This is a genomic window from Actinoplanes sp. NPDC048988 (genome assembly GCF_043197815.1).
Taxonomy (GTDB): domain Bacteria; phylum Actinomycetota; class Actinomycetes; order Mycobacteriales; family Micromonosporaceae; genus Actinoplanes.
Window position 1 is genome coordinate 111,756 of the sequence record NZ_JBICTW010000019.1, and the last position, 55,328, is coordinate 167,083.

At 70.0% G+C, this 55,328-nt stretch carries 56 protein-coding genes and 2 tRNA genes (1 of these 58 only partly in view); 36 read left to right on the forward strand and 22 right to left on the reverse strand.

Going from position 1 to position 55,328, the window contains the following annotated elements:
- The 4 genes in view from ACGFJ7_RS39460 to ACGFJ7_RS39475 are tightly spaced (at most 48 nt apart) and all read right to left on the reverse strand, a layout consistent with a single transcriptional unit that may run on beyond the window.
- On the reverse strand, positions 1-178 hold the beginning of the coding sequence (locus ACGFJ7_RS39460) for a metal ABC transporter permease (RefSeq protein ID WP_360251975.1). It extends 692 nt beyond the left edge of the window; the window shows 178 of its 870 coding nt (coding positions 1-178); the start codon lies at positions 176-178; the stop codon falls past the left edge of the window.
- Positions 178-960 carry a metal ABC transporter ATP-binding protein gene (locus ACGFJ7_RS39465; RefSeq protein ID WP_360251978.1) on the reverse strand — a complete coding sequence of 261 codons (783 nt, stop codon included), beginning with the start codon at positions 958-960 and terminating at the stop codon, positions 178-180. The genes ACGFJ7_RS39460 and ACGFJ7_RS39465 overlap by 1 nt, the downstream gene beginning before the upstream one ends.
- A complete protein-coding gene (locus ACGFJ7_RS39470; RefSeq protein WP_392647031.1) occupies positions 957-1,874 on the reverse strand; it encodes a metal ABC transporter substrate-binding protein in 918 nt (305 codons plus the stop codon). Before ACGFJ7_RS39470 ends, ACGFJ7_RS39465 begins: the two co-directional genes overlap by 4 nt.
- 48 nt (positions 1,875-1,922) lie before the next feature.
- Entirely contained in the window at positions 1,923-2,177 is a 255-nt protein-coding gene (locus ACGFJ7_RS39475; protein WP_360251984.1) for a DUF6703 family protein, read from the reverse strand.
- Between the two features lie 37 nt (positions 2,178-2,214).
- Between ACGFJ7_RS39475 and ACGFJ7_RS39480 the strand changes: the two genes are divergently transcribed.
- From ACGFJ7_RS39480 to ACGFJ7_RS39490, 3 genes are all read left to right on the forward strand, one after another.
- Positions 2,215-2,556 (forward strand): antibiotic biosynthesis monooxygenase family protein, encoded by a 342-nt coding sequence (locus tag ACGFJ7_RS39480; RefSeq protein WP_360251987.1) that lies wholly within the window; start codon positions 2,215-2,217, stop codon positions 2,554-2,556.
- A 17-nt stretch (positions 2,557-2,573) separates the two neighbouring features.
- Positions 2,574-3,074: a hypothetical protein gene (locus ACGFJ7_RS39485; protein WP_360251990.1), complete on the forward strand. Its 501-nt coding sequence runs from the start codon at positions 2,574-2,576 to the stop codon at positions 3,072-3,074.
- Between the two features lie 63 nt (positions 3,075-3,137).
- The gene (locus tag ACGFJ7_RS39490) at positions 3,138-4,517 is read left to right on the forward strand and encodes a glycine--tRNA ligase (RefSeq protein WP_360251993.1); all 1,380 of its coding nucleotides are present in this window, start codon (positions 3,138-3,140) and stop codon (positions 4,515-4,517) included.
- Here ACGFJ7_RS39490 and ACGFJ7_RS39495 read toward each other — a convergent pair.
- Positions 4,514-5,008 (reverse strand): XdhC family protein, encoded by a 495-nt coding sequence (locus tag ACGFJ7_RS39495; protein ID WP_360251996.1) that lies wholly within the window; start codon positions 5,006-5,008, stop codon positions 4,514-4,516. The genes ACGFJ7_RS39490 and ACGFJ7_RS39495 overlap by 4 nt on opposite strands.
- 124 nt (positions 5,009-5,132) lie before the next feature.
- Between ACGFJ7_RS39495 and ACGFJ7_RS39500 the strand changes: the two genes are divergently transcribed.
- The 3 genes from ACGFJ7_RS39500 to dusB all read left to right on the forward strand — a co-directional run bounded on the left by ACGFJ7_RS39500 (position 5,133) and on the right by dusB (position 8,206).
- The gene (locus ACGFJ7_RS39500) at positions 5,133-6,221 is read left to right on the forward strand and encodes a hypothetical protein (protein ID WP_392647034.1); all 1,089 of its coding nucleotides are present in this window, start codon (positions 5,133-5,135) and stop codon (positions 6,219-6,221) included.
- Positions 6,218-7,021 carry a hypothetical protein gene (locus ACGFJ7_RS39505; protein WP_392647036.1) on the forward strand — a complete coding sequence of 268 codons (804 nt, stop codon included), beginning with the start codon at positions 6,218-6,220 and terminating at the stop codon, positions 7,019-7,021. Before ACGFJ7_RS39500 ends, ACGFJ7_RS39505 begins: the two co-directional genes overlap by 4 nt.
- A gap of 66 nt (positions 7,022-7,087) precedes the next feature.
- Positions 7,088-8,206 carry a tRNA dihydrouridine synthase DusB gene (dusB, locus tag ACGFJ7_RS39510; RefSeq protein ID WP_360253133.1) on the forward strand — a complete coding sequence of 373 codons (1,119 nt, stop codon included), beginning with the start codon at positions 7,088-7,090 and terminating at the stop codon, positions 8,204-8,206.
- Here the strand turns inward: dusB and ACGFJ7_RS39515 are convergent.
- The 6 genes from ACGFJ7_RS39515 to ACGFJ7_RS39540 form a co-directional block, all read right to left on the reverse strand.
- Positions 8,195-9,265 carry an MFS transporter gene (locus ACGFJ7_RS39515; protein ID WP_392647038.1) on the reverse strand — a complete coding sequence of 357 codons (1,071 nt, stop codon included), beginning with the start codon at positions 9,263-9,265 and terminating at the stop codon, positions 8,195-8,197. The genes dusB and ACGFJ7_RS39515 overlap by 12 nt on opposite strands.
- 54 nt (positions 9,266-9,319) lie before the next feature.
- Positions 9,320-10,396 carry a DUF2786 domain-containing protein gene (locus ACGFJ7_RS39520; protein ID WP_360252008.1) on the reverse strand — a complete coding sequence of 359 codons (1,077 nt, stop codon included), beginning with the start codon at positions 10,394-10,396 and terminating at the stop codon, positions 9,320-9,322.
- Between the two features lie 80 nt (positions 10,397-10,476).
- Entirely contained in the window at positions 10,477-10,848 is a 372-nt protein-coding gene (locus ACGFJ7_RS39525; protein ID WP_360252011.1) for a hypothetical protein, read from the reverse strand.
- A gap of 77 nt (positions 10,849-10,925) precedes the next feature.
- The gene (locus ACGFJ7_RS39530) at positions 10,926-11,411 is read right to left on the reverse strand and encodes a roadblock/LC7 domain-containing protein (RefSeq protein WP_360252014.1); all 486 of its coding nucleotides are present in this window, start codon (positions 11,409-11,411) and stop codon (positions 10,926-10,928) included.
- A 36-nt stretch (positions 11,412-11,447) separates the two neighbouring features.
- Positions 11,448-12,533: a DUF4388 domain-containing protein gene (locus ACGFJ7_RS39535; protein WP_392647040.1), complete on the reverse strand. Its 1,086-nt coding sequence runs from the start codon at positions 12,531-12,533 to the stop codon at positions 11,448-11,450.
- Between the two features lie 19 nt (positions 12,534-12,552).
- A complete protein-coding gene (locus ACGFJ7_RS39540; protein ID WP_360252020.1) occupies positions 12,553-12,900 on the reverse strand; it encodes a hypothetical protein in 348 nt (115 codons plus the stop codon).
- A gap of 264 nt (positions 12,901-13,164) precedes the next feature.
- On the opposite strand from ACGFJ7_RS39540, the gene ACGFJ7_RS39545 reads away from it, so the two are divergent.
- The 17 genes from ACGFJ7_RS39545 to ACGFJ7_RS39625 all read left to right on the forward strand — a co-directional run bounded on the left by ACGFJ7_RS39545 (position 13,165) and on the right by ACGFJ7_RS39625 (position 33,080).
- Positions 13,165-13,524 (forward strand): VOC family protein, encoded by a 360-nt coding sequence (locus tag ACGFJ7_RS39545; protein WP_360252023.1) that lies wholly within the window; start codon positions 13,165-13,167, stop codon positions 13,522-13,524.
- A 10-nt stretch (positions 13,525-13,534) separates the two neighbouring features.
- Entirely contained in the window at positions 13,535-14,749 is a 1,215-nt protein-coding gene (locus ACGFJ7_RS39550) for a deoxyguanosinetriphosphate triphosphohydrolase (RefSeq protein WP_360252026.1), read from the forward strand.
- A gap of 11 nt (positions 14,750-14,760) precedes the next feature.
- Positions 14,761-16,623, forward strand: coding sequence for a DNA primase (dnaG, locus tag ACGFJ7_RS39555; RefSeq protein WP_360252029.1), 1,863 nt, complete (start codon positions 14,761-14,763; stop codon positions 16,621-16,623).
- On the forward strand, positions 16,620-17,174 hold the full coding sequence (locus ACGFJ7_RS39560) for a hypothetical protein (RefSeq protein WP_360252032.1): 555 nt from the start codon (positions 16,620-16,622) through the stop codon (positions 17,172-17,174). Before dnaG ends, ACGFJ7_RS39560 begins: the two co-directional genes overlap by 4 nt.
- Positions 17,175-17,210: 36 nt before the next feature.
- Entirely contained in the window at positions 17,211-18,134 is a 924-nt protein-coding gene (locus ACGFJ7_RS39565) for an ABC transporter ATP-binding protein (RefSeq protein WP_360252035.1), read from the forward strand.
- On the forward strand, positions 18,134-18,883 hold the full coding sequence (locus ACGFJ7_RS39570) for an ABC transporter permease (RefSeq protein WP_360252038.1): 750 nt from the start codon (positions 18,134-18,136) through the stop codon (positions 18,881-18,883). The genes ACGFJ7_RS39565 and ACGFJ7_RS39570 overlap by 1 nt, the downstream gene beginning before the upstream one ends.
- A 31-nt stretch (positions 18,884-18,914) precedes the next feature.
- Positions 18,915-19,682: an ABC transporter permease gene (locus ACGFJ7_RS39575; RefSeq protein WP_360253135.1), complete on the forward strand. Its 768-nt coding sequence runs from the start codon at positions 18,915-18,917 to the stop codon at positions 19,680-19,682.
- A gap of 154 nt (positions 19,683-19,836) precedes the next feature.
- Entirely contained in the window at positions 19,837-20,259 is a 423-nt protein-coding gene (locus ACGFJ7_RS39580) for a hypothetical protein (RefSeq protein WP_392647044.1), read from the forward strand.
- Positions 20,260-20,410: 151 nt separating this feature from the next.
- Positions 20,411-21,571, forward strand: a complete 1,161-nt coding sequence (locus ACGFJ7_RS39585) for a YihY/virulence factor BrkB family protein (protein ID WP_392647045.1) — start codon at positions 20,411-20,413, stop codon at positions 21,569-21,571.
- Positions 21,572-21,766: 195 nt separating this feature from the next.
- On the forward strand, positions 21,767-23,011 hold the full coding sequence (locus ACGFJ7_RS39590) for an ROK family protein (RefSeq protein WP_392647047.1): 1,245 nt from the start codon (positions 21,767-21,769) through the stop codon (positions 23,009-23,011).
- Positions 23,008-24,546, forward strand: coding sequence for a sugar ABC transporter ATP-binding protein (locus ACGFJ7_RS39595; protein WP_360252050.1), 1,539 nt, complete (start codon positions 23,008-23,010; stop codon positions 24,544-24,546). The genes ACGFJ7_RS39590 and ACGFJ7_RS39595 overlap by 4 nt, the downstream gene beginning before the upstream one ends.
- Positions 24,543-25,559, forward strand: coding sequence for an ABC transporter permease (locus ACGFJ7_RS39600; protein WP_360252053.1), 1,017 nt, complete (start codon positions 24,543-24,545; stop codon positions 25,557-25,559). Before ACGFJ7_RS39595 ends, ACGFJ7_RS39600 begins: the two co-directional genes overlap by 4 nt.
- A 43-nt stretch (positions 25,560-25,602) precedes the next feature.
- Positions 25,603-26,649, forward strand: a complete 1,047-nt coding sequence (locus ACGFJ7_RS39605) for a substrate-binding domain-containing protein (RefSeq protein ID WP_360252056.1) — start codon at positions 25,603-25,605, stop codon at positions 26,647-26,649.
- Between the two features lie 10 nt (positions 26,650-26,659).
- Entirely contained in the window at positions 26,660-27,835 is a 1,176-nt protein-coding gene (locus ACGFJ7_RS39610) for a Gfo/Idh/MocA family oxidoreductase (protein WP_360252059.1), read from the forward strand.
- A gap of 159 nt (positions 27,836-27,994) precedes the next feature.
- On the forward strand, positions 27,995-28,981 hold the full coding sequence (locus ACGFJ7_RS39615; protein ID WP_360252062.1) for a DUF559 domain-containing protein: 987 nt from the start codon (positions 27,995-27,997) through the stop codon (positions 28,979-28,981).
- 2 nt (positions 28,982-28,983) lie between these two features.
- A complete protein-coding gene (locus tag ACGFJ7_RS39620; RefSeq protein ID WP_360252065.1) occupies positions 28,984-29,619 on the forward strand; it encodes a hypothetical protein in 636 nt (211 codons plus the stop codon).
- Positions 29,619-33,080: a helicase HerA domain-containing protein gene (locus ACGFJ7_RS39625; protein ID WP_392647051.1), complete on the forward strand. Its 3,462-nt coding sequence runs from the start codon at positions 29,619-29,621 to the stop codon at positions 33,078-33,080. Before ACGFJ7_RS39620 ends, ACGFJ7_RS39625 begins: the two co-directional genes overlap by 1 nt.
- A gap of 169 nt (positions 33,081-33,249) precedes the next feature.
- On the opposite strand, the gene ACGFJ7_RS39630 is transcribed toward ACGFJ7_RS39625, so the two are convergent.
- The 7 genes from ACGFJ7_RS39630 to ACGFJ7_RS39660 all read right to left on the reverse strand — a co-directional run bounded on the left by ACGFJ7_RS39630 (position 33,250) and on the right by ACGFJ7_RS39660 (position 37,299).
- Complete coding sequence (locus ACGFJ7_RS39630; RefSeq protein WP_392647053.1) at positions 33,250-33,948, reverse strand: WXG100 family type VII secretion target; 699 nt, start codon at positions 33,946-33,948, stop codon at positions 33,250-33,252.
- On the reverse strand, positions 33,945-34,256 hold the full coding sequence (locus ACGFJ7_RS39635) for a type VII secretion target (protein ID WP_360252074.1): 312 nt from the start codon (positions 34,254-34,256) through the stop codon (positions 33,945-33,947). The genes ACGFJ7_RS39630 and ACGFJ7_RS39635 overlap by 4 nt, the downstream gene beginning before the upstream one ends.
- A complete protein-coding gene (locus ACGFJ7_RS39640; protein ID WP_360252077.1) occupies positions 34,249-34,614 on the reverse strand; it encodes a YbaB/EbfC family nucleoid-associated protein in 366 nt (121 codons plus the stop codon). Before ACGFJ7_RS39640 ends, ACGFJ7_RS39635 begins: the two co-directional genes overlap by 8 nt.
- Positions 34,615-34,632: 18 nt before the next feature.
- Positions 34,633-34,911 carry a hypothetical protein gene (locus tag ACGFJ7_RS39645; protein WP_392647055.1) on the reverse strand — a complete coding sequence of 93 codons (279 nt, stop codon included), beginning with the start codon at positions 34,909-34,911 and terminating at the stop codon, positions 34,633-34,635.
- Between the two features lie 82 nt (positions 34,912-34,993).
- On the reverse strand, positions 34,994-35,362 hold the full coding sequence (locus tag ACGFJ7_RS39650) for a hypothetical protein (RefSeq protein ID WP_392647057.1): 369 nt from the start codon (positions 35,360-35,362) through the stop codon (positions 34,994-34,996).
- Between the two features lie 4 nt (positions 35,363-35,366).
- The gene (locus ACGFJ7_RS39655; protein WP_392647059.1) at positions 35,367-36,074 is read right to left on the reverse strand and encodes a hypothetical protein; all 708 of its coding nucleotides are present in this window, start codon (positions 36,072-36,074) and stop codon (positions 35,367-35,369) included.
- A gap of 37 nt (positions 36,075-36,111) precedes the next feature.
- Complete coding sequence (locus tag ACGFJ7_RS39660) at positions 36,112-37,299, reverse strand: DUF2786 domain-containing protein (RefSeq protein ID WP_392647061.1); 1,188 nt, start codon at positions 37,297-37,299, stop codon at positions 36,112-36,114.
- Between the two features lie 137 nt (positions 37,300-37,436).
- Between ACGFJ7_RS39660 and ACGFJ7_RS39665 the strand changes: the two genes are divergently transcribed.
- The 4 genes from ACGFJ7_RS39665 to ACGFJ7_RS39680 all read left to right on the forward strand — a co-directional run bounded on the left by ACGFJ7_RS39665 (position 37,437) and on the right by ACGFJ7_RS39680 (position 39,507).
- On the forward strand, positions 37,437-38,174 hold the full coding sequence (locus tag ACGFJ7_RS39665; RefSeq protein ID WP_392647064.1) for a matrixin family metalloprotease: 738 nt from the start codon (positions 37,437-37,439) through the stop codon (positions 38,172-38,174).
- Positions 38,175-38,195: 21 nt separating this feature from the next.
- Entirely contained in the window at positions 38,196-39,086 is an 891-nt protein-coding gene (locus ACGFJ7_RS39670) for an NAD-dependent epimerase/dehydratase family protein (RefSeq protein ID WP_360252092.1), read from the forward strand.
- Complete coding sequence (locus ACGFJ7_RS39675) at positions 39,083-39,235, forward strand: aldo/keto reductase (RefSeq protein WP_392647068.1); 153 nt, start codon at positions 39,083-39,085, stop codon at positions 39,233-39,235. The genes ACGFJ7_RS39670 and ACGFJ7_RS39675 overlap by 4 nt, the downstream gene beginning before the upstream one ends.
- A 77-nt stretch (positions 39,236-39,312) precedes the next feature.
- Positions 39,313-39,507, forward strand: coding sequence for an aldo/keto reductase (locus ACGFJ7_RS39680; protein WP_392647071.1), 195 nt, complete (start codon positions 39,313-39,315; stop codon positions 39,505-39,507).
- Here ACGFJ7_RS39680 and fdhA read toward each other — a convergent pair.
- Positions 39,504-40,751: a formaldehyde dehydrogenase, glutathione-independent gene (gene fdhA, locus ACGFJ7_RS39685; RefSeq protein WP_392647073.1), complete on the reverse strand. Its 1,248-nt coding sequence runs from the start codon at positions 40,749-40,751 to the stop codon at positions 39,504-39,506. The two genes, ACGFJ7_RS39680 and fdhA, sit on opposite strands and share 4 nt — an antisense overlap.
- A 438-nt stretch (positions 40,752-41,189) precedes the next feature.
- Here fdhA and ACGFJ7_RS39690 point away from each other — a divergent pair, with 438 nt between their 5' ends.
- The 4 genes from ACGFJ7_RS39690 (at position 41,190) to ACGFJ7_RS39705 (ending at position 46,159) form a co-directional block, all read left to right on the forward strand.
- Complete coding sequence (locus ACGFJ7_RS39690; RefSeq protein WP_392647076.1) at positions 41,190-42,803, forward strand: glycosyltransferase family 2 protein; 1,614 nt, start codon at positions 41,190-41,192, stop codon at positions 42,801-42,803.
- Positions 42,804-42,832: 29 nt separating this feature from the next.
- Entirely contained in the window at positions 42,833-43,609 is a 777-nt protein-coding gene (locus ACGFJ7_RS39695) for an HlyD family efflux transporter periplasmic adaptor subunit (RefSeq protein ID WP_360252101.1), read from the forward strand.
- On the forward strand, positions 43,606-45,720 hold the full coding sequence (locus ACGFJ7_RS39700) for a glycosyl hydrolase (protein WP_392647079.1): 2,115 nt from the start codon (positions 43,606-43,608) through the stop codon (positions 45,718-45,720). Before ACGFJ7_RS39695 ends, ACGFJ7_RS39700 begins: the two co-directional genes overlap by 4 nt.
- 94 nt (positions 45,721-45,814) lie before the next feature.
- Positions 45,815-46,159, forward strand: a complete 345-nt coding sequence (locus tag ACGFJ7_RS39705; protein WP_392647082.1) for a hypothetical protein — start codon at positions 45,815-45,817, stop codon at positions 46,157-46,159.
- Positions 46,160-46,299: 140 nt separating this feature from the next.
- On the opposite strand, the gene ACGFJ7_RS39710 is transcribed toward ACGFJ7_RS39705, so the two are convergent.
- Positions 46,300-47,889, reverse strand: coding sequence for a restriction endonuclease (locus tag ACGFJ7_RS39710; protein WP_392647084.1), 1,590 nt, complete (start codon positions 47,887-47,889; stop codon positions 46,300-46,302).
- A gap of 778 nt (positions 47,890-48,667) precedes the next feature.
- Between ACGFJ7_RS39710 and ACGFJ7_RS39715 the strand changes: the two genes are divergently transcribed.
- Together ACGFJ7_RS39715 and ACGFJ7_RS39720 are read left to right on the forward strand one after the other, a co-directional pair.
- Positions 48,668-49,741, forward strand: coding sequence for a sugar phosphate isomerase/epimerase family protein (locus tag ACGFJ7_RS39715; protein WP_392647087.1), 1,074 nt, complete (start codon positions 48,668-48,670; stop codon positions 49,739-49,741).
- 143 nt (positions 49,742-49,884) lie between these two features.
- Positions 49,885-50,892 (forward strand): sugar phosphate isomerase/epimerase family protein, encoded by a 1,008-nt coding sequence (locus tag ACGFJ7_RS39720; RefSeq protein ID WP_360252116.1) that lies wholly within the window; start codon positions 49,885-49,887, stop codon positions 50,890-50,892.
- A 60-nt stretch (positions 50,893-50,952) separates the two neighbouring features.
- On the opposite strand, the gene ACGFJ7_RS39725 is transcribed toward ACGFJ7_RS39720, so the two are convergent.
- A complete protein-coding gene (locus ACGFJ7_RS39725; RefSeq protein ID WP_360252119.1) occupies positions 50,953-51,270 on the reverse strand; it encodes a hypothetical protein in 318 nt (105 codons plus the stop codon).
- A 189-nt stretch (positions 51,271-51,459) separates the two neighbouring features.
- Between ACGFJ7_RS39725 and ACGFJ7_RS39730 the strand changes: the two genes are divergently transcribed.
- Positions 51,460-51,532, forward strand: a tRNA-Asn gene (locus tag ACGFJ7_RS39730).
- Positions 51,533-52,150: 618 nt separating this feature from the next.
- Here ACGFJ7_RS39730 and ACGFJ7_RS39735 read toward each other — a convergent pair.
- A complete protein-coding gene (locus tag ACGFJ7_RS39735; protein WP_392647089.1) occupies positions 52,151-53,422 on the reverse strand; it encodes a threonine/serine exporter ThrE family protein in 1,272 nt (423 codons plus the stop codon).
- Positions 53,423-53,639: 217 nt separating this feature from the next.
- On the opposite strand from ACGFJ7_RS39735, the gene ACGFJ7_RS39740 reads away from it, so the two are divergent.
- On the forward strand, positions 53,640-54,911 hold the full coding sequence (locus ACGFJ7_RS39740; protein ID WP_360252125.1) for an NAD(P)/FAD-dependent oxidoreductase: 1,272 nt from the start codon (positions 53,640-53,642) through the stop codon (positions 54,909-54,911).
- 71 nt (positions 54,912-54,982) lie between these two features.
- Positions 54,983-55,056 (forward strand) — tRNA-Ile (locus ACGFJ7_RS39745).
- The last annotated feature ends 272 nt before the right edge of the window (positions 55,057-55,328 follow it).

Here is a 55,328-nt window from a genome sequence, read left to right on the forward strand (position 1 = left end):
GGGACTGGTTGAGCAGCAGGCCGACGCCGACGCCGGTCAGGGCGACGTGGCCGATGCCGTCGCCGATCAGCGACAGGCGCCGCTGCACCAGGTAGATGCCGAGCGACGGCGCGGCCAGGCCGATGATGAGCGCGCCGGCCAGGGCACGCATCATGAAGTCGTACTGGAAAAGATCCATCAGTTTGCTGCCATGCGGTCGGTGGGGGCCCACTCGCAGATGCCGGCGGTGGGCTGGACGGCGTGCGGATGCACGTGGTCGTGGTCGGGCTCGGCGTGGTGGCCGGCCGGCTCCGGCGGCGCGCCCTCGAAGGCGATGCGGCCCTCGTGCACCACCACGGCCCGGTCGATGAGCGGGCGCAGCGGGCCGAGCTCGTGCGCCACCAGCAGGATCGTGCCGCCGGTGTCGCCGAAGCGGCCCAGCGCGGCGGCGAACGCCTCCTGGCTGGCCGCGTCCACACCCGCGGTGGGCTCGTCCAGCACCAGCAGGTCCGGCTTTCCGGCCAGGGCCCGGGCGATCAACGTGCGCTGCTGCTGCCCACCCGAGAGGGTCGAGACCGGATCGTTGACGCGGTCCAGGAGGCCGACATCGGTCAGCGCGTCGCGCACGGCCGTCTTGTCGGCCGCGCCGGGCAGCCGGAAGATGCCGCGCCGGGCCAGGCGGCCGGAGGCGACGACCTCGCCGACGGTGGCCGGCACCCCGCTGCCGGCGCCGAGACGCTGCGGCACATATCCGACCCGGGCCCACTGCTTGAAGCGCCGCTGCGGCGTACCGAAGAGGTCGATCTCGCCGCGGCCGATCGGTACCAGCCCGAGGATCGTGCGGATCAGTGTGGATTTGCCGGAGCCGTTGGCGCCGAGGATGGCGACGACCTCTTTCTGGTCGACGGCCAGGGAGACGTCGTGCAGGATCTCCCGGCCCTCGTATCCGACGGCCAGATGGCGTACGTCGACGATGCTCATGCTGTGCACCCCAGGGCGGTGGTGATGGCGGTCAGGTTGGCGCGCATCACGGAGAAATAGTCGTGGGAGGAATCGGTCAGACCCTCGAGCGGATCGAGGACGGCGGTCTTGGCGCCGACCTCGCGGGCGATGGTCTCGGCCACGGCCGGGCTGACCAGCGTCTCGAAGAAGATCGTGGTGGTGCCGGTCGTCTTGGCGGTCTCGGCCACCTCGGCCAGGCGCTGCGGGGAGGGCTCGGCCTCGGGCGAGATGCCGGTGATGCCGACCTCGGTCAGGTCGTATCGGTCGGCCAGGTAGTGGAACGCCTCGTGGCTGGTGACCAGCTCGCGGCGCTCGCAGGTCTTGAGGCTGGTCGCGTACTCGGTGTTGAGTTTGTCGAGCTCGGCGTGCAGTGCGGCCGCGCGGGCCGTGAAGTCGGCCGCGTGCGCGGGGTCGGCCTGGCCGAGACGCTCGCCGAGCTTGTCGGCGATGGTGGCGAAGCGGACCGGGTCGAGCCAGACGTGCGGGTCCATGCCGCCCTCGGCCGTCTCGTGCTCGTGCTCCTCGCCCGCGTGGTCGTCGTCCTCGCTCGCCGGCAGCAGGGTCACCACCGAGGCGGCGTCGAACGCGTGGTCCTCGCCCTCCTGGGCGACGGCCTCGTCGACCGCCGGCTGGAAGCCCTTGAGGTAGACGACCAGGCCGGCCCCGGCCACGTCACCGACCTGGCGCGGGGTGAGCTCGATGTCGTGCGGCTCGGCGCCGGGCTTGGTCAGGTTGGAGACGCTCACCTGGTCGCCGCCGATGCGCTCGCTGAGGAACTGCAGCGGGTAGAACGCGGTGACCACGGCGAACTTGCCGTCCTCGGCGCCGGCGCCGCTGCCGCAGCCGGCCAGCATCGTCAGCGGGAGCAGAAGGGCGAACAGGCGGCGGCGCATAGCATCTACTGTCGCCGACAATGATAATGATTGTCAAAAGCGCATGGGTCACACTGCCTTGGCGACCACGGCCGCCAGCAGCAGAACGAGCATGATCAGCCGGATGGCGCGGGTCGGCGGCGACTGCACCGGCCAGGTCGTGAAGGTCAGCGTGGCCAGACCCAGCCACAGCAGGAACAACAGCGCCGCCCCGACGATCCCGGGCAGGAACAGGCCCGCCATCAGAACGGCCAGCGCCGCGATGAAGGCCGTGGTCGGGCTCACCCGGGCCAGCCGGCGCAGCACATTGTCGGACGGTGTCACCGCGTCACCCCTGTCTCGGCTCTCGTACCCTGTCGCCATGCTGGTGCTCAACCGCTTCGCCGTGCCGGCGGACACGCACGACGAGTTCGTCGCCCAGGCCCACGCCGCTCTCGCCGCCCTCGCCGAGCGGCCCGGATATCTCTCCGGGCGGCTCGCCCGCGCGCTCGAGGACCCCACCCACTGGACGCTGGTGACCGAGTGGGAGTCGGTCGGAGCTTACCGGCGCGCACTGGGCGCCTTCGATGTGAAGGTGCACGCCACCCCGCTGCTCGCCCGCTCGCTCGACGAGCCGTCCGCGTTCGAGACGCTGGCCTCGGCCGCGCCCGGCTCGCCGGTGGTCGAGGCGGAGAGCGACCGGGCCGCCGAGCCCTGGCGCTGACGACTACTGTTGCGCACATGACCACGGCGCCGCCCTTCGTACCGCCGCCCCCGCAGGGTCCCGGCGTGCAGCCGCCCTTCCCGGCGCCGCCGGTCGAGGGCAAGGGCCGGCGCATCGGCATGGGGCTCGGCATCGCCGGCGTGGTGCTGGTGCTGGTCTGCGGCGGCGGGGTCGCCGCGCTCATCGGCCTCGTCTCGGCCGGGTCGAGCGCGCTGCAGGAGCGGGCGCACACGGCGGTCGACGACTACCTGAGCGCGCTGAAGGCCGGTAACTACAAGGCGGCGTACGGCGACCTCTGCGAAAGCGCCCGGCGCCGCGAGTCCCAGGCCGATTTCCAGGCCCGCGTCTCGGCCGAGGAGCCGATCATCTCGTGGCGCCTCGGCAAGCTCGAGGCGACGTACAACCTCACCGTGCCCGTCGAGGCCACCTACGCCGGCGGTGACGTGGAGCAGCTGACCGCCGAGCTCGACCAGAACACGTCCACGGGCGAGTTCGAGGTGTGCGAGCTCGCGGAGTAAATTCTCTGTTCGTCCCGATCCATACCGATGTCCCCGCCGACACCCAGCCGGCGTAGGAGGAACATGCCCGCCGACCGTATCGATGCCGTCGTCAGCCTGGCCAAGCGCCGTGGCTTCGTCTTCCCCTCCAGCGAGATCTACGGAGGAACCCGCTCGGCCTGGGACTACGGTCCGCTGGGAGTGGAGCTGAAGGAGAACGTCCGCCGCCAGTGGTGGCGCACGATGGTCCAGCAGCGCGACGACATCGTCGGCCTCGACTCCGCCGTCATCCTCGCGCGCGACGTGTGGGCGGCCTCCGGCCACCTCGACGCGTTCGTCGACCCGCTGACCGAGTGCCAGTCCTGCCACAAGCGGTTCCGCGCCGACCACCTCGAGGAGGCGTGGGAGGCCAAGCACGGCTCGCCGCCCGCCTCGCTGCAGGAGCTGAACTGCCCGAACTGCGGCAACAAGGGCACCTTCACCGAGCCGAAGATGTTCAACGGCCTGATGAAGACCTACCTCGGCCCGACCGAGAGCGCCGAGGGCCTGCACTACCTGCGGCCCGAGACCGCGCAGGGCATCTTCGTCAACTACAACAACGTGGCCCAGGCCGCCCGCAAGAAGCCGCCGTTCGGCATCGCGCAGATCGGCAAGAGCTTCCGCAACGAGATCACGCCGGGCAACTTCATCTTCCGCACGCGCGAGTTCGAGCAGATGGAGATGGAGTTCTTCGTCGAGCCCGGCAGCGACGAGAAGTGGCACGACTACTGGCTTCAGGAGCGCTGGAACTGGTACCGCGACCTGGGCCTCTCGGAGAGCAATCTCCGCTTCTTCGAGCACCCGGCGGAGAAGCTGTCGCACTACTCGAAGCGCACCGTGGACATCGAATACCGGTTCCAGTTCGGTGGTACGGAGTTCGCCGAGCTCGAGGGCATCGCCAACCGCACCGACTTCGACCTGTCGACCCACTCGAAGCACTCCGGCGTCGACCTCTCCTACTTCGATCAGGAGAAGCAGGAGCGCTGGGTGCCGTACGTGATCGAGCCGGCGGCCGGCCTCACCCGCGCGGTGCTGGCCTTCCTGCTCGAGGCGTACGACGAGGACGAGGCCCCGAACACCAAGGGCGGCGTCGACAAGCGGACGGTCATGCGCTTCGACCCCCGCCTGGCCCCGATCAAGGTGGCGGTGCTGCCGCTCTCGCGCAACCCCGACCTGTCCCCGAAGGCCCGCGGCCTCGCCGCCGACCTGCGCAAGCGCTGGATCGTCGAGTTCGACGACTCGCAGGCGATCGGCCGTCGCTACCGCCGCCAGGACGAGATCGGCACCCCGTTCTGCGTCACCGTCGACTTCGACACCCTGACCGACGACGCGGTGACGGTGCGCGACCGTGACACCATGAAGCAGGAGCGGGTCGGCCTGGCCCAGATCGAGGACTACCTCCTCAAGCGCCTGCCGGGAGCCTAGAACTCGAACCCGCCCGGTCGGCCGTTCCGGTCCGCGATCAACCCGGCCAGGGTCGCCACAGCGATCTCAGCCGGCGTCCGCGACCCGATGTTCAGGCCGATCGGGCGGTGCACCCGCCCGATCTGATCCTCGCCGACCCCGAGGTCGCGCAGGGCCGCCACGTGCGGCCCCTCGACCTTGGGGTTCCCCACGATCCCGATCCATCGGGTCGCACGTTCCAGGGCGTCCTTCAGCACGCTCCCGATCTCATTCCGATGGTGGTCGCTCACCACCACGTCGGTGTGCTCATCCAGCCCCGCCGCGTCGAAATCGTGTACGAACGTGTCGCCGTGCGCCCGCGGCAGTCCTTGCAGCCGAGCCTCATCCGGCTCCACCAGCACCGTCTGAAAGCCCAGATCGGCACCGAGCCGCAGCATCGCCTCACCCACGGCCGACTGGAACACCACCACGAGCCGCCGCGGACTCGACGCCGTTTTCCCCTCATCGCTCACGCCGCCGACTCTGCCAGAGGTATCCGATCATTGCGCCGCATCGTCATCGATGCGAGATTGGCAAGGGTCCGTCCGGGTGATCGAGAGGCGACGCAGGGTGTCCTACGCCGTTCGTCTTCATGAGGTGCTGCGAACCTGGGCCGCCGGCCATGGCGTGCGGGCCGAGGTGGATGTGGCCGAACTGGCCGTTCGCGACTCGCAGATCGATCGCGCCGTGCACCTCTACGAGACGGCCGCCGACGAGCTCACCACCCTGATCGAGCTGGACACGGCGGCCCGCCTCGGCCACCGCCGGCCCGACATGACCACGGCCGACGAACTCGTCCTGGCCGCGCTGCGGATCCGGCGGCTCGTCGCCGGCATCGAGCCGTGGCGCGGCGGCAAGCCCCATCCGCGCGTGCGGCACCGGCTCCGGGCCGCCCTGCGGCGGCTCCAGACGGCGGCCGGGGCCATCGCGGCGGACGAGGCCGGCCTGCTGCTCGATCATCCGGCCGTGGCCGAGGCCTACCAGGCGCTGGACGAGGTCCTGCCCGGCATCGAGTGGCCGGTCCCGCCCACGGCCGGACCGCCGGTGCCGCCCACCCGCGACGCCGTCACCCTGGCCGACCAGTTCCTGTTGATCTTCCGCCCCGGCGACTACGCGTGCGCCGTACACCTGCGTCTCTTCCGTCCCGCCGGGCGCAAGCCGGTGGTGCTGATCGGTGAGCTCGCCGACTACCACGCGCCGGGCCTGCTCGAAGATCCCGGCGCCTATCTGGCCGAGCTGCGCGAGCGTGTGCCCCTGATCGCCGCCGAGTCACCGGAATGGGCGCACTACCTCCCGGCCGAGTACGCCGCCTACAGCGAGCGGCACGAGACGCGCCTCGACCTCGAGCGGGCGGCCGGCGACGCCGACTCGGTGCGACTGGTCTCGGCCGACCTCTCCCTGGCCGAGCTGTCACTGGAAGCCCTGGCGGAGATGGTGGGCGGCCCGGTCCGCCGCTGGCACGCCGCCGACTACAGCGCCGCCGTGCTGACCGGCCTGGGCGTGCGGACGGTGAACGCCCTGACCGGCACCTCCCGGGCGACGCATCCGGAGGCCGAGGCCAAGCTGCGGTGCCGCCGCCGGCGGTGCGGCTCGGGCTTCACCCATCCGGTGCGGACCCTGCCCAAGGCCCGGTGCCCCTACTGCGGTGGCGTGGACGCTCAAGTGACCGAGGTGAACGGGCTGTGACCGGAACGCCGGCCGACGTCGCGCGGTATTTCTACTGGTCCCAACGACGGATCGACCGCATCGCCGAGGACAACCGGATCACCGTCCAGCGAACCGGCTCGACCAAGATGAAGTCTCCGGCCGGGCCGTTCCTGCCCGGCGTGGAGGTCGACCGCCCGCGCCCGGCGATGAGCCGCCCGGAGATCGCGGACCGGATCGAACGGCACCTGGCCGGCGTCACGGTCCGTGATTTCGTCACGCCGCCGCCGGTGCGGTTCGCGGCCGGCCTGGGCACCCTGTCCTTCGCCGAGTTCGTGAACTTCGGCAAGCGGGAGAACATCGTCTCGATCTTCACGGACAGCACCGCGAGCGACGGCACCCACGTGGCGGTCGGCATGTTCGGCAGCAAGGACAACCTGGCCGACATCATCGCCGGGGCGCAGACCACCGACACGGGCTGGTCCTCGTCGGCGGCCAACCACATCTTCGGCTTCATCTCCTCGTTCGGTCGCACTGTGGCTTCCGGCAGCGACCGCGAGGAGATCGCGCGGGAGGCGATAAACCTGCTGACCCACCAGGGCGGCGGCATAGGTGAGGGGGAGAAGCGGGGCTTCACGTACGGGCACATCGGCGAGCACGGCGAGTGGCTGATGGAGGCCTACCTCGACGTGGAGATCGACTACCCGCCCTACGACCGGATCGTCGTCGGGGCGCCGCTCTGGGTGCGGACGGCCTCACCTCAGGCGCTCGTCCTGTATCAGGACGGGCCGCCGGAGCCCGCGCCGAGGAGGCGATCCTGGTGGCGGCGGAGACCCGGCTGAGCGGGCGGGATTTCGGGTGATTCCCGGGAGCATGGCATGCTCGAAGGCGTGACCATCGCACCTCTCATGCTCGGCGACCGCGCCGTCAATCCGCCCGTCGTGCTGGCGCCGATGGCGGGGATCACCAACGTGGCGTTCCGGCGGCTCTGCCGGGAGCAGGGCGGCGGGGTCTACGTCTGCGAGATGATCACGACACGGGCTCTGGTGGAGCGGATCCCCAAGACGCTCAAGATGGTCGCGTTCGCCGAGGACGAGGACTTCCGGAGCCTTCAGCTGTACGGGGTCGACCCCGACGTGACGGCCCGGGCCGTGCGGATGGTGGGCGAGGACGACCTGGCCGATCACGTCGACCTCAACTTCGGGTGCCCGGTGCCCAAGGTGACGCGGCGCGGCGGCGGGTCGGCTCTGCCGTGGCGGCGCAAGCTGTTCGGGCGGATCGTCAAGCAGGCCGTCGACGCGGCCGCCGAATACGGGATCCCGCTCACCATCAAGATGCGCAAGGGCATCGACGACGACCATTTGACGTACGTCGAGGCCGGGCTCATCGCGCAGGAAGCCGGCGTCGCCGCGGTGGCGCTGCACGCCCGTACGGCCGAGCAGAGGTATTCCGGAAACGCGGACTGGGACGCCATCGCGACGTTGAAACAGGCGCTCGACGTGCCCGTTCTCGGCAACGGGGACATCTGGGAGGGTTCCGACGCGCTGCGCATGGTCGAGCAGACCGGCGTCGACGGCGTCGTCGTCGGCCGGGGCTGTCTCGGGCGGCCGTGGCTGTTCGCCGATCTCGAGGCGGCCTTCACCCAGGGCCCCGACTACAAGCCGGTGCTGCCGGCCCTGGGCGAGGTCGCGAAGATCATGTCCCGGCACGCGGAACTGCTGGTCGACGCGCTCGAGGACGAGCGGCACGGGTGCGCGGACTTCCGCAAGCACATCGCCTGGTACCTGAAGGGCTTCCCGGTCGGCGGCGAACTGCGCCGATCCCTGTCGATGGTGTCGTCGCTGGCCGAGCTGGACGACCTGCTGGGCAAACTCGACCCGTCGGTGCCGTTCCCGGAGGAGGAGCTGGGCAAGCCGCGTGGCCGCGTCAACGCGCCGGGCAAGGTCTCCCTGCCCTACGGCTGGCTCGACAGCCGCGACGACGAGAGCGTGCCCGAGGGCGCCGAGATGGAGAACTCAGGCGGCTAACAGCGCCGTGATCAGCAGCGGAATCCCGGCCAGGGCGAAGAGCGCCGCGAGCGGCAGGTCGACGGCGAAGCCGAGATAGAGCACGACGGCGAAGACCTCACTGGCGAAGCCGGCGACGGACAGCACGGTGGTCCGGGCCGGCCCGGTGATCCGCTCCTGGAGCCGGGCCTCGGCGCGGATCATCGCGTACTGGAGCAGCCCGAAGGCGGCGGAAACGGCGATCATTCCCCCGAGGTACGGGGTGAGAGCGCCGGCCGCGAGCAGGGCCGCCGCCCCACCGAGCGCCCAGGAGAAGCCGCGCCCCCGGCCGGCGAGGGCGCTGGCCGCCGCCATGGCCAGTGCGGTCAGACCGAACAGCAGAGGTACGGCCGCCGTCGGCGCCCCCTTGTCCCGGGCGAGCAGCGGCAGGTATTCGTCGAGCGCGCTGAACCCGGGAACGAGCGCCGCCACCAGCACCGCCCGCGCGACCACCCGCGTCCCGGCGGCTTCCCGCACGCCGCTTCGCAGCGTGCGCCAGTACGACATCTCGGAAGTGTCCGAAGCGGCGGAGGGTTCTTCGGGAAGCCGAAGCGCCAGCAGGCCACCCAGAAGTTTGACGGCGACACTGACGCCGCCCACAAGGACGTAGCCGCCGAAATGCAGAGCCGGCGTGGCCAGAAGCGTTGCGGCCAGCATGGCCACGATCGACACCGTCTCGGCGCGGCCGATCAGCCGGGCGTAACGGTTCTCCTCCGGAACGGCGTCGTAGACCAGAGCCTCCAAGGCGCCCGAGCCCAGGGAGCCGCCCAAGCCCCACAGCACAAAGCCCAGCGCGAAGCCCGGGTAGGACGGCCACAGCAGCCAGGTGGCGTAGCCGGCCGCCGTCAGGGTCTCGCCGACGGCGTACAGCCTCTTGCGGGACCATGTGTCGGCCAGCGCGCCGGAGGGGATCTCGGCCGCGAAGGCGACCACCGACCAGATCACGAACAGCGAGGAGACCTGGGCCGTGGTGAGGCCGGCGTCCGCGAACAGCAGCGCGTACACCGGGTAGAGCGGCACGCCCTCGGAGAGGGCCCGCACCGCGAAGAAGGTTCAGCGTCAAGCCGGATGCATGACCTCAGTCTGCCCCACCCGTCAACGTAATTCGGCCTCGTCGGCGGCGGCGCGGCCGGACTCCCAGCCTTCGAGGCTGTCGATGCGGCTGCCGCGGGCCCGGACCGTACGCGGGAACGCCTTTCGCATCACCTCGCGAACCTGGATGTCCCGGTTGCGCAGCACCGGCAGCAGGTCGCTGTGCTGTTCGATCTCGTGCCGGGTGGCCTGCGAGAGGCGCTCGCCGATGCGGATCGCGTACGCCACCAGAAAGCTGCGGCGGAACGCCTTGATCCGGGCCTTGCCCTTGGCCGGCTCGTCGCGGGCCATCGCCCGGTTGGCCTGCACCAGCAGGGACGTGTAGAGCAGTTCGACGCCGTCGATGTCGGCGTCGTAGCCGAAGATCGTGGAGAAGCCGAGCTCGGGCGACCACACCGTGTGGCAGTGGTTGGCCCGCGCCACCGCGTCCAGCAGGGAGGCTTTTTCGCTTTCGTACGGATGGTCGACCCCGATGCGCCGCGCGAACGGCACCACTTCGGCGCGCCCGGCCGTGGTCAGCGCCTCCTCGATGCTGTGCCGGGCGATCAGCTCCTGCGCCTTGGCCGAGTACGCCTCCGCCTCGGCCGGGAAGTCCGTCGCCTCCGCCTTGGCCAGCAACGCCCGTACCCGATCAAGCATCCTGTTGTCTGATTTGTGCGACAGGTCGGCCACGGTGCCCGGCGGCGGGATCAGCACCTCGATCGACGGCAGTTGCCGCAGCGAGGTGAGCAGGCCGATCGACGCGTCCAGCAGGGTGATCCGATCGGGCCGGCGGCCGGCCTCCGGCAGCGACGACGCCTGCGCCGTCCAGCGCGGATCGACCTCGGAGAATCGGGCCGCGTAGGCGAGGGCGGCCGTGGCGACCATGCCCGCTTTGACCGGATCGCCCAGGCGGGCGACGACCCGGTACAGCTCGGCCGGCTGCCATCCGCCCCGGAAAAGACGGTCGAAGGCGTCGTTCAGCGCCCCGCGAAGGGCCGCGTCCACCTCGCCCGCCGGCGCCACGGTCAGCGCGTCGAGACCCGCCTCGTACCCGATCGCCCCGCTGACCACCTCACGGACGACGTCCTCCACTGACACACCGACGACGGTACCCACGACGACGGGGAGGGCCGTGATCGGCCCTCCCCGAAGTGACACGCGGTGATACCAGGCAAAACTCAGACGTCGAGGTCGCTCTCGATGCGCTTGAGCTGATGCCGGGCCATGGCCAGGTTCGAGCGGTCACGGCGCAGGGCCACGTACAGGAACAGCCCCTTGCCGGCCCGGCTCGTCAACGGCCGGATCAGGTGATACTGCGTATCCAGGGTGATGAGGATGTCCTCGATCTTCTCCGTGATGTTGAGCATCTCCATCGCCCGGAGCTTGGCCCGCACCACATCCGTGTTGCCGGCCGCGGCGACCGTCAGGTCGAGCTCCTTGCCGCCGCCGACCGTGCCGAGGGCCATGCCGCTCGTGTGGTCGACCAGCGCGACGCCGAAGGCGCCGTCGATTTCCATGATTTCCTTGAGTGCGGTGTCCATGTCGCCCATGGATGGGTCCTCCGTTGCGGTGGGATGGCGGGCCGCCACCCGGCGGCGCCGTTCGGTCGCGGCGGATGCCGCGTTTCTCAACCCGCCGCCTGCCGACGACGAGCGTTGGTCGTGAGGGTGGACAAGGGGCTGCGCCGGGTCAGCGCCGCCGGTCCGGCCTGCTGCGGAATCTCCGGCCGCTGCTGCGGCTTGGTCTCCAACTTCAAGATCCGGACCAGTCGCCGTACGCATCGCCGGGCCTCCAGATGCACCATGGCCAGGTTCGCGTCGCCCGAGGTGACCACCGTGAGCAGGGCGGTCGGTCCCGCGGTGTACGAGGTGATGTAGCCCCGATCGCATTCGACCACCGACTCGCGCAGGTCACCGTGGTTCACCGCGTGCGCGAACCGGCGGGCCAGCGCCAGGTGGGCGGCGGCCAGCGCCGCGATGCTGTCCGGTTCGATGCCGTGCGCGTCGTGCGCGATCACCAGCCCGTCGGTGGAGGCCAGGACGCTGCCGGACAACTCCGCCACGCGGCCTCTCAGGCGGTCGAGCTCTTCGAGCACCGCCGGATCCACCGTCATCCTCGGCCTCTCTTTCTGCGAGCGGGGGTGCGCGTGTCACCGCAAGGCTCGCAATGCCGTACGGATGCGCTTGAGCAGGACTTCATCGGTGCCGGGATGTACCGGTGGGGGCGGTTCGCCGGCGACTTCCTTGGGCAGCTTCGCCCCGGGTTTGCGCCGGGCGAGGCGGGGCGGCGAGAGCGAGTTGCGCGGCGGCTCCGCCGGCGGCGGCGGTTCCATCGGGCGCGGCGGCGGTTCCACCGGGCGCGGCGGTGGTTCCATCGGGCGCGGCGGTGGTTCCATCGGGCGCGGCGGCGGTTCCGGCACGGGCACCGCCGCCCGGGTGCCGCTCACCACCGGCACGGTCGGCGCCTCGTCCGCTTTGACGACGGGACGTTTGATGTCGACCGCGGTGCCGCGCGCCCGGGGCAGCCGGACCAGGTCCGGCGTCTCCACCGGCCGTACCTCCGGAAGCTCCAGAAGTCCCAGCGCGGCCATCCGGCGCAGCTCCTGGATCGTCGCGTAGCCGGCCTTGCCGAGCAGCAGGGCCAGGTCGGCCGGCGTGCGCTGACCGTCCGCGTTGATCAGCAGCTCCCACTGCAGGGCGGTGATCGCCACCCGCTCGCGGGGCAGGCGCGACACCGGGATGACCGGCGCCGTGTCCACCCGCGCGTCCGGGAAGATCTCGTCGAGCAGGCGCACCCGCCGGCGTACCTCCCGGGTTATCGCACCCGGGTCGATGTGGGCGACCGGGCCGAGCCAGTGGGTCGCCCCCGGCAGGAAGTCGATCGGCGCCTCCGGCGCCGACAGGGTGAAGTACGCCGCGTCGTACGTCGCCCCGAGCACGCACAGCTCCAGCTCGCCCTGGGTGAGATGGCCCTGCTCGACCAGCAGCCGGCCGACCCGGGCGGTGGAGGTGCCCAGGTCGAGCGCGTTCTGCCAGGTCCGGCCGGCCAGTCGGCCGGACGCGGTGAGCAATTCGCCGACGCCGGGCGCGGCCGGCGACTCGGCGTAGATGACCCGCCCCTCGAGGACGTAGACCGCGCCGCCCGGGTGGCCACCGACCACCAGGGTGCCGGTCTGCCGCTCGCCAGTGACCTGCGTGAGCAGGCGTGACGGGGCGGCGGTCCGCGAGGTTGTCACCTTTTCCCCTTTTGCATCGTTACGTAGCTACGAGTTCGTCGGCGAGGGTCTGCATGCGGCGGCGGGCCACCGCGAGGTTCCCCTGAACCCGGTCGAGCCAGAGGTAGAGGACGAGCCGGCTGTCGAAGTCGGTCTGCACCGGCCGCAACAGGTGATAACCGCCGGCGGTCGTGATGATCAGGTCTTCGAGCAGGTCGTGCGGAAGGGCCGAGACGTAGAGCGATCGGGTCGTCGCGGCCTGCACGACGTCCGCGGTGCCCGCCGCCGCGGCCTCGTGGTCGTTGTTGGGTGCGGCTCCCGTCGTCGCGACCGGGAACCCCGTGGTGTAGTCGACGATGCTGGCGCCGACCGCGCCAGGAATCGCCATGGCCTCCTGTAGACAGTGGTCGACGCCGGGCACTTCTCTCCTCAGCGCTGTGCTGCTGCCGCCGCCGGGCCGTGCCTCGTTGCCGCGGCCACCGGCGAGCCCTCGGGTCGGTGGCGGCAGAACGTCTCACGCCGTCACCGTGGGCCATCCTCCGGCGACCCCTCGGCGACCAGTCGCACCCCGTGTGCGTCATGGTCGTTGGCTTCGCGACGCTCGCCGGGTGCGCGTAACATGATCGCCACTTTTCGATAAAGGAGGCGCCATATGGCGTTGCAGTGGGAGCAGATCGTGGTAGACGCCCAGGACGCCGGGCGTCTGGCGCGGTGGTGGGCGGAAGCCCTCGGCGGCTGGGTCATCGTGACCGACCAGCCCGACGAGGTGGAGATCCGCAAGAGCCCCGACCAGCTTCCCGGACTGCTGTTCACGCCGGTGCCCGAGGCCAAGACGGTCAAGAACCGTCTCCACATCGACCTGCGCCCGGACGACCAGGAAGCCGAGGTCGAGCGCCTGATCGACATGGGCGCCCGGCACGCCGACATCGGCCAGAGCAACGTGAGCTGGGTCGTGCTGGCCGACCCCGAGGGCAACGAGTTCTGCGTCCTGTCGTCGAAGCGGCCCCACTAATCTTGAGAACATGACGGCGTTCGACGCCCAGCGGTTCGTCGCTGAGCCGGCCAAGGACAGCGGCTACGGGCGTACCCCGTTCCAGCGCGACCGGGCGCGGGTGCTGCACTCCGCGGGCTTCCGTCGGCTCGCGGCCAAGACCCAGGTGCACACGGCCGGCTCCGACGACTTTCTGCGCACCCGGCTGACCCACTCGCTGGAGGTCGCGCAGATCTCCCGGGAGATGGGCGAACGGCTCGGCTGCGACCCCGACGTGGTCGACGTCGCCGGCCTGGCCCACGACCTCGGCCACCCGCCGTTCGGGCACAACGGCGAACACGCCCTGCACGCCGTGGCCGAGCCGTGCGGCGGCTTCGAGGGCAACGCACAGACCCTGCGCGTGCTGACCCGGCTCGAGGCCAAGGTGCCCGGCGCCGGCCTCAACCTGACCCGGGCGTCGCTCGACGCCAGCTGCAAATATCCCTGGCCGCGGGAGCCGGGACGACGGAAGTTCGGGGTGTACGAGGACGACCGCGCCGTCTTCGACTGGGCCCGTCCGGCCGAGCTGGGCGAGCGGCGCTGCCTCGAGGCCCAGGTCATGGACTGGGCCGACGACGTCGCCTACTCCGTGCACGACGTCGAGGACGGCGTACACGGCGGCTACCTGGCGCTGCGCCCCCTGCTGGCCGACCCGGCCGAACGGGCCGCGCTCTGCGCCGACGTCGCGGCCACCTACTCCGACGACAGCCCCGACGAGCTGGCCGGCGCCCTCGAGGAGCTGCTGGCCGACCCGGTGGTGACCGAGGTCGCCGGATACGACGGCACCTACCGGGCCCAGGTCGCCCTCAAACGGATGACCAGCGTCCTGACCGGCCGCTTCGTCGCCGCGGCGGTCGGCGCCACGCAGAGCCGGTACGGCGTCGACAAGGTCCGCCGGTACGACGCCGACCTCATCGTGCCGCGCACGGTGCGTAATCAGTGCGCGCTGCTGAAGGGCATGGCATTGCGGTACGTGATGCGGGCCCGGGCCGCCGAGTCCTGGTACGAGGAGCAACGGACGATCTTGATTGAGCTGGTGCAGGCGCTGACCCGTACGCCGCAAGCCCTTGACCCGGTCTTTCGCCCTCTCTATGAGCAAGCCGACAGTGACGCGGCGGCGTTGCGGGTAGTGATCGACCAGGTGGCGTCGCTCACCGATCCGGCCGCCGTGGCCTGGCACCGGACCCTGGTGGCGGCCCACGCCTGACGCGAGGCAGGATGTATGCCGTGGCGGGCAGGGTCAAGGACGAGGACATCGCGCTGGTCCGCGACCGGACCTCGATCGCGGACATCATCAGCGAGTCGGTAACACTGCGCCCGGCCGGCGGCGGCAACCTCAAGGGCCTGTGCCCTTTCCACGACGAGAAGACCCCGTCGTTCACCGTCGCGCCCGCTCGCGGTGTCTACTACTGCCACGGGTGTGGGCAGGGTGGCGACGCCATCAAGTTCCTGATGGACGCGGAGCATCTGTCGTTCATCGAGTCGATCGAGCGGCTGGCCGGGCGGGCCGGCATCCAGCTGCGGTACGAGACCGACGACTCGCGGCCGTCCGGGCCGCGGCCGCAGGCCGGGCAGAAGCAGCGGCTGCTGGCGGCTCATGTGGCGGCGGCCGAGTTCTATCAGGGGCAGCTCTCCACGCCGGGGGCGCGCAAGGCCCGGGAATTCCTCGCGCAGCGCGGCTTCGGGCGGGACGCGGCCGAGAAGTACGGGTGTGGGTTCGCGCCGGACACCTGGGACTCGCTCGCCAAGCATCTGCGGCAGAAGGGCTTCACCGCCGAGGAGCTGAACACGGCCGGCCTGACCAAGCCGGCCCGGTCCGGTTCGCTGATCGACCGGTTCCGCGGGCGGCTGCTGTGGCCGATCAAGGATCTGTCCGGCGACGTGATCGGGTTCGGCGCGCGGAAGCTGTTCGATTCCGACGACGGGCCGAAATACCTGAACACGCCCGAGACGCCGCTCTACAAGAAGTCGCACGTGCTCTACGGCATCGACCAGGCCAAGCGTGAGATGGCCAAGCGCGGCCGGGCGGTGATCGTCGAGGGCTACACCGACGTCATGGCCTGCCACGAGGCCGGCGAGCCGACCGCCGTGGCCACCTGCGGCACGTCGTTCGGCGTCGATCACATCGGGGTGCTGCGGCGGCTGCTGCTCGACAGCGACAGCGTGGTCGGCGAGATCATCTACACGTTCGACGGGGACGCGGCCGGCCAGAAGGCGGCGCTGCGGGCGTTCGAGGAGGATCAGCGGTTCGTCGGGCGTACGTTCATCGCGGTCAGCCCGGACAACATGGACCCGTGCGAGCTGCGCCTGGCCCGGGGCGATCTCGCGGTGCGCGACATGATCGCCGGGCGGGAGCCGCTGGTCGACTTCGCGTTGCGGCACACGATCCGGCGCTTCGATCTGGACACGGTCGAGGGCCGGGTCGAGGCGATGCGCCGCGCGGCTCCTCTGGTCGCCAAGATCAAAGACCGGGAGATGAGGCCTGAGTACGCCCGTAAGCTCGCGGCCGATCTCGGCATGGACCTCGAGCCCGTGCAGCGCGCGGTGAACTCGGCCCTGCGCGGCGCCTCGGATCAGCCCGCGCCCCGGATGAAGGCGGCCCCCGACTCGCCGCAACGGCTGGTCGAGCGGGAGTCGCTGAAGCTGGCCCTGCAGGAGCCGGTGATGGCCGGCCCGATGTTCGACTCGCTGGGCGCCGAGAACTACGCCGATCCGGTCTACGCGGCGATCCGTTCGGCGGTGACCGCGGCCGGCGGCGCGTCCTCGGCCTCGTCCGGCGGCGTGGTCTGGATCGAGAAGGTCCGGGACAGCTGCGACGACCTGGCCGGGCAGGGCCTGATCTCCGAGCTGGCGGTGGAGCCGTTGCGCGTGGACGGGGTCGTCGACCCGCGCTACGTACAGATCACCCTGGCCCGGTTGCAGGTCGGCTATGTGACCACCCGGATCCGGGACCTCAAGTCCAAGGTGCAGCGGCTCAACCCGGTCGCGCACAAGGACGAGTACCTGGCTCTCGCGGGGGAGCTCTTCTCGCTCGAACAGCAGGCGCGGGCCCTGCGTGACCAGGCGGCAGGTGCATTGTGAGCTTGTTTCGGCGGCGTCCCTCGCTTCCCGCGGCGCTCAAGCCGGCGCTGGACGCCGAGGAACGGGTGGTGGCCTGGGCCGCTGTGGAGCCGGAGCACGCGGTCGTGGTCACCAACCACGGCCTGTGGCTGCCGCCGGGCGAGAGGCTGGGCTGGCACGAGATCCACAAGGCGGCCTGGTCCGGCCGCGAGCTGCGGATCACCCCGGCCGAGGTGGCCGAGGAGCGGGACGGCTACACGGTGATGGCCGACGGGCCGGTGCGGGCCTTCCTGCTGCTCGACCCGGGCCAGGTTCCCGACCAGGTACGCATGCGCGTGTCGAAGTCGGTGGCCTACACCAACCACCACCCCGTGCAGGTGTCGACCAACCGCCCCGACAAGCCGTTCCTGGTCGGCGGCGTGCGGATCGTGGCGCGGCGGGTGAGCGGGCGGGACGGCCTGTCGTGGACGGTCCGCTACGACGCGGGCACCCCGGCCTCGCACGCCACCGTGATCGACGTGACCGGCACCTTGGTCTCGGCCGCCCAGGAGGCCATGGCCGGCCCGGAGTGAGGATTTCTGTCGTACCCCCGCCCTAAGGTCCAGGGTGTGACTTCCCTCATTCGCGCGCGTGGTCTGGTCAAGCGGTTCGGCGACTTCACGGCGGTCGACGGCATCGACGTCGACGTGCGGCGGGGCGAGGCGTTCGGTTTCCTCGGCCCGAACGGTGCGGGCAAGAGCTCCACCATGCGCATGATCGGCTGTGTGTCGCCGCCGACCGGCGGGGTGCTCGAAATCCTCGGGCTCGACCCGGTGCGCGACGGCCCGCGGATCCGGGCCAAGCTCGGCGTCTGCCCCCAGCTCGACAACCTCGACATCGAGCTGACCGTGCGGGAAAACCTGACGACGTACGCCCGTTTCTTCGGCATCCCGCGCCGGACGGCCCGCCGCCGCGCCGACGAGTTGCTGGAGTTCGTCCAGCTCGGTGAGCGGGCCGACAGCAAGGTGGAGCCGCTGTCGGGCGGCATGAAACGCCGGCTGACGATCGCGCGGGCGCTGGTCAACGAGCCCGAGATCGTGCTGCTCGACGAGCCGACCACCGGCCTCGACCCGCAGGCCCGCCACCTGGTGTGGGAGCGGCTGTTCCGGCTCAAGCAGCAGGGCGTGACGCTGGTGCTGACCACCCACTACATGGACGAGGCGGAGCAGCTCTGCGACCGCCTGGTGGTGATGGACGGCGGCCGGATCGCCGCGTCGGGTTCCCCGCGCGAGCTGATCTCGGAGTATTCGACGCGCGAGGTGGTCGAGCTCCGGTTCAACGCCGAGTCCCAGGAGCCCTACGCGTCCAAGCTCGAGGGCGTCGGTGAGCGCTTGGAGGTGCTGCCCGACCGGGTCCTGCTCTACGTCGCCGACGGCGACGCGGCCGTGGCGGAGGTGAACCGGCGCTCGCTGAGCCCGGCCAGCGTGCTGGTGCGCCGCAGCAGCCTGGAGGACGTCTTCCTGCACCTCACCGGCCGGACGCTGGTCGACTGATGCTGGCCGTCTTCGAATATCACCTGGTCAACTACCGGCGTACGTGGCGGGGGAGCGCGCTGTCGTCGCTGGTGCTGCCGCTGTTGACGATGCTCGGGTTCGGGGTGGGCGTCGGGTCGTACGTGACCGGCGGCGTCGAGGGCGTGTCGTACCTCGACTGGATCGTGCCCGGCCTGATCGCCTCGACCGCGATGCAGACGGCGATCGGCGAGTCGACGTGGCCGGTGCTGAGCGCCTTCGAGTGGCTGAAGACGTACTTCGCGCAGGCGGCGGCGCCGCTGCGGGTGACCGACATCCTCGGCGGCCATCTGGCCTTCATGCTGTTCCGGGTGCTGATCAGCGCCGCCGCGTTCCTGGCGATCGCCGGGGCCTTCGGCACGCTGCACTCGTGGTGGTCGCCGGTGGCGCTGGTCGTGGCGGTGCTCGTCGGCCTGTCGGTGGCCGCGCCGACGGCGGCCTATGCCGCGACCATCACCAGCGACAGCTACCTGGCGATCCTGCTGCGTTTCGCGGTGCTGCCGATGTCGCTGTTCTCCGGTGTCTTCTTCCCGGTCGAGTCGCTGCCGGTGGTGTTGCGCTGGATCGCGTACGCGCTGCCGCTCTGGCACGGCGTCGACCTCTCGCGCGACGCCATCCTCGGCCTGAACCCGGGGTGGCTGGGCCTGGTCCACGCCGCCTACCTGATCGCCTGGTGCGCCGCCGGCTGCTGGCTGGCCCATCGCCGCTACCGCCGAAGGCTGGTGATCTGACGTGGTGACACGGCTTCTCCTGTCGCCCGGCATGGGCCGGCGCTCGTTGTCGGTGACCGAGCGGAACGTGGCCACGCTGCGCTCGGCCTATTGGATCGTGATGGTGTCCGGCTTCCTGGAGCCGGTGCTTTATCTCTTCTCGATCGGGGTGGGCGTCGGTGGCCTGATCGGCGACATCACGCTGCCCGGCGGCGAGGTGGTCGGCTACGCGGCGTTCGTGGCGCCGGCCATGCTGGCCGCGTCGGCGATGACCGGGGCGCTGTCCGAGACCACCTTCAACTTCTTCGGGAAGATGAAGTTCATGCGGCTGTACGAGGGGATCCTCGCCACGCCGGTCCGGCCGATCGAGATCGCGCTCGGTGAGCTGCTGTGGGCGATGGTCCGCGGCGCGCTGTACTCGGCCGCCTTCCTGGTGATCATGGTGGCGCTCGATCTGACCACCGGGCCCCGCGCGCTGCTCATGTTCCCGGCCACGATCCTGGTCGGCTTCGCCTTCGGCGGCCTGGGCATGGCCGTCTCGACCGTGATCCGCAGCTGGCAGGACTTCGACCTGATCGCCTCGGGCCAGTTCGCCCTGTTCCTGTTCTCCGGCACGTTCGTTCCGCTCGCCGCCTACCCGGCGGCGTTGCGCTGGCTGGTCGAGGTCACCCCGCTGTACCGCTCGGTCCACCTGATCCGCGCCCTGAGCACCGGAACCGCCGGCTGGCCCCAGCTCCTCGACGTCCTCTACCTGCTGGCCCTGCTCGCCGCGGGCCTGACCGTGGCCGGCCGCCGTATGTCCCGCCAGCTCTGCCAGTAGAATCCATTGTGGATTCGCACGGTGATCGATACGCTACGGCGGGCGATGGCTGGATCTTGGAGGTTGCATGCGCAATACCGCTGGGCGATCGCTGTGGCGACCCGTCAGACGGGCTCTGACTGTTCTCTGTGTCGCTCTCCTCGGGCTGGCGTCGATGGCCGCCCCGGCCCAGGCCCGCTACGGGGGGGTGAATTGCAAACAGTGGGGCGCCCAGGTGACCGTGGATGCGATCAACCTGTGTCTGCAAACCAGAGCGGATTATGTAGAGGCGCCGCCTATTCAGGCGCATTTCACCTACAAGATCTGGGTAACGATCGGGCCAAGCGCCACTACCGCCGACACCTGCACGGTTACGGGGTGGGCAACCTTCAGGAGCAGCAGCGCGACGTGGAATTCGCCCAAGCAGCTCCGGGGGTGTAGCGCGGCCCTCCGCACCGGGACTGTTTACGACATGGCGATCATGTCCACCGATACGACCGCCACCTATTTCGCGCCGCATGGCTGTATAACCCTGGACTGGGACAGCGGCGAACGCTGGCAGCAGTGTTACAGCGGCGAGGGCGTCAGAGCCAACTGACGTCGCGTGCCCCGGGCGGCCGTTTGGTTGCGCCGGGGCAACTTCCGACCGGGTGAAGGTGGTTAAGCCCGGCTGGTGGCGGGCATCACTGTTGCAGGTCGCGCCGAAGCGGCCGTGCGCTACAGCGATGCCCGCGCCTGGAGGTACGGCGATGAAGCTTTTTCACAAGCACGATGAGGATGAGGCGACCGCCGCGTCGGTGAAGGACGGGCACGGGGAGGCCGCGAACGCGCGGGCCGGCCGGGACGACGCGGAGTCGGCGTCGGCGCGCAGTAAAGGCGCGCGCGACTTCGACGTGGCGACCACGCGGACGGGTGAGGATCGGGACAACGACCTCAGCGCCGTGCCGCCGGAGGCCGGGCCGGACAGCCCGGCCGAGCTCAAGGGCAAGGGCCTTTTCGCGGCGGTCAAGCGCACCATCAAGCAGTTCTCCGAGGACAACATCTCCGACTGGGCGGCCGCGCTGACCTACTACGGGGTGCTGTCCATCTTCCCGGGGGCCGTGGTGCTGGTGTCGATCCTCGGCATGCTCAGCAGCGACGGCAAGGCGACCGTGACGCAGACGATCGACGACATCTCGGGCGGCAACACGCAGATCAAGGATCTCGTCAACACCGTGCTCAACCAGGTCGGCGACAGCGGCACGGCCAGCTTCGCGGCGATCTTCGGTCTCGTCCTGGCCTTCTGGTCGGCGTCGGGCTACATCGCCGCTTTCATGCGGGCGTCCAACGCCGTCTACGACGTGCCCGAGGGCCGGCCGATCTGGAAGACCCTGCCGATCCGGGTCGGCGTCACCGCCGTCATCGGCCTGATGCTGATCGTCTCGGCCTTCATCGTGGTCTTCACCGGTGACCTGTCGCGGGTCGTCGGCGAGAAGATCGGGCTGGGCGACGCGGCCGTGATGACCTGGAACATCGCCAAGTGGCCGGTGCTGGTGCTTCTGGTCAGCCTGATGTTCGCCATCCTCTACTGGGCCTCGCCGAACGCCAAGACCGGCGGTTTCCGCTGGATCAGCCCGGGTGGCATCTTCGCCGTGGTGCTGTGGCTGGTCGCCTCCGGCGCGTTCGCGATCTACCTGGGCAACTTCGCCAACTACGACAAGACCTACGGCGCCCTGGGCGGTGTCATCGCCTTCCTGGTCTGGCTCTGGATCTCGAACATCGCGATCCTGCTCGGCGCCGAGCTCGACGCCGAGCTGGAGCGGGGCCGGGCCATCGCCGCCGGGCACGACCCGTCGGACGAGCCGTTCCTCGAGCTGCGCGACGACCGCAAGCTCAAGAAGGGCAGCGAACAGGGTCTCAGCACCAGCTGATCTTGCGAACCAACGGAGCGCCGGGCCGGAAAGCCCGGCGCTTTTCGCGTCCCCGAGCGAGCCCACTTTTGCTCATATAGACAAAAGTTAGGAATGATCTTCGAGAAGGTATGGACTCCTGAGGCGGAACGGGCCTACTGTGACGGGCACAACACCGCACGGTTACCGCGGTGTGAACCGCCTCCGGAGGTCTCCGTGCACCTGGCCGATGCTCCCCACCTGCGCATTCTGCGCCTGTTGCGCGACGAGGGACCTGTGTCCCGCGCCGAGCTGGGGGACCGTCTGGAGCTCACCCGCCCGCGCCTGCTGGCCGAGGTCGAGCGGCTGGTCGCGGCCGGTCTGATCGCCGAGGCGGGCATGGCCGCCTCCCGCGGCGGGCGCCGGTCCACCCTGGTCGAGCTGCACCCGCGGCTGCGCTTCGCGGCGGTCGACCTGGGCGCCAGCTCCATCGACATCGAGGTCACCAACGGACGGCTGGAGCCGGTCGCGCTCTATCAAGAGGCGGCGGACATCCGCTCGGGGCCGCGGGTGATCCTGCAGCGGGTGAGCGAACTGCTCTCCAAAGCACGCACCGACGGGGCCTTCGACCGGCTCGACGCGGTCGGCATCGGCGTGCCGGGCCCGGTCAGTTTCCGCGACGGCGTGCCCGTCTCGCCGCCGATCATGCCGGGCTGGGACCGGTACCCGGTGCGCGAGTTCCTGGCCCGGGAGCACGGCTGCCCGGCCGTGGTCGACAACGACGTCAACATCATGGCGATCGGCGAGCGCCACGGCGGTGTCGCCCACTCGGTCGACGACTTCCTCTTCGTCAAGATCGGTACGGGCATCGGCTGCGGCATCCACCTCAGCGGCACGGTGTACCGCGGGGTGGACGGCTGCGCCGGCGACATCGGGCACATCCAGGTCGACCCGAGCGGGCCGGTCTGCTCGTGCGGCAACACCGGCTGTCTCGAGGCGCTGTTCAGCGGGGCCGCCCTGGCCCGCGACGCGCTCGCCGCGGCCCGGTCCGGCGAGTCACCGGCGCTGGCCGAGCGCTACGCCGCCTACCAGGCCGCCGCCCGGCGCGCCGCCGAGACCGAGGGTGCGGAGAGCTACGAGGCCCTCGAGGAACGCATCACCATAACTGCCCGCGACGTCGCCGACGGCGCCGCCGAGGGTGACGTCACCTGCATCCGCTTGATACGAGAGGGCGGCCGCCGCGTCGGCGGGGTCCTCGCCACCCTGGTGTCCTTCAGCAACCCTTCGATGATTGTCATCGGCGGGGGCCTGGCCCAGTTGGGTCATGTGCTGCTCGCCGAGATCCGCAGTGTGGTCTACCGCCGGTCGCTGCCCCTGGCCACCGGCAACCTACCCGTCGTCCTCAGCGAGCTGGGCAGCCGAGCCGGCGTCACCGGCGCCGCGGTGCTGGCCAGCGACACGGCATTCGAGCAGGCCTCATGACGATTCCCGCGCAACGCGAAGCTTCCGAAGACGTCGTCCTCCGACTCACCGATGTGGTTAAGACCTTCCCCGGCGTGCGCGCCCTCGACGGCGTGCAACTAGAGGTCCGGGCGGGCGAGGTGCACTGCCTGCTCGGGCAGAACGGCGCCGGCAAGTCCACATTGATCAAAACTCTGGCCGGCGTCCACCACGCCGACGGCGGCGAGATCACCTGGCTGGGCGAACCGTTCGCCCCGGCCACCCCGCAGGCCGCGATGCGCGCCGGCATCGCCACCATCTATCAGGAGCTCGACCTCGTCGACGACCTCTCGGTCGCCGAGAACGCGTTCCTGGGTCACGAGCAGACCCGCCTCGGCTTCACCAAACGGCGTTCCACCGCGGCCCGGACGAAAGAGATCCTGGCCCGGCTCGGGCACGGGGAGATCCCGCCCCGGCAGGCCGTGCGCAGCCTGCCCGCGGCCGGCAAACAGATCGTCAGCATGGCCCGCGCGCTCTCGCACGACGCCAAGCTGATCGTCATGGACGAGCCCAGTGCCGTGCTCGCTCATGACGAGGTGGAGAACCTCTTCCGGATCATCCGGGAGCTCACCGCCGAGAACATCGCGGTCATCTACATCTCGCACCGGCTCGAGGAGATCCGCGAGATCGGCGACCGGGTCACGGTGCTCAAGGACGGCCGCACGACGGCGGCCAACCTGCCGGCCCGCACCACACCGACCCGCGACCTGGTCAGCAAGATGACGGGCCGGACCATCGAGTACGTCTTCCCGCCGCGCCGCACGCTCGAGGAGAAGCCGCCGCTGCTCGTCGTCGACGGCCTCACCCGCGAGCACGAGTTCGCCGACGTGAGCCTGACCGTGGCCCCCGGCGAGATCGTCGGCATCGCCGGCCTGGTCGGTTCGGGCCGCTCCGAGCTGCTGGAGACCATCTACGGCGCCCGCCGCCCCGACAGCGGCACGATCACCTTGGACGGCAAGCGCATCCGGACGCTGGGCGCCGCCGTACGCAAGGGAATGGGAATGGCCCCCGAGGAGCGCAAGAGCCAGGCGCTGCTGCTCGACGAGCCGATCTACAAGAACATGACGCTCTCGTCGTTCTCCGGGTTCGCCCGCGCCGGCTTCACCGACGCGGGCGGCGAGCGCAAGGCGGCCGAGCGTACGGCCGACTCGCTGGAGCTGCGCCCCCGCGACGTGACGCGCCCGGTGCGCACCCTGTCCGGCGGCAACCAGCAGAAGGTCGTCGTGGGCCGGTGGCTGCTCGGCGACACCCGGCTGCTGCTGCTCGACGAGCCGACCCGCGGCGTCGACGTGGGTGCCCGGGCCGAGCTCTACCAGGTCATCCACAAACTGGCCGAGAACGGCGTCGGCGTACTGCTCGTCTCGAGCGAGGTGCCCGAGGTGCTGGGCCTGTCCGACCGCGTGCTGGTCATGCGCGAGGGCCGGCTGATCCGCGAGGCGCCGGCGGGCGAGATCGATGAGGAAACTGTGCTCGACCTCGTGATGGCGGGGTCGTTGATGGAGGGAGAGCCAGCATGATCACCGAGACTGCGCCTCCCGAGGTGCAAAAACGCGCGCAACGCCGGCACATCGACGACAACGTCATCCGCAACCTCGGCCTGGTCGGGGTCCTGGTCCTGTTGATCGTCGTCGGCATCATCACCAAGCCCGACCTGTACAGCGACCCGACCTGGGTGAAGAACAACTTCCTGACGATCCTTCAGCAGGCGTCGGCGATCGGCGTGGTCACGGTCGGCATGACCTTCGTGATCATCGGAGGCGGCATCGACCTCTCGGTCGGCGCGATCATCGCGCTGGCCGGGGTGTGGGCGACCACGCTGGCGACACAGAGCTACGGCGCGGCGGGAATGATCTTCACCGCGCTCGTCGTGGGCATCTGCGTCGGGCTCGTCAACGGCGTACTCATCTCGTACGGCAAATTGGTGCCCTTCATCGCGACCCTGGCCATGCTGGTCGCCGCCCGCGGTCTCGCGGCCCAGATCTCCGGCAAGCAGACCCAGGTGTCGGCCAACACGTTCATCAACGACCTGGCCGCCAACAAGCTCCTCGGCATCCCGATGCTGGTCTGGATCCTGGCCCTGGTCGTGGCGGCCGGGTGGGTCCTGCTCAACCGGACCACCTTCGGCCGCCGCACGGTCGCGGTCGGCGGCAACCCCGAGGCGGCCCGGCTGGCCGGCATCAACGTCAAACGGCACACCCTTCTTCTGTACGCCCTGTCGGGGCTGTGCTGCGGCATCGCCGCCATCATGTTGACGTCCCAGGCGACCAGTGCTCAGGCCGCCATGGCGAACCTGTACGAGCTCGACGCGATCGCCGCCGCGATCATCGGCGGCACGCTGCTCAGCGGCGGTCGCGGCACCATCGTCGGCGCCCTCTTCGGGGTGCTGGTGTTCTCCACGATCACGAACCTGTTCGCGATCAACAATCTCTCCACCGAGGTTCAGAACATGGTCAAGGGCGGGATCATCGTGCTCGCCGTCCTGATCCAGCAGTTCCGCTTCCGCTCCGTCACGCAACTCCTCAAGCGCTGATCTTTCGCCCGGTCCGTCTCCGGGTACCCCCTTGGGAGGATTCATGTCCGCTTTGTCCCGTAGGCGCGTTCTGTTCGGCGGTGCTGCCGTCGGTGCTGGAGCGCTTCTCACCGCGTGCACAAGCAACACCCCCGAGAACAACGCCCAGGTCAACACGAACACCGACTCGAGCGCCAACCCGAACGCCGCCCCCGGCCAGAAGGTGATCATCGGGTTCTCCGCGCCGGCCGCCGACCACGGCTGGATCGCGGCCATCACCAACAACGCCAAGGCGCAGGCCGCCGCGTACACCGACGTCGAGTTCAAGTCGGTCGAGGCCGGCGCCGACGCCGCCGCGCAGCGGGCCGCCATCGCCACGCTGATCTCGCAGAAGCCCACCGTGATCGTGATGCTCCCGCACGACGGCAAGGAGCTGAACTCGGCCGGCATCGAGGCCATGGCCGCCGGCATCCCGGTGATCAACCTCGACCGCGCGTTCCCGTCCATGGCGGCCTACCGGCTGCAGATCAAGGGCGACAACTTCGGCATGGGCCTGGCCGCCGGAAACTACATCTCCCAGCAGCTCAAGGCCAAGGGCGTCACCAACCCGATCATCGGGGAGATCCCCGGCATCGACTCGCTCGAGCTGACCCAGGAGCGTTCGGAGGGCTTCAAGAACGCCCTCGCCGCGCACGGCTTCAAGGTCGCCAACCGCCGCCCGGCCGAGTTCACGGCCGACAGCGGGCAGGCCGCCGCGACCGCGCTGCTGCAGGCCCTGCCCAAGATGGACGCGCTGTGGAACCACGACGACGACCAGGGCATCGGCGTGCTTGCCGCGATCAAGCAGGCCAACCGCAGCGAGTTCTTCATGGTCGGCGGCGCCGGCTCCAAGGCGGCCATCGACCAGATCAAGGCCGACAACAGCGTGCTCAAGGCGACGGTCACCTATAGCCCGTCCATGGCCTCGTCGGCGATCACGCTGGCCCGGCTCATCGGACAGGGCAAGGGAATGAGCGACCTGGTCGAGCTGCAGGTGCCCAAGGAGATCACGCTCGCCTCCGAGACGATCACCAAGGACAACGCTTCGCAGTACGCGAAGCTCGGTTTCTAAGGGGTTGTAAATGTCGGAACAGCTGCGGGTCGGCATGGTCGGCTACGCGTTCATGGGGGCTGCGCACTCGCAAGCGTGGCGCACGGTCAACCATGCGTTCGACCTGCCGCTGTCGGCACGGATGACCGCGGTGGCCGGCCGCTCCGCGGACGCGGTGGCGGCCGCCGCGGCCAAGCTCGGCTGGGCGGAACACACCACCGACTGGCGGTCGCTGATCGATCGGGACGACATCGATCTGATCGACATCTGCACGCCGGGCGACACCCATCGCGAGATCGCGCTGGCCGCGCTCGCCGCCGGCAAGCACGTACTGTGCGAGAAGCCCCTGGCCAACACGGTGGCCGAGGCCCAGGAGATGGCCGCCGCGGCGGCCAGGGCCAGTGGCGTGTTCGCCATGTGCGGTTTCAACTACCGGCGCGTGCCGGCGGTCGCGCTCATGCGTGAGCTCGTGGCCGCCGGCCGCATCGGCAAGCTGCACCACGTCCGGGCCACCTACCTGCAGGACTGGATCGTCGACCCGGAGTTCCCGCTGGTGTGGCGGCTGCAGAAGGACGTGGCCGGCTCGGGGGCGCTGGGCGACATCGGCGCGCACATCGTCGACCTCACCCAGTTCGTCACCGGCCAGTCGATCGCCGCGGTGTCGGCCCTGACCGAGACGTTCGTCAAGTCCCGGCCGCTGCCGTCGGCCTCGTCCGGGCTTTCGGCCTCCGGCACCTCGTCGTACGGCGAGGTCACCGTCGACGACGCGGCGCTGTTCCTGGCCCGTCTCGACGGGGGAGCGGTGGCCACGTACGAGGCGACACGCTTCGCCACGGGACGCAAGAACGCCCTGCGGGTGGAACTGAACGGCTCGCTCGGCTCGCTGGTCTTCGACTTCGAGCGGATGAACGAGCTCGCCTTCTACGACGGCGCCCTGCCGCCGGAGGAGCAGGGATTCAGCACCATCCTGGTGACCGAGCCGAACCACCCGTACATGTCGGCCTGGTGGCCGGCCGGTCACGGCATCGGCTACGAACACACCTTCACCCACGAGGTCCGCGACCTCATCGAGGCGATCGCCGCGGGCACCCAGCCCACCCCGTCGTTCGCGGACGCGCTACAGGTTCAGCTGGTGCTCGACGCGGTCTCACGGTCGGCCGAGTCGTCGCAGTGGTGCGAGGTGAAACCGGCCCTCGAGCCGGTCTGACCGTCCGGGTTGTCCGCCGTGGATCGGCGAGGGATGGTGCGGTTGCGCCCCGCACCAGCCGATCCGCGGCGGAACCGGCCCGGTCCCGACATCCGACATCCGACATCCGACGAACACCCTATGGCGTCGGCCCACGGCGTTTCGTAGCCTGCGGAGGCGATGACCACCACCCACCCACTCGACGGCGTTCCGGCCGATCGGGTCGTCGAGGTCCGGGGTGCGCCGGCCGGCGACATCGCCCGTTCCGTGGCCGAACACACCGACCTCGCCCCGGTGGTCACCCGTCCGAGCGCAGACTGGACGACCCCGCGTGACTTCGTCGGCGCGATGCTGGACGACCTCGAACAGGTGGCGGTCGAACTGCTTCCCGCATGGCTGCCGGACGCGGCCGATCTGCGGCGAGCCGACGTCGGCGGAGCGGCCGCGATCCGCCTGATGGCCGCGGACCGGGCGTCGCGGGCTCACTACAGCCGTTCGTTCCTGACCGACCTGGCCGTCCTCGCCGTGACCGGGTACCGGGAGGACGCCCCCGCCATCCCCCTCCGAGCGCGGGTCACTCAGCTCGCCCGCCTGGTCGCGGAGGCCTTCGGCCGCGGTCGCTGTGTGCTGCTCGTGCCCCTGGCGCTGGAGGTCACCCCGTACCAGCGGGACGCGATCGTGGCCGGCGGCGAATGGCTCACCCACAACGCCAAGGTCGCGGTCTGGCTGCTCGGCCCGGCCGCGCCCGCCACGGACCGGGTGCCGGTGGTGACCCTCGGCGAGCTGCCGCGCGGCCGATCGGCGCCGATCGGCAAGCCGCACCCGGCCAGCGCCGTGGAGTCCACCCTGGAGGCCGCGCTCGCCGCCGAGAGCTGGGCCACCGGCCGGCGCTGGAACCACACGTACTCCTCGACGTCGCTCAGCTCCCCGATCCGCCTCGACCTCTTCTGGCCCGGCGAGCGGTGTGTCGTGGAGCTGGACGGCCCGGAACACTGCCACCCGGTGCGCTTCGAGGCCGATCGGCGGCGCGACGTGCAGCTGCAACTCGACGGCTACGCCGTCCTCCGGTTCACCAACGCGCGAGTCGTCCACGACGTGGGCGCGGTCGTTCATCAGATCGGCACCTACATCCGGGGCCGGCGGCGCGAAACAGTGGAAGGAACATGACCATGGCCGGCGAAGACCTCACTCCCGCCGAGAACGCGATCCTGATCGTTCTCATGGCGGAGGCGCGGGAGATCCTCAACACCGAGCTCAAAGCGGTGTACGGCCTCGACGTCCGCAAGCCGAGCCGTGACAAGCTCGGCCGCAAGCAGTACGTGGCCAGCCGCAAGAGCGGGCCCACCTACGCGCTGCAACTCGACGACAAGGGATGGGTGCACGTCCAGGAGGAGCTGAACTTCCGGTCCAACGGCTCCACCGCGCAGGCGGCGGCGGTCTCGGCCGTGCTGGCCGGCCTGCGCGACCGCGTCCTCGAGCGCAGCGGATGCAAGTCCTTCGCCGAGCTGTTCGCGCTGAGCGACGTGCGCGGGCCGGCGGCCGCCCCGGACCTGCGCACCCGGATCGTCGGCGCGTACGACGCCCTCAAGGACGAGCCGCACGGCTGGGTCAGCCTCACCCGCCTGCGGATGTGCTTCCCGGACGTGGCGCGCGCGACCCTGGACGAGGCCCTGCGCCAGGTCAGCCGCGAACCCGGCGTCACCCTCGCCCCGCAGTCCAACCAGAAGGTGCTGACCGGCGCCGACCACGACGCCGCCCTGCACATCGGCGGTCAGGACAAGCACGTCCTGTCGATCGGCGTGTGATGGAGGAGCGTGAGCGGGCCGCCCTGGCCGCGCTGAGATTCAACTGGGCGCCGGTGCCCGACGACGTCTGGCGGCCCATGCCGTTCCACGTCGACGGCCTGCACACGGCCGTCGCCCGCGACGTGCTCGACGGGGTGGCGGACGCCCGGGCCAGCGACGGCGGCAGCCCCATCGGTCTCGTCGTGCAGGGCCAGCGCGGATCCGGCAAGACCCACCTCCTCGGCTGGGTCCGGCAACAGGTGCAGGACCAGGAGGGCTACTTCTTCCTCGTCGGGCTCCTCGACGCGGCCGGGTTCTGGGACAGCGTGCTGGCCGCGATGATGGACGGTCTTTCCCGTACGGTCCCGGGCCGCACCGAGACGCAACTGGTGCTCCTGCTGCGACGGCTGTCGGCCATGGTCGGCGCCCCGCGCACGGCGCGCCGGGCCGTCATGGGCGAGACCGAGCTGACCCGGCCCGCCCTGGACGCGTTCATCGAGGGCCTGGGCGCGTTCGACCGCCAGGTGGCCCGGGCCAGCCAGGACACGGCCCGGGCGCTCGCGCTCAGCGCCTCCGAGGACGTCGGCCACCGCGACCTGGCCGAGAACTACTTCCTCTCCGGGGAGGAGTCCGAGCCGGGCGAACGCGCCGCCTGGGGCATGCGCCGGGCACCGCGGCGGGCCCAGCAGATCGTGCAGGACCTGTCGTGGCTGCTGGCGCTGACCGGCCCGGCGGTGATCGCCATCGACCAGATCGACACCCTCATCGCGCAGAGCTCGATCGCCGCCGGCGCCCGCCTCCGGAAAGCCGTGGAGGTCAGCCCCGAACAGGCGTACATGCTGAGCCAGATCGCGGACGGCCTGATGGCCCTGCGCCAGGTGACCCGCCGCACCCTCACCGTCGTGGCCTGCATCCCGGACTCGTGGGCGGCCATCCGGACGATGGCGTCCGACACCGTCGGCGACCGGTTCCGCCTGGCGCCGAAGCTCGAGGTCATCAAGGACGACGTCCTGGCCCGGGCGATCATCGAGAAGAGATTCGCGGTCCGGTACGGGGAGATGGGGTTCGTTCCGCCGTACCCGTCGTGGCCGGTCCGGCCGGCGGCCTTCACCTCGGCCGGCGACTACACGCCACGGCAGCTGCTCATCGAGATCGACACCCACATCCGGGAGTGCATCGCCAACGACGAGATCAAGGAGCTCGACCGGCTCGGCACGCCCCCGGCCGCCGAGGCGCACGAACCCCGCCCGGTCGCGCCGGCGGTGGCGACCGGCGAGATGGACAGATTCGACGCCCGCTTCGCCGAGCTGAAGAAGAACGCGGACGTCGTCACCCCGCTGAGCAAGACGGAGGAGGACGGTACGGTGCCGGGCCTGCTCGCGGCCGGGCTGACGGCGTGGATCCTCGAACGGGGCGACGCCGGCGAGGCCTTCTCGGTCGACCCGCCGCCGAGCACGAATCCGCCGCTGCACGCCCGGCTCCGGCTCACCCTCGACGAAAGCACCGAGGACCAGGTCCACTGGTGCTTCCGGGCGGTCAGCAGCGGCCATCACGGCAACGCCGCGCTGTCCCGGCTGCGCAAGGCGGCGATGGCGGCCGGCCTCGACAGCCGCGTACCCAAGCGCAAGCTCTTCCTCCTGCGCAACGGCGACTGGTCGGGTCCGGCGACGTTGCGGGCCCTGGACGGCCTGCGCGCCGAGGGCGGCCGCATCCTCACGTTCGGCATCGAGGATCTGCGGGTGCTGTCGGCCCTCCGGGTCATGCTGGCCGAGGAGAACATCGACCTCCAGTCCTGGCTGGCCGACCGCCGCCCGACCAGCGAGATCCAGCTGATCCGCGAGGCCCTGTCCGACACGAAAACCTGGCACGCGCCTTCTTCATCCGCGCCCATCCCGCCCGGTTTGTCCGCGTCCACCGCGCCGACCGAGGCCACCGCGCACACCGCGCCTAACGCACCTACCGCGCCCGGTTTGTCCGCTCTTGCGGCGTCTACTGCGCCCGGTTTGTCCGCCTCTGCGGCGTCTACCGCGCCCGGTTTGCCCGCCTCTGCGGCGTCTACCGCGCCCGGTTTGTCTGCCCCTGCCGCGCCTGCCGCACCCGGTTTGTCCATATCCGCCGCACAGGCATCATTTGATCCGTCCGGTTCGCCGGTAAAAACCCCGTTTGCCCCGTCCGGTTTGTCAGGACCGGCGGCGCCGACCGTGCCTGGGTCGTCTCCATCCGCTGCGGCCGGTTTGTCCACACGGGAGCCGCGTGGGGCGTTCACTATCGGGCACGGCTACGACTCGGGGGCGCCGGCGTTCCTGGGTCTCGCGTCCCTCCGCAAGCACATGACGATCTTCGCCGGTTCTGGATCGGGCAAAACCGTACTTATCCGGCGGATCGTCGAGGAGTGTGCCCGGCAGGGCGTCTCCAGCATCGTGCTCGACCCGAACAACGACCTGGCCCGGCTCGGTGAGGCCTGGCCCGAACCCCCGGAGCGCTGGCGAGCGGACGATCCGGCCAAAGCCGCCGACTACCTGGCCAACACCGACGTCGTGGTCTGGACACCGCGGCGCATGTCGGGCCGTCCCCTCAGCTTCCAGCCGCTGCCGGACTTCCGCGGCGTGCTCGACGATCCGGACGAGTTCGACGAGGCCGTGGACGCCGCCGTCGCCTCGCTCGCGCCGCGGGCGATGGTCGCCGGCCGCGCCCCGAAAGCCCACCTGGGCCTGGCCGTTCTGCGCAAGGCGGTCGAGCACTACGGCCGCCGCGGCGGCACCAGGCTCAAGGGACTGATCGACACGCTGCACACCTTCCCGGACGGGATCATCGACCTGGAGGGCGCCGACAAGATCGCGCTGGGCCTGGCCCAGACCCTGACCGCCGCCATGGTCAACGATCCGCTGTTCGGCGGTGAGGGCACGCCCATGGACCCCGGAACCCTGCTCACGCCGGCCCCCGGCAAGCGCGCCCGGGTCTCGGTGGTCAGCCTGATCGGGCTGCCCTCGGACGAGACCCGGCAGAGCTTCGTCAACCAGTTGCAGATGGCCCTGTTCGCCTGGATCAAGCGGAACCCCGCGGGCGACCGTCCGCTGCTCGGCCTGCTCGTCATGGACGAGGCGCAAACCTTCGCGCCGTCCGGGGCGATGACCGCCTGCACCCAGAGCACGTTGGCCCTGGCCGCGCAGGCCCGCAAGTACGGCCTCGGGCTGATCTTCGCCACCCAGGCGCCGAAGGGCCTGCACAACCGGATTCCCGGCAACGCGGCCACGCAGCTCTACGGACTGCTGAACAGCCCGATCCAGATCGAGGCGGCCCGGGACATGGCCAAGGCCAAGGGCGGCGACGTGCCCGACGTCTCCCGTCTCACCGTGGGAGAGTTCTATCTGGCCGCGGAGGGCCAGGCACCCACGAAGATCCGAACGCCGTTGTCGCTGAGCCATCACCCGCACAGCCCGCTGACGGCCGAGGAGGTGCTTCAGGCCGCCCGCGCACACTGAGCCATTGCCCGGCCAGCTCATCGTCGTGGCGGAAGCCGACGTTCGGCCCGGCCATGCACTAGCGCGAAAGGCGCGTTACGGCCGTTCGCCGGCAGATGGCCCGCGCTGTATGGCGGGATCGGGGAGGACTTCGGCGGGGCGGACGTCAATCCCGTACCTCTGAAGTGAATTAGCCCTGCATCAGGCGGGTCAAGTTGGTGAGGCTGGTGATGAGGGCGGTGGTGTAGCCGAGGATGCGGCTGGCCCATTTGACGACGGCTGAGGCTATTTGGGCGGCGACTATGGGAATGGTGATGACCAGTAGTGCCTCGGCCGCCCAGACGATTACTCGAGCCACCAGGTCGGCTATCAGGTCGCGGACTATGTCGCGGGTGAAGGTGACCAGATTGCCGGCGGCCTCGGTGGCGGAGGACATGGTGGCGGCGAGGACGCTCAGGCCGCCCAGCGCGTCCACGTTGTTGGCCATCAGGGACTGGTACGTGGTGGCGGCCGGCCCCTGCCAGTCGGGAAGGTCGGCGGTCAGGTGGCCCTGCAGGTCGGCGGACATCGACTGGAGTTCGCCGGCCATGTTCTGCCAGGTGGCGGCGTGGGCGGCCACCCGGTCGGGGATGCCGGCCAGCTTGTCGAGGACTTCGCGCAGGGGCTCGAAGTACTCCATGGCCCAGCCGAGGCCGTTGGCCAGCAGCGCGCTGAACGGGTCGAGGACGGTCGCGGTGGCCTCGAGCGCGAAAGCCCCGCCGGCGAGCGCGCCGTCGACCCAGTTGCCGCTGCTCACGGACTGGTGCAGCCCGTGAAAGCTGTCGACGAGGGAGGCGCCGGTGCTGCCGCCGCCGGGGGTGATGACGTTGGCCACCAGGGAGGTGCTCACAGCCGTCCCGCCTTCCGCAGGCGCTGCGCGGCGGCGTCGTCGGCCTGGTCGTAGCCGGCGCCGGTCTGCCGCAGGGCCGCACCGGCGAGGCGCAGATTCTCCTCGACGTACGCGATCAGCTGGTCCTGCCGCACGTGCCGCGACTCCAGGACGCCGGAGATCCAGCCGCAGAGCAGCCCGTACGCGGCGTCGTCCTGACTGATGGCGGAACTGGCCGCCTTGACCGCGGCGAACCGCTCCTGAACAGCGTCAACTTTGGCCGCGTGCTGCCGAATCTGCTCAGCGTCGACCGAGAACCCGTCAGCCATGCGCGGCCAGTCGCTCCCCGACGACCCGCCCGGCCAGCGAGTCGGCCCCCACGGTGTCCACAATGATCGCCCGCGTCTGCCGGGCGGCCTCATGCTTGGCCTCACCCAGAGCAGCCATGACAGCCCGCCCGACAACATCAGGCGCAAACCGCTGAATCCGCTCGGTGAAACGAATGTCCCGCAACACCCCGGCCGAGTCGACGGTGACCTCAACCAGATCGTTGCCGTCCCGCCCGCTGCTCCGCAGCTCCCCAAGCCGATCACTCATGGCTTGCGCGTCAGCGGCGTTCCGCTCGACCCGCTGCTTCCAGTCCCGCAGATAGGCACGAGAGCCTTCAGGGTCAAGGAAGTCACTCATGCCCATGAATGTAGGCGGTCAGCGCCACCCCTCGACCGACCCGACCATGGTCCGAAGTGTCTCCGATATCTGGCGAAGAACCACGGCCGCCCCCGCATCCGTCGGATTGTCGAGCCCGTAGCTGGCGTCCCCTTCGACGAGCCGGAGCAGTGTCCCCTCAGGTTGCGGTTCGGCCAGGACCACCTCCAGAGCAACCAGATATTGCTCCAGGTGGAACATGCTCGTGCGCGCCGTCCGCGCAAACCCACGCCGAACTTCGTCAAAGCTCTCCGCGTCGTCGACGTAGCCGCTGAGCACGGCCCGAACCTTGTCGACAGGCGACAGAGCTGATCGCTCGGCCATTCGCGCCCGCAGCGGTTCCGGCGAACCCATCAGGGATTCAGATGTTCCGGTGTTCGGCCTCGTCGATGACCTCACGGATCATGTTGGCCAGGTCCCGGAGGAAGCGGGAAGCGCCGGCGTCCGTCGGGTTGTCGTCCAAGGGCCAGCCGGCCTCGCCCGCCACGAGGTGAAGCAACGTGTTGGGGGGCAGCGGCTCGGTCAGGATTTCGTCGATCGCGTCCAGATCCTGGCGGAGGTACGTCGTGGTGTGCGCCGCTGTCATTTTGAGCAGGGAGCGAACCTCATCGAGGCTGTCAGCGTCGGCGACGTGGCCGAGCAGGAGGGAGCGGACCTTCTCCAGGGAGGATCGGGCCTCCAGTTCCGCCATGCGCGCGCGGAGGGGCTCGGGGAGCTGATACGGGTCCACGACCTCACCCTAGCTTCGTCGGAAATCCGGACGGGAACGCCGTGAGGATGAACGGCTCGGGCGGGTCCGATCCGGGCGCGAGCCGGATCCGGATGACAACGCGGCTCACCGCCGCGTACTCGGCTTGCCGTGGCCCGGTTCCGAACATTCCGCTGTTGTAGTAGCCGTGGCCGACGCGATGGCCTGCTTCATACACTCCTTCGTAGCGACCTCTCAGGGCCAGATCGCTGCGGATGGTCTCCCAGTTCCGCCGCACATGGTCGTTGACCTCCCGGGTCATGATCGTCGGGTCGTCCCATTTGAACGACTTGTTCTCCGGTTTCTGCCAAGGATCGTCGCCGTGGATCCGCCCCTCCACCGTCCGGGTGCCCGAGCCGGGGTCCCGCTCGAGGGGAATCTGCGAGCCATGCCGTTCGATGGTGTGGGCGCCGTGCTCTCGGTGTGCGGCGTCGTTGGCCGAGATCCGGAATCTGGGTGGATCTTCACCGAGCCCCTCATAGGTGGCCATGACTCGACTGAGCTCGATGTCGTAGGAAGTCGGCGCGCTCCGTGCCGGTCTCGCGCCAATCCCGTCGGGATGGGCCGTGCCCGCCTCGATGGCGGATGCCACCGCGTTCTGCGCGCCGGCCACGCTCGCCGCATGGCGTGAGCCGAGGCCCTTCGCGTGATGCGGAGAGTCGCCGCCGCCCGGGGACTTGGGTTTGGCGGTCATGCCTCTCGACGCTAACAAGGGATGTCCATCTATGTGATCAGGTGTGTCTCACCTCCTGGCGGGCGTGTAGGGCGGCTCGGTCGGCGGCGGCTCGGCCTGAGAGCCAGCCGGCTCTGTTGCTGATGGTGGTGGTGCGGTGGGTCAGGTGGGGGAACTGTTTGTCGACTGCGGAGCGGACCTCGTCGTCTCGGGCGGCCAGGACTGGGAGCAGGTCGGCCGAGGGGGTCACCTCGTCCACCGCGGCGGTCAGGCGTTCGCCTATGCGGGAGGCGTAGGCCGTCAGGAAGGACTGGCGGAAGGAGCGGGCGCTTGATTTCTCGTGGGTCATCGCCCTGGTCGCCTGGACCAGCAGGGACGTGAACAGGATCTCGGTGGTGTTCAGGTCGGTGGGGAAGCCGATCAGGGTGGAGAAGCCGAACCTTTTCGTCCACACCGCCCGGCAGCTGTTGGCCTCGGCCACCACTTGGAGGAGCAGGGTCTTCGGGGCCTCGTACGGGCTGTCGACGGCGACCCTGAGGCTGGCCGGATGGTCGCGCCGGCCGGTGGTGACCGTCAGCAGGGCGTGGTCGATGCGGTGGCGGGCCATCAGCTCCTGCGCCTTGGCCGTGCACGCCTCGGCCTCCTCGGGGAAGTCCGTCGACTCGGCCTTGGCCAGCAGGGCGCGCACCTTGCTCAGCGTGCGCTGGTCGAGGTCGGCGGCCGGGACCGCCGAGGACGGCGCGCCCGGCGGCGGGACGATCAGCTCGATCGGGGGCAGGGACGCGAGCAGGCACAACGTCTCGATCGCGGTGACGATCGTGGTGAGGCGGGGAAGCTCTTCGCGGTCGCCCCACGCGCTCAGGTACAGGTCGTCGTGTTTCCACCACACCGTGGCGCCCAGGTCGGCGATCTGCGCCTGCCACCGGTGGTCGGTGGTGGCCGCCGCGTGGGCGCGCATCTGGGCCGCGATCACGTCGCCCGTCAGCCGGGCGTGGCGGGCGGAATGGTCGCGGCGGGCGGCGCGGGTCAGCTCGGCCGGCTGCCAGCCGCGGGCCCAGCAACCCCGCACCTCGTCGAGCAGGGCGGTGAGCAGGGCACGGTTGACCTGCTGGCCGCCGAGAGGGCCGGTCAGCAGCATCAGGCACTGCTCGAGCTCGTGCAGCCGGCCGGCGCGGGCGGCGTGGACCGCCTGCGAGACGGTCTCGTCGGCCAACTGCGGGCGTGTTTCATCACTTTTTCTGCGCATTTGACCTCCGTTCGATCGCCCGACAGTACCGAAGCGGCGGAAGATCGTGTGAGGGCTGTGGATAACTACCGAACGGCAACTCGGATCGGGGCCCGGCCGGCCGATTACAAGGGCTCGCCTGAGAATCGGAGCCCTTCATGCCTCGCTGGTCCCGTGCCGTCGTCGCCGTCGTCGCCGCCCTGCCCTTGATCGTCATGCAGCCGGGTGTCGCGCAGGCCGCCGGCAACGCGAAGGCCTACAAACTGCTCAGCCAGACCGACGGCAAGGGCCCGGTCGCCCGCTGGAATCCGTGTGCCGGCCCGATCGATTACCGCGTCAATCTGACGCGCGCTCCGCAGAATTCCCTGCCCGAGGTCAAGACGGCGTTCGCCAACGTCGCGAAGGCGACGGGCCTGACTTTCCGGTACGCAGGGACGACGGCGGCCATTCCCGCGGCCACCAAGGGGTACAGCGGCGTCTATCCGGCCGGCACCGAAATCGTGATCGCCTGGGTCACCCCGGGCGTGCACAGCAGCATGCTCGGAAAGACGACCAGCACCGCCGGAATGGGCGGCTACATGGCCCGGGGCGCTTTCACCGCGTCCGGCGCCCAGGCGTGGGCCGTGACCGAGGGCCGCGTCGTCCTCAACGCCGACCTGACGAAGAAAATGGCGCGCGGATTCGCGGCCGGACAGGGCGGCACCACGGGTCAGTTGCTGATGCACGAGATCGGTCACGCCGTCGGCCTCGACCACCCGAAGATCGCCGACAGGTACGAGATCATGTACCCGATGCTGACCACCAAGAAGGCGGCCTGGGGCGCCGGCGACCTGGTCGGCCTGCGCCTGGTCGGCAAGACCGCCGGATGTCTGTCCACCGTGAACCCGAAGGCTTGACGGGCGCGCGACGATGCGTACGTGCGAATTCTCGTCGTCGGCGGAAGCGGCCTCATCGGTGCCCATGTCGTTCAGGTGCTGCGCGAGCGCGGCCACACGCCGCTGTCGGCCGCCCGCCATCCAGGCCCCGGGGTCGACCACGTCTTCGAACTGACAAGCGCCGATCCGCGTCCCATTCTGGCCGGCTGCGACGGCGTTGTCGTGGCCACCCGCACCGACGAGCAGAAGCCGTTGCCCAAACCGATTCACCCCGCCTTTCGGCGGGACATGGTCGACCCGGTGGTACGCCTTTTCGCCGCGGCCCGCGAGCAGGGCCTGACCCGGGGCGTCCTGATGGGCTCGTACTACACCTATTTCGACCGGCTGCATCCACAATGGCGGCTGGCCGAGCACCACACGTACATCCGCTGCCGTGTGGAACAGGCCCGGGAAGGTCGCGCCGCCGCCGGACCGGAACTGCCGGTGGCCGTACTGGAACTGCCTTTCGTCTTCGGCCGGTCCGGTGACCGCCTCCCCAACTGGTCGGCCCCGCTCGACCGCTGGACCCGATCCCGCCTGCCCCTGGTCGCGCCGCCCGGCGGCACCGCCGTCACCACGGCCCGGCACGTCGCCGAGGCGGCCGCCGACGCCCTCGAGGCCGGCAGCGGCGCCGACATCCCGATCGCCGACGAGAACCTGTCGTGGTCCGAGATGATCGCCCGCATCGCCGCCCACCGGCGCCCCGTGCACGCGTTGCCGGCGTCCGTCGTGAAGGCGGCCCTGCGCGCCGGCGGCGCCATGCAGAGGGCCACCCGCAAAGAGTCCGGCATCAATCCCGCCCACGCCGCCGGCCTGCTGCTGACCGACCTGTTCGTCGACCCGCCCACCGGCCGCTCCGTCGACGCCGCGATCCGCGAGTCGTTCCCGCGATGACGGTCCGCATCGGTTTCGGCGCCATGCACCTGCCGGCCACACCAGCCGCGGCTCGCGAGTCCGCCCTGGCCGTGGCGCGGCGAGCGGTCGAACTGGGCGTCACGCTGATCGACACCGCTTATCTGTACGGCGGTGGCGCCAACGAGTAGCTGCTCGCCCAGGCCCTCCACCCGTACCCGGAAGGCCTGCTCGCCGCCTGCGAGCGGGCCGCCATCGCATTCCTGCCATGGCGGCCCGTCGCGGCGGCACGCGCCGGATCGCCGCCGTCGCGGCCGCGATCGGCGCCACCCCGACCCGGGTCGCGCTCGCCTGGTTGCTCCGGCGGTCGCCGGTGATGATCCCGATCCCGGGTACCGCGAGCCTCAGCGATCTCGAGGAGAACCTCGCCGCGGAACGGGTCCGGCTGCCGGCCGGCTTCTAGGCGGCGCGCTTGCCGACGACGCCGTGCGGGTCGAGGACGTACTTGCGGGCCGCGCCCTTGTCGAACTCCTGGTAGCCCTGCGGGGCCTGGTCGAGGGAGATCGGAGTGGCGTTGACGTTCTTCGCGATCTGCACCTTGTCGTGCAGGATCGCCATCATCAGGTTGCGGTTGTACTTCATCACCGGGCACTGGCCGGTGACGAACGAGTGCGACTTGGCCCATCCCAAGCCCAGCCGCAGCGAGAGCGAGCCCTCCTTGGCCGCCTCGTCGACGCCGCCCGGGTCACCGGTGACGTAGAGGCCGGGTACGCCGATCGCGCCGCCGGCACGGGTGATCGTCATCAGCGAGTTGAGCACTGTCGCCGGCATCTCGGTCTGCGCGTTCTGGCCGTGGCCGCGAGCCTCGAAGCCGACCGCGTCGACCGACGCGTCGACCAGCGGCTCGCCGATCGCCGGGGCGTCACGGCCGAGGAGCTGCCGTACCTGTTCGGTGGGGTCGCCCTGGGCCACGTTTATCGTCTCGCAGCCGAAGCTGCGGGCCTGGGCCAGCCGCTCCTCGTTCAGGTCACCGACGATCACCACGGCCGCGCCGAGCAGGTACGCCGAGGTGGCCGCGGCCAGGCCGACCGGGCCGGCGCCGGCCACGTACACCGTCGAACCGGTCGTCACACCGGCGCTCACGCAGCCGTGGTAGCCGGTGGGGAAGATGTCGCTCAGCATCGTGAGGTCGAGGATCTTCTCCAGCGCCTGGTCTCGGTCGGGGAACTTCAAGAGATTCCAGTCGGCGTACGGGACCAGTACGTACTCCGCCTGCCCTCCGATCCAGCCGCCCATGTCGACGTAGCCGTACGCCGATCCGGGCCGATCCGGGTTCACGTTGAGGCAGATGCCGGTCTTGCCCTCCTTGCAGTTACGGCATCGGCCGCAGGCGATGTTGAAGGGCACCGAACACACGTCACCGACCTTGATGAACTCGACGTCCGGTCCCGCCTCGACCACCTCGCCGGTGATCTCGTGACCGAGCACCAGGCCCTGCGGGGCGGTGGTCCGCCCGCGCACCATGTGCTGGTCGCTGCCACAGATGTTGGTGGCGATCGTCTTGAGGATCACCCCATGCCGCACCTGGCGCCCGATGTTGGCCTTGTTGACGCCCGGCCCGTCCTTCAGCTCGTACGTCGGATAGTCGATCTCGTGAATCGCGACCTGTCTGGCCCCCTCATACACGACTGCTCGGTTTCCTGGCATCGTTGCCTCCGTCGGAGAAGTGAAGAACTGCCTCCGTCAGTCTTTCTCCGGACAGCCCCGCCAAAAACGAGGATTTGTCGCGTCTCCTGCCGATCCCGGCAAATCGCCGCCTTCCCGTGTCGCCGAGGTTTCGGTGGCATTGACGAAATTCGCCATTTCGCGGGCGAGCTCTGTGACCTCACCCACTAATCGGCGGTTGCTGGTGAAATTCAGGAGACCGAAAGGTCATCAGCATTTAACGCCTCGATATGCATGTCCGCAGCTCAGCACCCATGGCAAAAAATAGATGAAGATCATTCATCTGTGTCGAGTAAATCCGTAACTCGCGCCGAATATAAATGTTCGGATCGATGTATCGCGCGTCCGCGGATGTTCCTGTTCTCTGGTCTACGGCACCGAATCCACGGCGCTGCATATCGAAGGCTTTCGGGAGCATCCATGACGGCACCGCCAGTTCCGCCGGCCCGGGCAGCTCGCCTGGCATGGCGGCCGCTGCAGCGTTCGACTCGGGTAGCCATCATCGCGGCGCTCGCCGCGACCCTGTTCTATCAGCTGTTTCTGCTCAACCTGGCATACCGCGGGCCCGGCTGGCTCTGGTTCGCCATGCTGACCGCCGAAGGCCTGACCGCCCTGCACCTGATCGGCACGTGGTGGACCATCCTGGCTCACGACGACCGGCCCGAATCGGTGGACGCCACGGTCTGGCGCAATCGGCTCCGGGCCGGCTCGGACGTGCCGTCCATCGACGTCTTCATCACCGCGTACGGCGAGGAACCGGCGCTGGTCCGGCGCACCATGATCGCGGCCCGCGACATGGACCTGCCACACCGGACGTTCCTGCTCGACGACGGCGACAGCGATGAGCTGCGCGACCTCGCGGACCAGACGGGCATCGGCTATCTGCGCCGCCCCGGCGGCGCGCACGCGAAGGCCGGCAACGTCAACGCCGCGCTGGCCCGCACCAACGGTGAATTCGTGGTCATCTTCGACGCCGACCATGTGCCCGAGCCGGGCTTTCTGCTCAGCATCCTGCCGCACTTCCACGACCCGGACGTGGCATTCGTCCAGTCCCCGCAGTTCTACACGAACAACGTGAATCTGGTCGCCACCGGCTCCGGCGAGGCTCAGCGCATCTTCTACGAGCTCGTCTGCCCGGGTAAGAACCACTTCAACGCCGCCTTCTGCGTCGGTACGAACGTGATGTTCCGGCGGGCCGCGCTGGACACCATCGGCGGCATCTGGACGGGCAGCAACTCGGAGGACATCTGGACGTCGATCGAGCTGCACAAGCGCGGCTGGAAATCCATCTACGTCCCGCAGGTGCTGGCCCGCGGGCTGGCCCCACAGGATGTCCCGTCGTACCTGAAACAGCAGCTGCGCTGGGCGGGCGGCGGTTTCGAGGTGCTGCTGCGCGGGCGGCTGTTCAAGCGGGGCATCGGCCTGACGATCGATCAGCGACTGCAGTATCTGTTCTGCGGTACGCATTACCTGCTGTCGCTGGCGATGCTGACCTTCATGCTCTTCCCGGCGCTCTATCTCCTCTTCGCGCTGAGCCCCATTCGCGCCGACGGCTTCGCCTGGGCGACCCACTACCTGCCGTTCCAGGCGGCCGTGCTGCTGGTCACCTGGCTGCAGTCGGGCGGGTTCAAGCTTTCGGCGATCGTGGCCAGCATCGGTGCGACGCCGGTACATCTGCGAGCACTCGGCGGTGTGCTGCTCGGGCGTCCGGCGAAGTGGAAGGTCACCAACGCCGGCGGTGACGGCACCCGGTCACTGTGGGCGGTCATGCCCCTGTTCGCGCTGTTGGTACTGAACATCACCGCCATCGTGGTCGGTGTGCTCGTGATGGCCGATCCCGGCCCGACCTGGCTCTCCGTCGGCTGGGCTTCCATGATCGTCCTGATCCTCGGCCGGATGATCCTCGAATCGGTCACCGGCGGCCGGTTCCGGCCGGCCGCCAAGCCACCGGCCGCATCGCCCTCGCCCGCATCGCCCTCGCCCGCCGGCGAGCAGACCGCCATCCGGCCGCAGCACGTCGCGGCCAACGCCTGACCCGGTCCAGACCTTCGAGAGGTACGACCATGAGCGCCACGATCGAAAATGTCAGAACCCACGACGACGACTCGACCAGGGTCATCGAGCGCACCGCACCGCAGGCCCCGCCGAAGCGCCGAGGACGCGGCGCCCTGCGCGTCGCGCGTACCGGCCTGGTAGTGCTGATCTTGTTGGCAGCGGCCGGCGCGGGCGGCACCCACATCGTGCGGCAGCGCCTGGCCGAACGAAACATGGTGGACGCCGGCAAGGCCGTGCTCATCGCGCAGCCGATCGCGGTCGGTTCGGCCGACGCCGCGGTCGTCACCGACATGCAGACCACCGAGCGGACCAGCGTCACCGCCGGCGCGATCCTGGCCACCATCACCCTCACGGCCGAGGGAGACGGGAACACCAGACGGGTGCAGAAGCTACGGGCGCCGACCGGGGGCATCGTCACCAGGATCAACGTGGCCCCCGGGCAGATCGCCCGCGCCGGTGAGCCGATCGTCACCCTGTACGACCCGGCCAAAGTCGCTTTCGCGGTCGACGTGCCGCTGGAGAAGCTGCGCAAGTTCCGGCTCGGGATGACCGCCTACGTGACCGGCCCCGGCCTCTCCAGCCGGATAACCGCGACGCTGGAGAAGGTCGAGCCGAAGGTGGACGCCGGCCAGCAGGCGAGCGCCGAGGACGAGCTGACGGTCGTGCTGCGGCCGGACCCGGCGGCCCGGGCGACCGTACGAACCCTTGTTCCGGGTCTGCAGTTCGCCGTGGTCGTCGACACCACCACGGCCGCCGGCAGCACCCCGGCGGTGAACAGCGCATGAACCCCAGCCGCCCGGCCGCGACCGCGATCGCGGCGCTCATCGCCCTGACCGCGTGCACCTCGTCGCCCGGCGCGGCGCCGCCGCGGGACGCCGGAAAGGTCATGGAAGACGCCGCCGCGTCGCCGCTCACGAGTCCCGCGGTCACCGGCAGCGGAAGCATCGCCGAGAAGCTGCCGGCGGGTTCCACCCCCACCAAGGCCCCCGCTCAGGCCGGCGAACTCGCCGGTCAAGCGGTGCCGACCAACCAGTGGTGGAGCTCCGCCCTGACCGGGCCCCGGACCCAGCCCCTCTGGACCCATCCGCTGGCCGTGCGGGCCGCCGCCGACGGCGTGCAGATCAGCGGCGCGCCGCTCACCGCCTCGGCGAACGCCGTCATCACCCCGTTCGTGCCCGCCCTCACCGTCGGCACGGCCACCGGCGCGGTGACCGTCGTGAGTTACGGCGCCTTCCACGTCGTCCTCCGGGTCGGGCTCGCCGGCGGCGGGCACGTCGAGATCACCCTCGCCCAGGGCAGTCCGGTGGTGTGGCTGCGCTTCGACGGGGCGGCGCCCACCCTGAACGGCACCTTCCGCGACGTCGGCAGCTCGCCCACCCGGGCCCGGCTCGACATCGGCGGCGCGCGCTGGGACGTCCTCGGCACCGATCTGGCGCCGACCGGGAACACCGTCACCGGGTCGGGCCGGCAACTCGCCGTCGCCCGGGTCCCGGCCGGCGCCGACCGGGCGAGCTGGGAGAAGGCCAGCACCGGCGATCCGATCGTACGAACCACGGCCACCATGACGTACGACGCCGCGGCCGGGACGGTCCGCCAGACGCTCACCGCGCGCCGGGCCGGCGGCGGATCCGGAGCGTGGGCCCTGCTGCCGCACCACCGGGCCGGCCTGGCCGCCGGGCCGCTGCCACTGGCGGGCTCCTACCCGGACGCGCGAGGCACGATGTCGCTGGTCACCGCCGACGCGGTGCGGATCGACATCCCGATGCCCGGCCTGCTCACCGCCATGCCGAAGGTGCCGCTGAGCGCGGCGGCGAACAAAGCCGTGCTGGCCGAACTGATCCGTGACCTGGCCGATCCGCCCGGCAAGGGCGGCAGCTACTTCGGACTCAAGGAACTCGGCCGGCTGTCCACCATCGCCGAGGTGGCGGCCGCCTCGGGCGCCGACACCCAGCGCACGGCGGCCCTCAACCGGTTGCGGCCGCAACTCGTCGACTGGCTGACCCACACGGGACCCAACGACGGGCGCTACTTCGGCTACGACCCGGTCTGGGGTGGACTGATAGCCGTCCCGGCCGAGTTCGGCGCCCAGGACTACAACGACCATCACTTCCAGTACGGCTATCTGGTCCGCGCCGCGGCCGTGCTGGCCGCGGCGGACCCCACATTCGCCCGCGAGTACGGCGACGTGGTCGACCTGATCGTCCGCGACTACGCCGGCTCACTGGCGATCGGCCCCGCGAGTGGCCTGCCGCCGTTCCGGGCCTTCAACGCCTATCTGGGCAGTTCGGCCGCCTCCGGATTCGCCCCCTTCGCGGACGGCAACAATCAGGAGTCGTCCGGCGAGGCGGTGGCGGCCTGGGAGGCGGTGGCCCGCTGGGGAGTCGTCCGCGACAACGCCGAGATGACCGCGTACGGCATCACCCACTACGCGCTGGAGGCCGAGACGGCCCGAACGTACTGGCTCGGCGAGGGTCTGACCCGCGAGGCCGGATACGCGCACACCACCGCCGGCATCGTCTGGGACGCCAAAATCGACTTCGCGACCTGGTTCGACCCCAAACCGGAGTCCGTCCTCGGCATCCAGCTGCTGCCCTTGACGGCCGGCGCGTTCCACCGAGGTCCGTCGGCCACCCGCCAGAAGGACCTGCCCGGCAAGCCCACGGTCTGGGGCGACCTCTTCGCCGCCGACCTCGCCCTGTCCGACCCGCGGGCGGCCCGCCGCCGGCTCGACGAGGGGGTGCCCCGGGAGGAGAGCACCAGCCGGGCGATGGTCCGCTACTGGATCGAGGCGCTGGCCGTGCTCGGCCCTCCACAGCCGAAAGCCCCCGCGCCGATAGGCTCTCTGGCATTCGGCCCCGCGGACGCTCCCCGGATCCTCCACGCGCCCGCAAGGTAAGTGTTCCAAGCCGGTCCCGGCAGGTGCTTTGCTGTGCACATGAGATCTCTTCACCGCGCGGGGCGAGCGTGACTGGGTCGAAGGCTGGAACCCGGTGTTCCCCACGGCGGTCGCCGGCGACGCGGTGGTGGGCACGGTGTTCGTGACCAACAGCGGGGGACAGCCGGTCACCTGGGTCGTCGTCGACCGCGAGGGAGACCACCGCATCCGATACGCCCGGGTCGCGACGGGCCGCGACGCCGGCACGGTGGACGTCCGGTTGTCGCCGGCCGGCAGCCATACCGGGGTCACTGTCACTTATGAGCTGAGCGCTCTGACACCCGAGGGCAGCGAATGGCTCCGGAGATTCGCCGCCGACTACCCCAGCATGATGCAGTCGTGGGAGTCAGCAATCGCGAAGTCGCTCGCAGCCATCCGCCGCCCGGCGCCGGGCCGCTGAGGGCGACCACGACACCGTGGGGTGTCGGGTGGCCGCCCCGGAAGCAGGAACGTCAGCTCCACCGTCCGGACGACCACCGGCACACCGAACCCCTCGAATGAGGACACCCACGCGGCACGATGGGCCGGCCTGCCTCGAGGTCAGCTGTAGAAGTCCTCCAGCTCCTCGGAAACCTTGTCACCCGCTCCACCCGGGTAGGGGATTCCCAGCTCCCGGAAGTACACGGCGGCGAGTAGCTCGTTGTGGTGGTAGAAGATCACCGCCGCCTTCGCCGATTCGAAGGTCGTCGGACGGTTGTCCAGGTTCTTCAGTGCCTGCAACTGGTACCCGGCCACCCGCTTCCACTGTCCTGGATACCGTTCATGGTGCGCGGCTCGTTTGGCATCGGTGGAGTTGACCGCGGTCATGACTCGGTCACACAACTCCTGGGCCCACTGCTTCAGATCAGGCCCCTCCGGGTAGACGCCGGATCGGATGCCGCTGGTGCGTACCAGTCCTTGAGCCATGTCATTCACGGCCGAGACCGCACCGGACGAGGTGATGGTGAACAGCCCGACGTGGGTCTGGTCGGCGGCCTCCAGCGCAGCGCTGGTGTATCCGGACGTCGAGTAAAACAGGTGATGTGCCGCATCGGGTCGACTGCCCCGCAACTGCTGGACCAGGCCGGCGCCCACCGGCAGGGCTTGCATCTTGACCTGAGCCACCCCGAGGGCGGAGGTCACGTCGATGCCCCCGTCACGTCCGGCGCCGGTGAGACGGGCGTCCGAGAAGCCGATCTCGCACATGTGGGCTTGCGCGATCTCCTCGGCGGCTTTCCAGTCCGTGGGCAGTCCGGTCGGTAGTGCCGGCTCGAAGTTCGTCATGGTGTCGGGATCCGGGGCCGGCGGCACCTCGGGCGCCTCCGGCAGGCGCCTGATGTGGGCTCCCGCGCCCTCTTCGAGAATGTCGAGGTCAACGGTGTTGAGCCGGTCGAGGAAGACCTTGAGGGTGAACTTGGGCCGGTCGGGCGCGGAGAGCTCCATGGCCAGTCCACTGACCGGCCAGGTGACAGCGTCGGCTGTCCGGACTGCCCGGCCCTTGGCCAGCGGGCCGGGCGCCACAGTGATTCGGGCGGTCTTCCGGTCCGCCACGATCCATCCGCGCAGCGTCCGCAGCGCGATGGCCGCCCCGCTGGACGGCCGAGCCTTCTTCAGCATGGTGTCGACCTGCCAGCCGGCGCAGGTGGCGGCGTCGGCGATGAGTTCGACATGGTCACCAGGTTGCAGCGTGGCCAAGATGCGCTCGGCGAGAACCGGTGAGACAGGTGCCGGCTCCAGGCCGCCGCAGTATCGGCGGTAGGCCCAGGCCGAGCGGGGATCGTCGGCCAACGGCTGCCGATCGTCCGGAACCTCCAGCGCGCCCGCGACAGGGGCACCCCCGAGCGCGGCCCGCTCTTCCTTTTTGCGCTTACGCCAGGCGATGAACGCCCAGCCCCACAGCACGATAGCGATCGGCGGCGCGCCGGCGGCCGACCCGAGCGCCCCCACCACCACAGCGATCAGCAACACCTTGTTCGATACCGGATGCGACCACGGACGCTTGGCTTTTTCGCCGGACACCAGACCCCCACGCAGAAACGATCTTGCCAAAACTATCGGCTGTCGCTGCGTTCCCTCATCGCCCGTTCGTCGCGAAGGGATTCCGTCGATCAGCCGCCGCTCCGCGCTCACCAGGTTCGACTCAACGCTCACCTGCGCAGGACGGACAGGCCGAGCCCAGCCACCCGCGGCCCGGCAGCGGACCGCCAAAGGCTGACCACGACACCATCGGGTTGACCGGGCTTTCGGCTCCCAGGACGGTGAGTTCGTCGCCGATGTGGAGGGATGCCGGTCAGCTCGCCGTGATGAAGATCCACGGGCGGCGCCGGTGACCGCTTCGTAAGCCTGGGCGACGCTGTTCGGGGCGGGGGACCGCCCCACGCCGGGCCGTGCCTGGGTTGTGCTCTGCCGGTGGGCCACGGCCTGAGATGACAACGGCTTTCGTTCATTAGTTGCGGCGGGAAATCACTCGGTCGGGTGATGGGGGCTGTGGCCGGGCGGCGAGACCGTGGGGAGTGGCGAATGCCTGGTGCAGCCTGGCGTGCGGGTGCATGAGTGATCGTTTCGTGCATGCCCGAAGTTGCATATGGTGCACATCGATAAGTTCGATTACCACGTCGTCCGGAGGGTGGCGGGAAGGTCTACCGGCAGGTCACTGAGGGCTAAAGCATTGGTGAGTGCCGATTTCTTTCGCTGGCGGAGATCATGTTTGTGCGGGTCATGGCGTCGCACGTCGGGTACGCCGCTGATCCTGAGGACGCATGACTCTCGTATCCGAGGGCAGAGTTTCCACGGATGGAGGCGTCATGGCAGTGCGACGGCCGGCCACGCGCGCGTCGAGCACCGGCGGCCGCATGGTCCATACTGGACCAGTAAGCACGTGCGGATGCACGTGCAGATGCGCCGGGACCCTGGTCCGGGGAGGACTCGTATGCGGCTGAGACACCCCTCCGGCCGGATCGTGCACCTCGGATGTGAGATCGCCTCGCGATATTCGAGTGGGACGGCGAGCAATCTACCGGGCATCGTCCGGCAGCTCGACACCTACGGCGCGGTTCGTGCCCGCCTCGGCGCCGACGCGCTCGGCGTCAATCTCTGGCTTCCTCCCGCACTCGCCGCCGCCCTCGCCGTCGAGAGCCGCGCCCGCACCCGGCTTCGTGCCGAACTCGACGCCCGCCGGCTCGAAGTCGTCACGTTGAGCGGCGCGCCCTTCGCCGAGGGCGGCGGCGGGACCTCAAGACCTCCCTCCAACGCGGGTGCCTCCCCCGCGGGCGCCTCCGCCGTCGTCGCTCCCCCCAACAGCGACGCGGCGGAGGCCGCCGAAAAAGCCGAAAAAGCCGAAAAAGCCAGAGAAGCCGGAGAAGCTGCAAAAGCCGGAGAAGCGGAAAAGCCCTGGACCGACCCGGCCCGGCGCGAATACACCCTGGACCTGGCCCGAGTCCTTTTAGACCTTCTTGACGACGACGCCGTACGGGGCACAGTCAGCACCATCGGCCTCGGACCGCGCGCCGGCTGGGCCGAAGCCGAGGACAAAGCCGCCCTCGGCATCCTCCGCCGCCTCTCCCACGGCCTGGCCGACCTGGCCTGGCAGAACGGCCGCGCCGTGCGCGTCGGCTTCCAGCCCGCCGAGGGGTACGTGCTGGACAGTCCCGAACAGACGGTCGCCGCCCTCAGCCGGGTCGACAAGGACCGTCTCGGCGTCTGCCTCGACCTCGGTCACTGCGAACGCACCTGGGACGATCCGGCCGCCGGCATCGAGACCATCACCGACGCCGGTCTGGCCATCGTCGAGGTACGCGTCGTGGCCGTTCCCGGCGCCACCACGAGCGGGTGGCGTGACGGGCTCCGCCAGCTGTTCGGCCCGGGCGGCCCCCTCACCGAGAACCTCACTCTGGTGAGCGGCACCCCCACCGCCGACCAGATCACCAACGACGTGACGTACCTGTTGGCCGAGCTCGCCGCCCTCGGCCTGCAGCCGGAAAACGAGCCTTGCGCCGCCCGCTGAGGTGGCTAGAGTCGATGGTGGCGAGCCGGTCATCGGGAGGCGCAAACCCGACCCGGCGCAATACCGCCGTGCGTTGGCACCACCCTGGGCGGCCTCCCTCGCCGCCCGCCTAAGTCACGGCTGCCCGAGGGAGAAAAACGGCAATGGCACGTCCCATCACGCTCTTCACCGGCCAGTGGGCCGATCTGCCCTTCGACGAGGTGTGCCGTCTCGCGTCCGAGTGGGGCTACGACGGACTCGAGCTCGCCTGCTGGGGTGACCACTTCGAGGTCGACCGGGCGCTCGCCGAGCCCGACTACGTCGACCGCAAGCGCGAACAGCTCGAAAAGCACAACCTCAAGGTCTTCGCGATCTCCAACCATCTCGTCGGCCAGGCCGTCTGCGACCACCCGATCGACGAGCGCCACCAGGACATCCTCCCCGCCGCCATCTGGGGCGACGGCGAGCCCGAGGGTGTACGGCAGCGGGCCGCCGAGCGCATCAAGGACACCGCCCGCGCCGCCGCGAAACTGGGGGTGAACACGGTCGTCGGCTTCACCGGCTCGTCGATCTGGCACACCGTCGCCATGTTCCCGCCGGTCCCGCCGGCCATGATCGAGCGCGGCTACCAGGACTTCGCCGACCGGTGGAACCCGATCCTCGACGTGTTCGACGAGGTCGGGGTGCGCTTCGCGCACGAGGTCCACCCCAGCGAGATCGCGTACGACTACTGGACCACCCGCCGGACCCTCGAGGCCATCGGGGACCGTGCGGCGTTCGGGCTCAACTGGGACCCGTCGCACTTCGTGTGGCAGGAGCTCGACCCGGTCAACTTCATCCTCGAGTTCAAGGACCGGATCTACCACGTCGACTGCAAAGACGCGAAGGTCCGTACGGGCGACGGCCGCCGCGGCCGGCTCAGCTCGCACCTGCCCTGGGCCGACCTGCGCCGGGGCTGGGACTTCGTCTCCACCGGGCACGGCGACGTCCCGTGGGAGGACTGCTTCCGGGCCCTGAACGCGATCGGCTACGACGGCCCGATCTCGATCGAGTGGGAGGACGCCGGCATGGACCGCCTGGTCGGCGCCCCCGAAGCGCTGCAGTTCGTCAGGCGGCTCGCGTTCGACGCCCCGACGGCCGCGTTCGACGCCGCCTTCTCGTCGGCGTCCTGACCCCGTACAGCAAGAAACCGCCCCGGACCTCGAAGGCCCGGGGCGGTCCCTGATGAGAAATCAGTACGTCGAAGAGGACGTGGTCGACGCGGTGGTCGAGGTGCTGCTGGGCGACGACACCGACGAGTCGGACGAGTCGGACGACTCCGCCGTCACGTGCAGCTTCTCGCCGAGCTTCGACGACTGCAGCTTGTCCTTGCTCTCCGAGTAAAGCTTGTTGGCCTGCGCCTGGGCGACACCGGCGGCCTCTTGCACCGACGGGTGCTCCCACACCTTCTTCGCGTTGGCCCGGATCTCCTCGTACTTCTCCCGGCCGGCACGGCTGCCCAGGACGAAGCCCGCCGCGAGACCGGTGATGAACATCAGCTTTCCGCGCATGATGGCGGCTCCTTCCGTTCGTGACGCGCGCTTGCGTCGATGTGACCGTGCATACCCATCCTGCCGGTCGCGTATTCCTGATCGAGGCGATTCGCCCGGTAGCGGCGTGCCGGGGATCCCCTTCGCGGAGACCGGGGATCGTCATGTACTCTGTTCCCCGGCACCAGGAACCACAGGTGCCAGGCACGATCCCCTGTAGCTCAATTGGCAGAGCAGCCGGCTGTTAACCGGCAGGTTATTGGTTCGAGTCCAATCGGGGGAGCGGCGAGTCCCGGGGTCTCCCTGTCCGCAGAAAGCGCGGACCGGTGGGGCCCCGCCTCTGTATCTGCTCCGGGGCCGAGCCCCGGAAACCCCACGGTGTCTTGGGTGCGGTGAGCGGGTCGGTTGCGGTTGACCCACGGTGTCGTGGTTGCGGTGGGCGGTCGGTCGCGGTTGACCCACGATGTCGTGGTTGCGGTGGGCGGTCGGTCGCGGTTGACCCACGATGTCGTGGTTGCGGTGGGCGGTCGGTCGCGGTTGACCCACGGTGTCGTGGTTGCGGTGGGCGGTCGGTCGCGGTTGACCCACGATGTCGTGGTTGCGGTGGGTCGGTCTGCCAAGCCTGCTTCACGCCAGCCGCCACCACTCAAGACACCGAACCCGATCAGGCGGCCGAGCTCGCCGCCTGGCATCGACTCACACGGATCAGGGATGGCCGTTTCTTACGCCACGCCCTTGGACGCAACCGTCGCCGGTAGCCCACGGTGTCTTGGTTGTGGCTGACCCGCGGGGTCGCGGGTTGTGTCGCATGACAGCGAACTCGTTGGTTGATCATCGCTGGTATGTCGGGAGGCCGGGGCCGAGACGCGGACGGTGCGGCGCTCTGCGCTGGGCGGTGAGGTCACGGCTGAAGGCGGGTTGCCGCTCGGGGGTGGAAGTTGTCCAGGGATCTGGCTATGGCTCGGTAGATGGGGTGGCCGCACAGGACGCCCAGGGCTACGGCGAGCATCGAGGCCAGGGCGCTCAGGAGGTCTTGGGAAGCCTGGGCCTTGTCGGCGCCCAAATACTCGGTGACGCCTATGAGGCTCAGGGCGCCCGGAACCAGGAGCCAGAAGCCGGGGAGGAAGCTGACCAAGGCCGGTGGGCCCGAAGGGAGGCGTTCCACCAGGCAGGCCACGACTGTCAGGACCAGAGCTCCCACGAAACCGCTCAAGTAGCCGCCCAGCAGGATGTTTCCGAAATACTGGCCAATCCAGGCGGCGTAGAGGACCAGGCAGAGCCAGCCCAGAGAGCGGCGTGGGGCGGAATGCACCAGGTAGCTGCCGATGGCGACGATCAAGGCTCCCAGCCAGGGGGCCCAAGGGCCCAGGGAGTGGTGGAAGGCCTCGATCTGGGTTTCGGCTCGGGGCAGGCCCACGGTCTGGGCGGCGCCTACGATGCCGAACGCCAGGAGAAGCAGTTGGAGTACGCCGGTGACCAGGCGGCTGGCGCCGGTGACCATTTCGGCGGCGGAGATCTCCACCACACCCATGGTGAGCATGGCGCCGGGGAGGAACGTGGCCAGCGGGGCGACCATGGCTCGCAGGTCGGCGTGGGCCCAACCGGTGTCGGCCAGTAAGAAGGTCACGGCCGAGACGGTGAACGCGGCGGCCACCGGCATGATCATTTGGACGCTGACCCAGCGGGCGCCGACCAGCTTGAGGGCGCCGACCATGGCGCCGAACAGCGTCGACAGCAGCAAGTCACCCCAGGTCGGCTGCAAGACCAGGCAAATTCCCCCGGTCAGTACGGCGTACGAACCGATCTGCATCGCCGGGCGGAAGCGTGCCCGCATCGCGAGGATCCGCTCAATCCGGGCTATGCCGGCGGCCGGTTCCAGTTGTCGCTGGTCGGCCTCCCGCAGCAGGTCATAGACGGCGGCCGTCTGATCCAGCCGCAAACCCCCGCGCAACTGACGGGTGGGTTCCAGGGTGGCGGGCTGTCCCGGTTCCAAAGAGACCACGGTGTACGTCGGGAGCACGCTCACCCGCGCGTCGGGCGCCCCGTACACGGCGGCGACGCGCCGGAGCCGGCCCTCGATCCGGTTGACGGCCTCGCCGCAGGCGGTCAGGGCGCTGCCCAGGTAGAGCAGGAACTGCTGCAGCTCCCGCCGCTCGTGCTCGATGTCCGCCATGCAGGGCACGCTAGATCGCGGACCCCGGCCGGAAATCCTCCCGCGGGAGTGAGGTCACGGCGGGTGGGTAAGAGACGGGCGGGTACGGGCCGGGCGTGATTGCCACCGCGGCGCGCTCACCGGCGTACGTCAAGCGCAAGCGTGACCGAATCGCCTGCCCGGACCCACCGCCGCCGTTACTCTGGGCTTGCCTGGTTCGTCCCCTTGTGAGGTGCCCGTGTCGCAGCCAATTGAGGTGGACGTCGTCATCGTCGGCGGCGGTCTCGCCGGCCTTTCCGCTGCTCGACGGCTTGATCGAGCCGGCGTCGAGTGGCTGCTGGTCGAGGGGTCGGACCGCATCGGCGGGCGCGTCACCACCGACACCGTCGACGGATGGCACCTCGACCGGGGCTTTCAGATCCTGAACACGGCCTACCCACGGGTGCCGGCCCTGGTCGACGTGGCCGCGCTGGACATGCGCTACTTCACGCCCGGTGTGCTGGTACGCCGCGGCGGGGAACTGCACCGGCTGGAAAACCCGGTTCGTGATCCGCTGGCCGCCGCGCAGGCGCTGACCTCCGGGGTGGGCACGCTCAGCGACCGCCTGAAGTTCGCCGCGCTGGCCACCCGCTGCGCGACGGCGCCGGCGGCCAAGCTGCTGGAAGCCCGCGAGACGACGACACAGGACTTCCTGCGTAAAGCGGGCATGTCGCACCGCATGATCGAGGAAGTGCTGCGGCCGTTCCTCTCCGGCGTCTTCGGCGACCGATCCCTGGACACGTCGAGCCACGTCTTCGCCATGATCCTGCGCTCGTTCGCGCGAGGCCGGATGGGCGTGCCGGCCGCGGGCATGGCGGCGTTCCCGGCGGCGATCGCGGGCCCACTGCCGTACCCCCAATTGCTGATCGGCGCCCGAACCCTGTCGATCGGTCCCGGCCTGGTCGTCACCGAAGGCGGCGAGATCCACTGCCGCGCTGTGATCGTGGCGACCGACCCGCCGTCGGCGGCCGCCCTGCTGCCGGGCCGGCTGCCGGTGCCGGACATGCACGGCCTGACAACGTTCTACTTCGGCGCCGACAGGGCCCCGCTGGACGAGCCGACACTGGTCCTGGACGGCGACCGCCGCGAGATCATCGCCAACACGGTGGTCGTCAGCAACGCGGCCCCCGAATACGCGCCCACCGGCAAAAGCCTGATCGCGGCCTCGGTGGTCGGCGTCTCGGCCCCGTCCAGCGCCTCCGAGGCGGTGATCAGGGTCGAGCTGGCCCGCCTCTACGGCACCCCGACCGACGACTGGGACCTGCTCGAGGTCGTCAGCATCCCCAACGCCCTGCCGTCGGCCCGGGTACCCCAGGCCAACCTGCGCAAGCCGGTCGACCTGGGCGACGGCCTGTTCGTGGCCGGCGACCACCGCGACAGCCCATCAATCCAGGGCGCCCTGGCCGGCGGCTGGCGCACGGCGGGCGCGGTCCTGTCCTGGCTGGGAGCGGGCGTAGGAGCCGCCCGATGATGCGGCGCTGCATAAGCTCGGGAGATCGCTGGCTGTGAACAGGGCCCACGGGTTAGGATCGCCGCCGGTAAGGGGCGGTAGCTCAGTGGGTTAGAGCAGGGGACTCATAATCCCTCGGTCGCGGGTTCGAGTCCCGCCCGCCCCACCGTACCTACTCCGGGGGCGACCCCCGGACCCCACGGTGTCGTGGTCACCCTTCGGGGGTCCGCCGCCGGGCGGTGCGTGGCTGAGCTCGGCCTGACGGCCACGCCGGAAAAGTCGTATCCCAACAGCGAAGGCCACGGACGGTGGCAGCAGCGCGCTGCTGATGGCGTCAACGACGTGGTCACGCCTCGCCGATTCCAGCGCCCACCACCCGTGGCACAGCACGCCGGAGGGCACCGAGCCGATCGCCTGCAATGCGGCGGTCAGATCGGT

Bases quoted from the DNA above. Each gene is read 5' to 3' on its own strand.
- fdhA (WP_392647073.1), bottom strand. From the start codon at position 40,751: ATGCCAGGAAACCGAGCAGTCGTGTATGAGGGGGCCAGACAGGTCGCG.
- ACGFJ7_RS39680 (WP_392647071.1), top strand. From the start codon at position 39,313: ATGGCGGCCCGTCGCGGCGGCACGCGCCGGATCGCCGCCGTCGCGGCC.
- ACGFJ7_RS39655 (WP_392647059.1), bottom strand. From the start codon at position 36,074: ATGACCGCCAAACCCAAGTCCCCGGGCGGCGGCGACTCTCCGCATCAC.
- ACGFJ7_RS39620 (WP_360252065.1), top strand. From the start codon at position 28,984: ATGGCCGGCGAAGACCTCACTCCCGCCGAGAACGCGATCCTGATCGTT.
- ACGFJ7_RS39665 (WP_392647064.1), top strand. From the start codon at position 37,437: ATGCCTCGCTGGTCCCGTGCCGTCGTCGCCGTCGTCGCCGCCCTGCCC.
- ACGFJ7_RS39700 (WP_392647079.1), top strand. From the start codon at position 43,606: ATGAACCCCAGCCGCCCGGCCGCGACCGCGATCGCGGCGCTCATCGCC.
- dusB (WP_360253133.1), top strand. From the start codon at position 7,088: ATGCTCGGCGACCGCGCCGTCAATCCGCCCGTCGTGCTGGCGCCGATG.
- ACGFJ7_RS39675 (WP_392647068.1), top strand. From the start codon at position 39,083: ATGACGGTCCGCATCGGTTTCGGCGCCATGCACCTGCCGGCCACACCA.
- ACGFJ7_RS39485 (WP_360251990.1), top strand. From the start codon at position 2,574: ATGACCACGGCGCCGCCCTTCGTACCGCCGCCCCCGCAGGGTCCCGGC.
- ACGFJ7_RS39600 (WP_360252053.1), top strand. From the start codon at position 24,543: ATGATCACCGAGACTGCGCCTCCCGAGGTGCAAAAACGCGCGCAACGC.
- ACGFJ7_RS39570 (WP_360252038.1), top strand. From the start codon at position 18,134: ATGCTGGCCGTCTTCGAATATCACCTGGTCAACTACCGGCGTACGTGG.
- ACGFJ7_RS39690 (WP_392647076.1), top strand. From the start codon at position 41,190: ATGACGGCACCGCCAGTTCCGCCGGCCCGGGCAGCTCGCCTGGCATGG.
- ACGFJ7_RS39625 (WP_392647051.1), top strand. From the start codon at position 29,619: ATGGAGGAGCGTGAGCGGGCCGCCCTGGCCGCGCTGAGATTCAACTGG.
- ACGFJ7_RS39715 (WP_392647087.1), top strand. From the start codon at position 48,668: ATGCGGCTGAGACACCCCTCCGGCCGGATCGTGCACCTCGGATGTGAG.
- ACGFJ7_RS39545 (WP_360252023.1), top strand. From the start codon at position 13,165: ATGGCGTTGCAGTGGGAGCAGATCGTGGTAGACGCCCAGGACGCCGGG.
- ACGFJ7_RS39585 (WP_392647045.1), top strand. From the start codon at position 20,411: ATGAAGCTTTTTCACAAGCACGATGAGGATGAGGCGACCGCCGCGTCG.
- ACGFJ7_RS39725 (WP_360252119.1), bottom strand. From the start codon at position 51,270: ATGCGCGGAAAGCTGATGTTCATCACCGGTCTCGCGGCGGGCTTCGTC.
- ACGFJ7_RS39525 (WP_360252011.1), bottom strand. From the start codon at position 10,848: ATGGGCGACATGGACACCGCACTCAAGGAAATCATGGAAATCGACGGC.
- ACGFJ7_RS39735 (WP_392647089.1), bottom strand. From the start codon at position 53,422: ATGGCGGACATCGAGCACGAGCGGCGGGAGCTGCAGCAGTTCCTGCTC.
- ACGFJ7_RS39595 (WP_360252050.1), top strand. From the start codon at position 23,008: ATGACGATTCCCGCGCAACGCGAAGCTTCCGAAGACGTCGTCCTCCGA.
- ACGFJ7_RS39640 (WP_360252077.1), bottom strand. From the start codon at position 34,614: ATGAGTGACTTCCTTGACCCTGAAGGCTCTCGTGCCTATCTGCGGGAC.
- ACGFJ7_RS39720 (WP_360252116.1), top strand. From the start codon at position 49,885: ATGGCACGTCCCATCACGCTCTTCACCGGCCAGTGGGCCGATCTGCCC.
- ACGFJ7_RS39610 (WP_360252059.1), top strand. From the start codon at position 26,660: ATGTCGGAACAGCTGCGGGTCGGCATGGTCGGCTACGCGTTCATGGGG.
- ACGFJ7_RS39530 (WP_360252014.1), bottom strand. From the start codon at position 11,411: ATGACGGTGGATCCGGCGGTGCTCGAAGAGCTCGACCGCCTGAGAGGC.
- ACGFJ7_RS39465 (WP_360251978.1), bottom strand. From the start codon at position 960: ATGAGCATCGTCGACGTACGCCATCTGGCCGTCGGATACGAGGGCCGG.
- ACGFJ7_RS39605 (WP_360252056.1), top strand. From the start codon at position 25,603: ATGTCCGCTTTGTCCCGTAGGCGCGTTCTGTTCGGCGGTGCTGCCGTC.
- ACGFJ7_RS39540 (WP_360252020.1), bottom strand. From the start codon at position 12,900: ATGGCGATTCCTGGCGCGGTCGGCGCCAGCATCGTCGACTACACCACG.
- ACGFJ7_RS39550 (WP_360252026.1), top strand. From the start codon at position 13,535: ATGACGGCGTTCGACGCCCAGCGGTTCGTCGCTGAGCCGGCCAAGGAC.
- ACGFJ7_RS39490 (WP_360251993.1), top strand. From the start codon at position 3,138: ATGCCCGCCGACCGTATCGATGCCGTCGTCAGCCTGGCCAAGCGCCGT.
- ACGFJ7_RS39480 (WP_360251987.1), top strand. From the start codon at position 2,215: ATGCTGGTGCTCAACCGCTTCGCCGTGCCGGCGGACACGCACGACGAG.
- ACGFJ7_RS39635 (WP_360252074.1), bottom strand. From the start codon at position 34,256: ATGGCTGACGGGTTCTCGGTCGACGCTGAGCAGATTCGGCAGCACGCG.
- ACGFJ7_RS39470 (WP_392647031.1), bottom strand. From the start codon at position 1,874: ATGCGCCGCCGCCTGTTCGCCCTTCTGCTCCCGCTGACGATGCTGGCC.
- dnaG (WP_360252029.1), top strand. From the start codon at position 14,761: ATGTATGCCGTGGCGGGCAGGGTCAAGGACGAGGACATCGCGCTGGTC.
- ACGFJ7_RS39580 (WP_392647044.1), top strand. From the start codon at position 19,837: ATGGCCGCCCCGGCCCAGGCCCGCTACGGGGGGGTGAATTGCAAACAG.
- ACGFJ7_RS39695 (WP_360252101.1), top strand. From the start codon at position 42,833: ATGAGCGCCACGATCGAAAATGTCAGAACCCACGACGACGACTCGACC.
- ACGFJ7_RS39660 (WP_392647061.1), bottom strand. From the start codon at position 37,299: ATGCGCAGAAAAAGTGATGAAACACGCCCGCAGTTGGCCGACGAGACC.
- ACGFJ7_RS39615 (WP_360252062.1), top strand. From the start codon at position 27,995: ATGACCACCACCCACCCACTCGACGGCGTTCCGGCCGATCGGGTCGTC.
- ACGFJ7_RS39575 (WP_360253135.1), top strand. From the start codon at position 18,915: ATGGGCCGGCGCTCGTTGTCGGTGACCGAGCGGAACGTGGCCACGCTG.